Source organism: Dyadobacter tibetensis Y620-1 (genome assembly GCF_000566685.1).
GTDB lineage: Bacteria > Bacteroidota > Bacteroidia > Cytophagales > Spirosomataceae > Dyadobacter > Dyadobacter tibetensis.
This window is the reverse complement of record NZ_AZQN01000003.1, coordinates 519,043-576,713: the sequence shown is the minus strand read 5'-3', so window position 1 is coordinate 576,713 and position 57,671 is coordinate 519,043. Positions and strand designations below refer to the sequence as shown.

The 57,671-nt window shown below is 45.0% G+C and carries 43 protein-coding genes and 1 tRNA gene (2 of these 44 only partly in view); 12 read left to right on the top strand and 32 right to left on the bottom strand.

Annotation, left to right across the window (positions count from 1 at the left end; all coding sequences use genetic code 11):
* The 3 genes from nuoL to asnS form a co-directional block, all read right to left on the bottom strand.
* Positions 1 to 119: the start of an NADH-quinone oxidoreductase subunit L gene (nuoL, locus tag X939_RS0109495; protein WP_025763022.1), read on the bottom strand. 1,831 nt of this gene lie to the left of the window's left edge; only the first 119 of its 1,950 coding nucleotides appear in the window; its start codon is at positions 117 to 119; the stop codon falls past the left edge of the window.
* 62 nt (positions 120 to 181) lie between these two features.
* The gene (locus X939_RS0109490) at positions 182 to 1,393 is read right to left on the bottom strand and encodes a serine hydrolase domain-containing protein (protein WP_025763021.1); all 1,212 of its coding nucleotides are present in this window, start codon (positions 1,391 to 1,393) and stop codon (positions 182 to 184) included.
* Positions 1,394 to 1,619: 226 nt separating this feature from the next.
* Complete coding sequence (gene asnS / locus X939_RS0109485) at positions 1,620 to 3,056, bottom strand: asparagine--tRNA ligase (protein ID WP_025763020.1); 1,437 nt, start codon at positions 3,054 to 3,056, stop codon at positions 1,620 to 1,622.
* A gap of 206 nt (positions 3,057 to 3,262) precedes the next feature.
* Here asnS and X939_RS0109480 point away from each other — a divergent pair, with 206 nt between their 5' ends.
* The 3 genes from X939_RS0109480 to X939_RS0109470 all read left to right on the top strand — a co-directional run bounded on the left by X939_RS0109480 (position 3,263) and on the right by X939_RS0109470 (position 4,912).
* Complete coding sequence (locus X939_RS0109480; protein WP_025763019.1) at positions 3,263 to 3,901, top strand: hypothetical protein; 639 nt, start codon at positions 3,263 to 3,265, stop codon at positions 3,899 to 3,901.
* Positions 3,902 to 3,970: 69 nt separating this feature from the next.
* Positions 3,971 to 4,750, top strand: coding sequence for an enoyl-CoA hydratase/isomerase family protein (locus X939_RS0109475; protein WP_025763018.1), 780 nt, complete (start codon positions 3,971 to 3,973; stop codon positions 4,748 to 4,750).
* Between the two features lie 88 nt (positions 4,751 to 4,838).
* Positions 4,839 to 4,912 (top strand) — tRNA-Arg (locus tag X939_RS0109470).
* 450 nt (positions 4,913 to 5,362) lie between these two features.
* On the opposite strand, the gene X939_RS23780 is transcribed toward X939_RS0109470, so the two are convergent.
* The gene (locus tag X939_RS23780; protein ID WP_198034387.1) at positions 5,363 to 5,530 is read right to left on the bottom strand and encodes a hypothetical protein; all 168 of its coding nucleotides are present in this window, start codon (positions 5,528 to 5,530) and stop codon (positions 5,363 to 5,365) included.
* Between the two features lie 72 nt (positions 5,531 to 5,602).
* Between X939_RS23780 and X939_RS24010 the strand changes: the two genes are divergently transcribed.
* Positions 5,603 to 5,728: a hypothetical protein gene (locus X939_RS24010; RefSeq protein WP_262485431.1), complete on the top strand. Its 126-nt coding sequence runs from the start codon at positions 5,603 to 5,605 to the stop codon at positions 5,726 to 5,728.
* 193 nt (positions 5,729 to 5,921) lie between these two features.
* On the opposite strand, the gene X939_RS0109465 is transcribed toward X939_RS24010, so the two are convergent.
* From X939_RS0109465 to X939_RS22975, 12 genes are all read right to left on the bottom strand, one after another.
* The gene (locus tag X939_RS0109465) at positions 5,922 to 6,704 is read right to left on the bottom strand and encodes a haloacid dehalogenase type II (RefSeq protein ID WP_025763017.1); all 783 of its coding nucleotides are present in this window, start codon (positions 6,702 to 6,704) and stop codon (positions 5,922 to 5,924) included.
* Positions 6,705 to 6,822: 118 nt separating this feature from the next.
* Positions 6,823 to 7,548, bottom strand: coding sequence for an esterase family protein (locus tag X939_RS0109460; protein WP_025763016.1), 726 nt, complete (start codon positions 7,546 to 7,548; stop codon positions 6,823 to 6,825).
* A 16-nt stretch (positions 7,549 to 7,564) separates the two neighbouring features.
* Complete coding sequence (locus X939_RS0109455) at positions 7,565 to 8,176, bottom strand: GDSL-type esterase/lipase family protein (protein WP_025763015.1); 612 nt, start codon at positions 8,174 to 8,176, stop codon at positions 7,565 to 7,567.
* A 235-nt stretch (positions 8,177 to 8,411) separates the two neighbouring features.
* Entirely contained in the window at positions 8,412 to 9,851 is a 1,440-nt protein-coding gene (locus tag X939_RS0109450; protein WP_025763014.1) for a SusD/RagB family nutrient-binding outer membrane lipoprotein, read from the bottom strand.
* A 21-nt stretch (positions 9,852 to 9,872) separates the two neighbouring features.
* Positions 9,873 to 13,115, bottom strand: coding sequence for a SusC/RagA family TonB-linked outer membrane protein (locus tag X939_RS0109445; protein ID WP_044198881.1), 3,243 nt, complete (start codon positions 13,113 to 13,115; stop codon positions 9,873 to 9,875).
* A 449-nt stretch (positions 13,116 to 13,564) separates the two neighbouring features.
* Positions 13,565 to 15,514: a T9SS type B sorting domain-containing protein gene (locus X939_RS0109440; protein ID WP_025763012.1), complete on the bottom strand. Its 1,950-nt coding sequence runs from the start codon at positions 15,512 to 15,514 to the stop codon at positions 13,565 to 13,567.
* Between the two features lie 262 nt (positions 15,515 to 15,776).
* On the bottom strand, positions 15,777 to 17,690 hold the full coding sequence (locus X939_RS0109435; protein ID WP_025763011.1) for an AAA domain-containing protein: 1,914 nt from the start codon (positions 17,688 to 17,690) through the stop codon (positions 15,777 to 15,779).
* 81 nt (positions 17,691 to 17,771) lie between these two features.
* Positions 17,772 to 18,407 carry a bifunctional 4-hydroxy-2-oxoglutarate aldolase/2-dehydro-3-deoxy-phosphogluconate aldolase gene (locus X939_RS0109430; RefSeq protein WP_310588044.1) on the bottom strand — a complete coding sequence of 212 codons (636 nt, stop codon included), beginning with the start codon at positions 18,405 to 18,407 and terminating at the stop codon, positions 17,772 to 17,774.
* A gap of 190 nt (positions 18,408 to 18,597) precedes the next feature.
* On the bottom strand, positions 18,598 to 20,742 hold the full coding sequence (locus tag X939_RS0109425) for a xanthine dehydrogenase family protein molybdopterin-binding subunit (RefSeq protein WP_025763009.1): 2,145 nt from the start codon (positions 20,740 to 20,742) through the stop codon (positions 18,598 to 18,600).
* Positions 20,743 to 20,744: 2 nt separating this feature from the next.
* Entirely contained in the window at positions 20,745 to 21,206 is a 462-nt protein-coding gene (locus X939_RS0109420) for a (2Fe-2S)-binding protein (protein WP_025763008.1), read from the bottom strand.
* A 227-nt stretch (positions 21,207 to 21,433) separates the two neighbouring features.
* The gene (locus X939_RS0109415) at positions 21,434 to 23,431 is read right to left on the bottom strand and encodes a glycoside hydrolase family 97 protein (protein WP_229236037.1); all 1,998 of its coding nucleotides are present in this window, start codon (positions 23,429 to 23,431) and stop codon (positions 21,434 to 21,436) included.
* Between the two features lie 188 nt (positions 23,432 to 23,619).
* The gene (locus tag X939_RS22975) at positions 23,620 to 26,970 is read right to left on the bottom strand and encodes an ExeM/NucH family extracellular endonuclease (RefSeq protein ID WP_025763006.1); all 3,351 of its coding nucleotides are present in this window, start codon (positions 26,968 to 26,970) and stop codon (positions 23,620 to 23,622) included.
* Positions 26,971 to 27,433: 463 nt separating this feature from the next.
* On the opposite strand from X939_RS22975, the gene X939_RS0109405 reads away from it, so the two are divergent.
* Together X939_RS0109405 and X939_RS0109400 are read left to right on the top strand one after the other, a co-directional pair.
* The gene (locus X939_RS0109405; RefSeq protein ID WP_025763005.1) at positions 27,434 to 30,556 is read left to right on the top strand and encodes a SusC/RagA family TonB-linked outer membrane protein; all 3,123 of its coding nucleotides are present in this window, start codon (positions 27,434 to 27,436) and stop codon (positions 30,554 to 30,556) included.
* A 34-nt stretch (positions 30,557 to 30,590) separates the two neighbouring features.
* The gene (locus tag X939_RS0109400; RefSeq protein ID WP_025763004.1) at positions 30,591 to 32,009 is read left to right on the top strand and encodes a SusD/RagB family nutrient-binding outer membrane lipoprotein; all 1,419 of its coding nucleotides are present in this window, start codon (positions 30,591 to 30,593) and stop codon (positions 32,007 to 32,009) included.
* An 82-nt stretch (positions 32,010 to 32,091) separates the two neighbouring features.
* Here the strand turns inward: X939_RS0109400 and X939_RS0109395 are convergent, their stop codons facing one another.
* Positions 32,092 to 32,949, bottom strand: coding sequence for a 3-keto-disaccharide hydrolase (locus X939_RS0109395; RefSeq protein ID WP_025763003.1), 858 nt, complete (start codon positions 32,947 to 32,949; stop codon positions 32,092 to 32,094).
* Between the two features lie 485 nt (positions 32,950 to 33,434).
* Here X939_RS0109395 and X939_RS0109390 point away from each other — a divergent pair, with 485 nt between their 5' ends.
* A complete protein-coding gene (locus X939_RS0109390; protein ID WP_025763002.1) occupies positions 33,435 to 34,754 on the top strand; it encodes a cryptochrome/photolyase family protein in 1,320 nt (439 codons plus the stop codon).
* A 46-nt stretch (positions 34,755 to 34,800) separates the two neighbouring features.
* Here the strand turns inward: X939_RS0109390 and X939_RS0109385 are convergent, their stop codons facing one another.
* The 13 genes from X939_RS0109385 to hisH all read right to left on the bottom strand — a co-directional run bounded on the left by X939_RS0109385 (position 34,801) and on the right by hisH (position 46,798).
* A complete protein-coding gene (locus X939_RS0109385; protein WP_229236036.1) occupies positions 34,801 to 36,126 on the bottom strand; it encodes a M16 family metallopeptidase in 1,326 nt (441 codons plus the stop codon).
* A 32-nt stretch (positions 36,127 to 36,158) separates the two neighbouring features.
* Positions 36,159 to 37,313: a type IX secretion system outer membrane channel protein PorV gene (gene porV / locus X939_RS0109380; protein ID WP_025763000.1), complete on the bottom strand. Its 1,155-nt coding sequence runs from the start codon at positions 37,311 to 37,313 to the stop codon at positions 36,159 to 36,161.
* A 106-nt stretch (positions 37,314 to 37,419) separates the two neighbouring features.
* Complete coding sequence (gene porU, locus X939_RS0109375) at positions 37,420 to 40,761, bottom strand: type IX secretion system sortase PorU (protein WP_025762999.1); 3,342 nt, start codon at positions 40,759 to 40,761, stop codon at positions 37,420 to 37,422.
* Positions 40,762 to 40,771: 10 nt separating this feature from the next.
* Positions 40,772 to 41,401 (bottom strand): SprT family zinc-dependent metalloprotease, encoded by a 630-nt coding sequence (locus tag X939_RS0109370; protein WP_025762998.1) that lies wholly within the window; start codon positions 41,399 to 41,401, stop codon positions 40,772 to 40,774.
* A gap of 67 nt (positions 41,402 to 41,468) precedes the next feature.
* Complete coding sequence (locus X939_RS23775; protein WP_198034386.1) at positions 41,469 to 41,645, bottom strand: PG1828 family lipoprotein; 177 nt, start codon at positions 41,643 to 41,645, stop codon at positions 41,469 to 41,471.
* A gap of 151 nt (positions 41,646 to 41,796) precedes the next feature.
* Positions 41,797 to 42,561 carry a phosphoglycerol geranylgeranyltransferase gene (locus tag X939_RS0109360; protein WP_374754298.1) on the bottom strand — a complete coding sequence of 255 codons (765 nt, stop codon included), beginning with the start codon at positions 42,559 to 42,561 and terminating at the stop codon, positions 41,797 to 41,799.
* Positions 42,551 to 43,006 (bottom strand): hypothetical protein, encoded by a 456-nt coding sequence (locus X939_RS0109355; protein WP_025762996.1) that lies wholly within the window; start codon positions 43,004 to 43,006, stop codon positions 42,551 to 42,553. Before X939_RS0109355 ends, X939_RS0109360 begins: the two co-directional genes overlap by 11 nt.
* 92 nt (positions 43,007 to 43,098) lie before the next feature.
* Positions 43,099 to 43,437 carry a phage holin family protein gene (locus X939_RS0109350; protein WP_025762995.1) on the bottom strand — a complete coding sequence of 113 codons (339 nt, stop codon included), beginning with the start codon at positions 43,435 to 43,437 and terminating at the stop codon, positions 43,099 to 43,101.
* Between the two features lie 68 nt (positions 43,438 to 43,505).
* Complete coding sequence (locus X939_RS0109345; RefSeq protein WP_025762994.1) at positions 43,506 to 43,841, bottom strand: phage holin family protein; 336 nt, start codon at positions 43,839 to 43,841, stop codon at positions 43,506 to 43,508.
* A 14-nt stretch (positions 43,842 to 43,855) separates the two neighbouring features.
* The gene (hisIE, locus tag X939_RS0109340) at positions 43,856 to 44,503 is read right to left on the bottom strand and encodes a bifunctional phosphoribosyl-AMP cyclohydrolase/phosphoribosyl-ATP diphosphatase HisIE (RefSeq protein ID WP_229236035.1); all 648 of its coding nucleotides are present in this window, start codon (positions 44,501 to 44,503) and stop codon (positions 43,856 to 43,858) included.
* A gap of 95 nt (positions 44,504 to 44,598) precedes the next feature.
* Entirely contained in the window at positions 44,599 to 45,372 is a 774-nt protein-coding gene (hisF, locus tag X939_RS0109335) for an imidazole glycerol phosphate synthase subunit HisF (RefSeq protein ID WP_025762992.1), read from the bottom strand.
* Between the two features lie 67 nt (positions 45,373 to 45,439).
* Entirely contained in the window at positions 45,440 to 46,162 is a 723-nt protein-coding gene (hisA, locus tag X939_RS0109330; RefSeq protein ID WP_044198876.1) for a 1-(5-phosphoribosyl)-5-[(5-phosphoribosylamino)methylideneamino]imidazole-4-carboxamide isomerase, read from the bottom strand.
* Positions 46,163 to 46,210: 48 nt separating this feature from the next.
* On the bottom strand, positions 46,211 to 46,798 hold the full coding sequence (hisH, locus tag X939_RS0109325) for an imidazole glycerol phosphate synthase subunit HisH (protein ID WP_025762990.1): 588 nt from the start codon (positions 46,796 to 46,798) through the stop codon (positions 46,211 to 46,213).
* Between the two features lie 531 nt (positions 46,799 to 47,329).
* Between hisH and X939_RS0109320 the strand changes: the two genes are divergently transcribed.
* Positions 47,330 to 48,829, top strand: coding sequence for a M14 family zinc carboxypeptidase (locus tag X939_RS0109320; protein WP_044199068.1), 1,500 nt, complete (start codon positions 47,330 to 47,332; stop codon positions 48,827 to 48,829).
* A 60-nt stretch (positions 48,830 to 48,889) separates the two neighbouring features.
* Here the strand turns inward: X939_RS0109320 and X939_RS0109315 are convergent, their stop codons facing one another.
* Positions 48,890 to 49,576 (bottom strand): hypothetical protein, encoded by a 687-nt coding sequence (locus X939_RS0109315; protein ID WP_044198873.1) that lies wholly within the window; start codon positions 49,574 to 49,576, stop codon positions 48,890 to 48,892.
* Between the two features lie 471 nt (positions 49,577 to 50,047).
* Here X939_RS0109315 and X939_RS0109310 point away from each other — a divergent pair, with 471 nt between their 5' ends.
* From X939_RS0109310 to X939_RS0109295, 4 genes are all read left to right on the top strand, one after another.
* Positions 50,048 to 52,864, top strand: a complete 2,817-nt coding sequence (locus X939_RS0109310) for a TonB-dependent receptor (protein ID WP_025762987.1) — start codon at positions 50,048 to 50,050, stop codon at positions 52,862 to 52,864.
* A 48-nt stretch (positions 52,865 to 52,912) separates the two neighbouring features.
* Entirely contained in the window at positions 52,913 to 54,256 is a 1,344-nt protein-coding gene (locus X939_RS0109305; protein ID WP_025762986.1) for a beta-helix domain-containing protein, read from the top strand.
* 187 nt (positions 54,257 to 54,443) lie between these two features.
* Positions 54,444 to 55,067 (top strand): HupE/UreJ family protein, encoded by a 624-nt coding sequence (locus X939_RS0109300; RefSeq protein ID WP_025762985.1) that lies wholly within the window; start codon positions 54,444 to 54,446, stop codon positions 55,065 to 55,067.
* Positions 55,068 to 55,096: 29 nt separating this feature from the next.
* Positions 55,097 to 57,472, top strand: coding sequence for a M1 family metallopeptidase (locus X939_RS0109295; protein WP_025762984.1), 2,376 nt, complete (start codon positions 55,097 to 55,099; stop codon positions 57,470 to 57,472).
* 73 nt (positions 57,473 to 57,545) lie between these two features.
* Here X939_RS0109295 and X939_RS0109290 read toward each other — a convergent pair whose 3' ends face one another.
* Positions 57,546 to 57,671: the 3' portion of an ABC transporter permease gene (locus tag X939_RS0109290; RefSeq protein WP_025762983.1), read on the bottom strand. Its footprint extends 1,059 nt past the window's final position; only the last 126 of its 1,185 coding nucleotides appear in the window; the start codon falls outside the window, past its right edge; its stop codon occupies positions 57,546 to 57,548.

The following is a 57,671-nucleotide window of genomic DNA, read 5'->3' as shown; positions in this document are numbered from 1 at the left end:
GCCCCCAGCCAACCGGCTAGCCTGTTGAACTTACGTCCCGAAAGCCACAATACCACAAAAACCATAAATGGTAGTAGGAGCAACACATTTACAGGAAAAAAACGCGAGGCTTCAGGCATAGACTGGTATAAATCGATTCATTCGGCAAATATCTTGAATAAAACCCCGAATTCAAACTACGTTAAATGTCTTTCTCAATATCCTCAAGCTGGTCCTCGCCTTCCAGCACTTCCAATACATCCTTAATATCGTAGGTCGATCGGTTATAGGAGTTGCTGAGTACCACAATAACTGATTTAGATTTAGGACTAATCCACATCAGTGTATTATACCCTTTCCACCAGCCCCCATGGTAGATAAAGCGCACAGACCGATCGGGATTGGTATGCATGCGGAACCCATACCCATAATTTCGAATCCCCGGTTTTTCAAAGCTTCTAGGAGTAAAGGCTTCCGCCCGCAGAGAGTCCGAAATAAGTAACCCTTTGGTGAGTCCACTATAGAATCGGTATAAATCGCCTGTTGTAGAATATATCCCTTTATCCCCAACGACGTCATCATAATAATCTTTGGGTATCTGCCGACCATATTGATGCCCCACGGTGCGGTTTACCGCAGCCAGAGCGGAGCTGTCCGATACCAAATAGGAATCGTTCATGCCCAAGGGATCGAAAATATTTTCTTGGAGATAACTGCCAAATGCTTTCCCGGATACCTTCTCTACAATAGCTGCCAGGACGCAATAATTTGTGTTGCAGTAGACAAAGGAACGATCGGGCCGGTTATAACGCTGAGGCGTGGGTTTCACCCGTGCATACCAGTCCATGATGTCCATATTAGACGGGTACTTTCGCCCATGGCGTACGCTATCAGGGAAAGAATATATATAATTGGGCAGCCCACTCCTATGACTTAACAGTAAATCTATTTTTACCCCGGGGTAAGGAAAATCAGGAAAAAAGCGTTGAACAGAATCGCTCAAACTGATCCTTCCCTGCTGAACCAGTTGAAGTATCGCCACAGCTGTAAAGGGTTTTGAAAGGGAGGCCAATTGAAACCGAGAGGTCTGATCCAATGAATCCTTGTCTTTTAAATGCGCATAACCAAATGACTTTTGGTACAATAATTGACCATCCTGAACCACCAGAACATTGCCATTGAAACCTCCACGCCGTTTCCGCTGAAATATCTCGTCTATTCGGGTTATTTTATAGGCTGTATGCGAATCTTGTTTTTTGGGCCGGGTAGGATCCAGCTTCACCCGCTCTTCTTCGGATAGAACATTCCGTTGGGCAATGTGGTCTCCTCTGCCCGTCAAACCCCAGGAAATCAGCGATATTCCAATTACGGCTACCAATCCCCACCACCACTTCGGCTGCACGTCTCTCATCATAGGCTATTCTAAAGGCCATTAACAGTTTTTCAATCGCCAAAACTAGGGATATCCCAGTACAACTGTATAACCCATCGTCATAAGTATAGAAGAAAATTGGGTTTCTCTAACAATTTCTTCTAATTGTCAAAATTGCCACCATGTGGAAAGCCCTTCACCCATTACAAAAATGGCCCCTCTATCCAACGTAAAGAATAGAGAGGCCAGTACTAAATAAAAGATAAAATTAAAATTCGGCGCTCTTAGGAAAGCGAGGGAAAGGAATAACATCCCGAATATTAGCCATCCCCGTTACAAAAAGTACTAAACGTTCAAAACCAAGGCCAAAGCCCGAATGTGGTGCCGTTCCAAATTGGCGAGTTTCCAGATACCACCATACATTTTCAGGATCAATACCTATTTCTTTTACTCGCTCCAGCAGTTTGTCATAGTTTTCTTCTCGCTGACTACCGCCTATTATCTCTCCGATGCCTGGAAAGAGCACATCCATAGCGCGTACAGTCTTACCATCCTCATCAAGCTTCATATAGAATGATTTGATTTCCTTCGGGTAATTGGTAAGAATAACGGGCTTCTTAAAATGTTTTTCGACCAGATAACGTTCATGCTCACTAGATAAATCGATCCCCCAACCGACAGGATACTGGAATTTCTTTTCCTTATGAGGCTTCGACTTTAACAATATCTCAATGGCTTCGGTATAGGTAAGTCTCTCAAAAGGATTATCCACTACAAAACTTAGTTTTTCCAGAAGTGGCAGGGAGCGCTCATTTTGAGGCTTAGATTTATCCTCTTCGGCCTGGCGCTTTTGTAAAAAATCCAAATCGTCCTTACAATGCTCCAGGGCATACCCTATAACCGTTTTTACAAAATCTTCCGCCAGATCCATATTGTCGGCCAGCTCAAAGAATGCCATTTCTGGCTCAATCATCCAAAATTCAGCTAGATGGCGCGTGGTATTAGAATTTTCGGCTCGGAAAGTGGGGCCAAAAGTATAAATTTTAGAAAGTGCCAGTGCCCCCAACTCCCCTTCGAGCTGTCCAGAAACGGTCAAGTTAGCCTCACGGCCAAAAAAGTCTTCCTTATAGTTGATAGCCCCTTGCTCATCGCGCGGAGGCTTATCCATGTCCAGGGTTGTCACCCGGAACATCTCTCCGGCGCCCTCGGCATCAGAAGCCGTAATAATGGGTGTATGGAGGTAGAAAAACCCCTTTTCATTAAAATATTGGTGCACGGCAAAGGCCAGTGCATGTCTCACCCTCAAGATCGCCCCGAATGTATTGGTACGGGGTCTTAAATGTGCTATTTCCCTTAAGAACTCTAAGGAATGTCTTTTGGGCTGGAGTGGATATTTTTCAGGGTCTGCGGTTCCATAAACTTCCAACTCCGAAATCTGTACTTCTACCGACTGGCCAGCCCCCATAGAGGCGATCAGTGTGCCTTCTATTCGTAAGCAAGACCCAGTAGTAACCTGCTGTATGAGTGTTTCGGCAAACTGTTCAGGACCGGCAACGGCCTGAATATTATGAATGGTGGAGCCGTCATTTAATGCGATAAAAATGGCATTTTTACTTTCACGCTTCGTTCTTACCCACCCTTTTAGGGTCACAGCCTGTCCTTCAGGTGCTTGTTGTAATAGATCTTTGATTTGCAACGGTCCCATTCTTTTTTCAGTTTTGGTCATTACTTAAATGGTGCCGCAAGGTAAAAGACTTGCGGTAACACCATATAAATTTCGGCGCAAAACTACAAAATACCCCTCGAAAACCTATTTGAATGCCTGTCTGATTTTTTACCCGATACGTATCCGTTGTACAAAAGAGCCTTTTAACATACATTTGCCAGCTCAACATAACCAGAAATATTAATTTGAACAGCCGCCTAGCCCTATTTCTTTCCGTCGCATTCCACCCCCTGATCATCACCACCTATTTGTTCGGGATATTATTTTTTGTATCCCCCGATCTGATAGGCGTACGTGTTTTGGAATCCTCGGCATTAGGAAGTCTACTCCTGCTGCTCTTTATCAATACCTTTGTCGCCCCCGCTGTGGTTGTTTACTATATGCAACGATTTGGCCTTATCAGCTCCTTGCATATCGACAAGCTTTCGCAGCGACGCTTGCCCTATCTAGCCACCATATTGATCTATGCTGCAGCCACATTTTTCTTTGGCTGGTATTTTCAACCCATTGCTAACCTGGCCCCTCAAATTGGATTTCTGCTTGGCAGTGTTACCCTTTCCTTAGTCGTCGTGGCTTTGGTGAGTCTATACTGGAAAATCAGTGCTCATGCTACAGGTATGGGGGGTGCCTTAGGCATTTTAGGAGCACTATTTGTCCGTTTTCACGAACAGGCCTTACTTCCTTACCTCTTAATCTGCATCATACTAACTGGCTTCTTACTCGGTGCCAGACTCCAGCTCAATGCCCATACCCCCCGGCAGATACTGGCGGGCCTAGCCTCTGGACTAATCATCGGAGCTTCTACCATCTATCATTTCTTTTGATTTAGCCCTTCTTCATCCTAGCTTTTCTTATCTTAGAGGTTATTGGAAACATCCTTAAATGAAACTGCTATGTATCAACATCTGAACTTTCAAAATAAAGAGGGCATCGTACGGATTAGCCTTAACCGCCCCCATGTTCACCATGCCCTGAATAAAGAATTGATAAAAGAAATCACCTTGGCTATAGAAGTAGCTGCATCTGACGAAGAAGTCCGGGCCGTCTTGTTAACGGCAGAGGGCGACACTGCCTTTTGCTCTGGGGCCGACCTGAAAGACACCCTAGATAGTAAAATCGATGTAGATCAAACCTTAAGAGAGTATTACAACCCCATGATTATGGCTATTCGTAGCCTTCCCAAACCAGTCGTATGTCGACTCAATGGACTGGCAGTTGGCGCAGGAGCTTCTTTGGCATTAAGCTGCGATATGGTGGTAGCTACCGAGAGCGCCTACTTGGCATTTATGTTCGTCCAAATCGGTCTCATGCCCGATGCAGGAGCTACTTTCATCCTCCCCCGGCTGGTGGGCTCAGCCCGAGCCTTTGCTCTAGCCAGCACAGGTCAGCGGGTGACCGCCCGCGAAGCGCAACATATTGGCATGATCGCCCATGCCGTCCCAGCAAGCGAGCTAGACTCTACAGTAGAGAAACTACTGCTCTACTACCGTCATGCCCCTACTCAAGCAATAGCAGCGATGAAGCAAGTTCTGAACCAATCGCAGCATAGCAGTTTAGAACAGATGTTGGACTTGGAGCGAATACATCAGCACCAACTTAGTAAAACTACCGATGCAAAGAATGGAATCTCTTCTTTTCTCCAAAAAAAGAAGCCTGATTATCAGGGCAAATAAATTTATTTTCGATTTTATACAAATTTTATCCCCTCAGGATTTGCATCCTTAAAATCCATATTATACCTTTGCAGTCCAATTAAGGAACGGTTTCGTAGCTCAATTGGATAGAGCACCTGACTACGGATCAGGAGGTTTGGGGTTCGAATCCCTACGAGACCACAAAGGACTTAGATTCATTTCTAAGTCCTTTTTTATGACCTTCAGCATAACTTCACCATTGCCGGAACCTCTATAAGCCGAATGCCTACAGCCATCATGTCACCCATTCTGGGTTTTGGCTGCACTGCCCATCGGTCGCCCCCTATAATAATGACATCCCTTCAGGATTTGATGGGATCACAATAAGGCACCTGGCTTTAGATTCTTCGGCGCTTAATGCGCGAAGCCCAGTCAAAGCCCCGTTAGGGGTGACGTCTTAGTAGAAAATCACAAACCAACAGTACAAAGCCCCGTCAGGGGTGACATCTTAGTAGAAAGTTTGAATAAATAATGTCTTTTAATCCATTATCATGTCACCCATTCTGGGTTTTGGCTGGACTGCCCATCGGGCGCCCCCTATAATAATGACATCCCTTCGGGATTTGATGGGATCACAATAAGGCACCTGGTTTAGATCCAGCGGCCTACGACATATGGACCTAAAGCTACCAAGCTAACGCCACGCTGGGGATTGCGGACCCTACCGGCCACCTGCCGATAGCTTATGGCCGAAAGCCGGTCGCCGATAGCCGGGGGGAAGCCACTCCATGCTTCGACAGGCTCAGCATGACAGCACACCTGCCGATGGCGTACAACCGCTTACCGCCGATAGCCGGTCGCCGATAGCCGACAGCCGGAAGAAGCAACTCCATGCTTCGACAGGCTCAGCATGACACCACACCTGCCGATAGCGCACAACCGCTTATAGCCGACAGCCGGTCGCCGATAGCCGACAGCCGGGGGAAGCAGCTCCATGCTTCGACAGGCTCAGCATGACACCACACCTACCAATGGCACACAACCGCTTATAGCCGAAAGCCGGTCGCCAATAGCCGATAGCCAACAGCCGACAGCCGGAGGACACCAGCTCCATGCTTCGACAGGCTCAGCATGACACCACACCTGCCGATGGCGCACAACCGCCTACAGCCGGTCGCCGATAGCCGACAGCTTACAGCCTCAAAATTCATCAGGCTCCGTAGGCGATCAAAACCTTGGCAATTTCTTTAATATTGGGAGCGGAAATTTCTACTGCAGGAGCCAATGGAAATTGCTGTTGCCCTGGACGACTCACAAAAGCAGCACGCCAACCTGCCCACATCGCCCCGGCAACGTCCCATCCGTGTGCGGCGATCATCATACAATCACCGGATGCAACGTTCATCTTTCGTGAGGCCCATTGATATGCATCGGCATGAGGCTTGTATTTTCCTAGTTCCTCTATGCTCAGGCGCTCATCGAAAAGTTCGCTGATACCAGCATGCGACAACTGGGCAGCCGCCGCCTTGTTCGACGAATTGGTTAAAGAAACCATTTTATATCCAGCCTTTTTCAGATCGGTAAGGGCTTGTTTTACTTCTGGATGTGGAGAGAGACTTAATATAGGCTTGATAGCAGTTTTGGCATCTTGTTCCGAAAGCATTATCCCATTATTGGCAGCAACCATCTGTAAAGCAGCAGCTCCTATTGCTCCAAAGTCCTCGTAGCGGTTGCCGACAGTGGTTACCAAGGAATACTGTAACATGGTGGTAAACCATAGCGGCAATAATTCGGAGCGACCTCCCAAGGCCTGAGAGACACTACTCTTAATATCATTCAAATCGAGTAAGGTCTCATTGACATCAAAAAACAGCACCTTTGGTCTCCTTAATTCTTCCCCGGAAGGTTCTGCTTTTAAAGGCTGACCTGCCAAAACCCCCACACCCCCTGCTTTTAATGCCTGTCCCATAAATGTTCTACGATTGGTTTTCATTCTGTCCCGTTTGTTGATATAAAAAATATAGCGACCATCGGCAGCCAAATGCCTAACAGCCCTTACTGAACACGAATTTTCCATGAAGGGTTTGGAAAAGGGATTATTATTTATAGGTCTAAAGGTATATCCTCACCATCTGGCGCCAATAGCGTGGTCGGTGTGCCTCTTCCTCCCATACGTAGAGTTTATGCGGAATATTCAAGTGTTGCAGGGATTCACTAAGCTGTTGGTTATCTGGGAGAAAAGCGTCGTCCTGCCCCACCACCAAGGTAATATCTAATTTGCGCAGCTGTGCCAATAATTTTCTATCCCGAATACCAGGGATAAAGCGGTTGGGCATATTATAATAGATTGTTTCGTCGAAATACCCATCGAAAAGATCGGCAAAGAATGGCAAGGGTCTCGTCAGGTCGTATCTTCCACTCATTCCAAGGACTTTGTGAAAAACGGCCGGATGTTTAAAGGCGAGATTTACGGCATGATACCCTCCTAAACTACAACCAGCAACGGCCAAGTAAGGATTTTTATTTTGGCGCTTTATAAAAGGAATAACCTCCTTTAGTAAATACTTTTCGTATTGCAGATGACGGTGGATTTTATCCTGTGGTTTCAATGCAGAGTAAAAGCTTTCGCAATCAATGCTATCTACGCAGTAGACTTGAATAAATCCCTGTTCTATTTTATCCCGCATAGCCTCTATTATCCTCCAGTCTTCCAAGTCGTAGAAGTGCGCGGCTCGAGTTGGAAAAAAGAGGACGGGCATACCACTTTGGCCAAAAACTAATAGCTCCATCGAACGATTTAATACGGGGCTAAACCATTTATGATAGGCTCTTTCCATATGCAAACTACAGGTTTTAAATATTTCCCAAATTTTCTGCAAGCAATATCGCTTGACGGACTTCCCTTTTCCATAAATCGTACCCTGCGGCACTAATGTGCAAACCATCGGGTTCATACAGGTGTCGGGCCGGAATTCCTTGTTCGTTAAGCATCGCAGGATAAATATCAACATAATGCTGGAAAGGATCCTGACTTATTTCGTTCCTGATCAATTTGTTGGCTGTTTTAATTCTTCCTATAATTTCCCAACGGCTAAAGCTAGGTTTGATGCTAATAAAATAACAGGGGATATTACCAAATTTCTGCCTCACTTGATACATCAACTGGGTGTAGAAGAGAAATACTTCTTCTGGATTTCTGCCGTCACCGAGATCATTGTCCCCAGCATAGAGCACTAATCTCTGCAATGCCATTCCAGAAGTAAAAAGTCGAGGAAAAAACCAGGCACAAGCAGCCAGGGTAGATCCACCAAATCCAAAATTCACCGCATTTAATGACTTAAAATCCTCACCCAACGTACTCCATAAGGTGATGCTTGAACTTCCATAAAAAATGGTTGAGGGCCGATCAATTATTATTTCCTGTACCGCAAGCACGCGCTTCACCTCTTCTTCATACCACTCCATAATCAAATATTCTATTTTTTGTAAAGACCATAAAGTACGCAATTTGACAATGTATTACGGCCATTTCCTCGGCATTCTTTTGATTATATAAACATAGAATAAAGTTTTCGAGGCAGTATGAAGATAATGTTAATTATCGTTTAGGGTATTAAAAAACGCCATGTCTCAACTAAAATGCTGGCCCTACCCTGATAAAGCGGGTAAAGCCAGCGATTTAGGAATAAAAAATTCAACTTCATTGAATGTCCCAAAAGAGGCGTGTGCCGGGCGTATCTCCTCCAATGGCTTTTGCTGCCTTCTGTAGCATATCCCCGTTTAGAGTAGCTTCATCGACAGGGTAAACGAGTCTAACAGGAATATCATCGTGGGTAAGACCTTCGGGTATATTGAACCCAGTGAAGTCCATCAATCTCCAGGTGGTCCAGCCTTCCAGTCCGTTATTATATAGTGCAAGCCATTTTTGAAGCCCTATTTTTTGCCTCCAGCTACCAGCTGCGGTGGCGAAGGCTACAGATGGCTGGGCAAGATAGGCGGTAGCCTCCTGCTCACTGCCCCCCCATTCCAGAATGGAGGCTCTCACGGCCATGGCATATAGTTCAGCTGCGGTCATACCCATATCGTATCCCCTCTGAGCTGCCTCAGCCTTCAGAAAAAGCACTTCCGAATACCGCATACAAATTCCCGGACTATCGGCGACATAGAGGAATTCACCTGCTGAAGAAAAAGATGTAAAAGCATTTCCGGATCCATATTTCCCTCCTTTAAAAACTCCCTTACCCAAATTTTCTTGAAAGTACTTACCGCGCCGGGGATCCTTGAGCGTATTCATTATATCGACTATGGTATTGGCCGCAACATAGTCGCTTCTACCACTTAAGACCAGATCTTCGTAGGCAGGATTGGTATAGGGAGCATTGGTAGTATAAGTTACTGACCAGTCTTCGCTTATAGAAGAAAAGACGCCACCCTTAATGGCCGATTCGGCCATGGTCCTGGATTTTTGAGGATCACTATCAGCCAAACGCATCGCCATGCGTAACTTAAAGGAATTAGCTGTCTTAAGCCACATGCCCATATTTCCCTCATGAACCAGATCGCTATTGGCTGAAAAACCAGGTGAAGAGGCCTCAATATCGGCAATAGCCTGATCTAAGCGCACGATAAGGTCATAATAAACCGTCTTGGCATCGTCGTACTTGGGATTAGGTTTGGTAAAGTCTAATGCTTCAGAGTAGGGTATATCTCCAAAAAGCTCTACCAAAGTTGCCCAGATTTGCACCTCCGAAATAGCAATTACCGCCAACTTATTCTTTTTAATGGGCGCTGTAATACTATTGGTAGGTTCGGCATTTAGAATCTTCTTGGCTTCATCTAAGTCTTTAAGGGCATCCCTATAACACCTAGCATACCAGTTATCAGGGATTTTCCGCTGGACTTGCTGGTACTGACTCTCATCAGGATAGGTAGTCTGAGCCCAGTACTGCGCATATAAGCGAAAAACATTAGTATTCACACTAGCATTATTGAGAATATGATGGAAGCGTTCGGTAGCATTATTAAACAGGGATTCGCCCGTTACCATTGCCGGATTCTTTTTATCAGAGTTCAGTTCCTCAAAGTTATCCGTGCAATTAAAGCATATGCCAATGAGCAGTATATAGATTAGCTTTTTCATAATTTCTTTTTTTGGGGTATATCAAAAATCAAGTTGTAGCTTAAAACCTAAATTCCGGACGGTCGGATATGAGCCTGAAAGATAGCCTTGGGAATTCCCGGCTCCCAATCCTGACTCAGGGTCAGCGAAGGGCACCTTCTTATGAATGATCCACAAATTCCTACCAACAACGGAGAAAGTGACGTTTTGAACCGCTTTTCCCAATATTTTAGAGGGTAACCTATAAGAGACAGCAGCCTCTCTAAGTTTGACATAAGAGGCATCATAGGTGGTCAGAGCTCCAGGATTTCTGGCCGCATTACCCCAGTAGTAATAGCCTCCGTAATCATTGGCTCTGGTACGAACGGTATTAGGGGTACCATCGGCCTGAACCCCCGGATTGATCAGCCCCCCACCATCGGCTACAGGGGCTCTGACTTCATTCCCTAAGTCGTTAATTGCAGCTGTATAATCGGGCAGACCCGTTCCTTGACCATAATGCATATCCAAGGAATATACTTCCCCGCCTTTTGACATATCCACCAGAAAGCTCAGATTAACCCCTTTGTAGGTAATACTGTTAGTAATCCCACCCACCCACCTGGGCTGGGCAATACCAATGACTTGATCCTGTTTCGATTTGTAATACCCGGCAGTATTTACCACCTTCTGACCGTCTAGGTACTCAAATCCAGTACCGCGAATAGTACCATACCGTTCTCCTTGTGTGGCATTAATGGTAATACCTCCTTGAAAGGTATTCAAAACAATATTGGTAACCCCCTCATAAAGGGAGCCTACGCGATTCACATTTTTAGACCAGTTTACAACGGCCTTCCATTCAAATCCGCTCCTTTTCAGAGGTATACCGGTCAGGGCCACCTCAACCCCTTTATTGGTAAGGTTTCCGGCGTTGACATAGCGATATTGATAGCCTGTCGTATAAGACTGCGTTACCCTTAGGATCTGATCGATGGTATTGACGTTATAAACGGATAAATCGAGCCCCAGCCTGCCCGAAAATGTATTTAATTCGAGTCCTGCTTCCCAACTTTTGGTTCGTTCAGGCTTCAGGTCTGGATTGTTTTTTGTGGATGGCACGGAGGTCAAAATAGCAGACCCAAAATTATCGATCCGCCCATACACATCACCCACACTGAGGGCTGGCGCATCATTCCCTACCTCAGCATATCCTATTCTGAGTTTACCAAAACGCAGCCATCCCATATCCAGATGATTCGAAAATATATAACTCCCCGATACAGAATAGTAGTTATAAGTATTATTGGCTTGGGGCAGAGCAGAAGAAACATCAATCCGATCGGAAATATCCAGGAAATAGGTATCTTGATACCCTAGGGATGCACTGATATAATAGCCGTTCACCTGCTTCTCTGCCAGGGACTCAGCAGGTAGAGGGGCGGTATTCACCGAGTTACTAATCGCATATAACCCAGGCAGGGCCAAACCACCAGAGGTAGACTGAATAATACGTTCCCGACTCTCCTTACGAATATTTAGTCCTATCAAACCATTCAAATTAAGATCATCGCTTAAATCCTTATTGAAGTTACCGATCAGATCATAATTCTGTTCCGTAAAGTCTATATCCGTCCTTTGATAGCCAGAACGTTCATCGTTATTTTGAAGTCCGAACTCGGCGGCAATTGAACCTACGGCACGACGTTCCTCTCGGAGTTCTTTATAAGTATCCATTGAAACTCTACCCATGAGTCCGAACCAGTCGGTTAGCTGATAATCAACCTTGATATTCCCATAAAGCCGTCCCCGACTATCAGAATTATAGTTTTGATATCGAGTCCAGTATGGATTGTCCCAATAGATAGGCCCCGTGTCACCATTTATAGGGTCGTTCATGTTCCATGTTACGTTTCTACCAGTGAGATCGTAAAAATATTTCTGTCTTTTAATATCCACGTTAGTCTGCCACCACTGTCTAAAATTGGTCATCAGATTGTCGGAATATCCCGTAGAAAAACGTCCGATTGTCCCCTGCCTCGTATAATTACTGGAGATAGAAGCCTTCAGCTTAGAACTGAACTGATAGGTTCCATTAAAATTTAAGTTATGCCTTTTCTGAGAACTATTGGGTAAGATACCTTTGTCGTCAAAATAAGTATATGCTAGTCTAAAAGTTCCGTTCTCATTTCCACCATTCAGATCGATTGTATTATTCCAAGTCACCTGTTGTTCAAAAAATGTAGAAGGATCATTTTGGGCTGCAACCCAGGGCAGGGGTTTAAGGTAATGTTCGGATTCCGGCACGAAAGATTCCCACTGGTACACCATCAAATTGGGGTCGAACTTTGCTCCATAAGACCCATCCTCCCGGGTGGGATTTACGAGATCAGTCACCCCATCTCCATTTATATCGGCATCTTCAAAATAGGGGTTCGTAGGCCCATACCAGGGAGAATAGCCCGCTCCATATTTCTTCTGGTATCTTATAAAAGTCGATTTATCAATTTTGCCAAAATTGACCCCAGAGGAGACACTTAATCCCAGCCCTTGCCGTTTAGAACCTCTTTTGGTGGTAATGAGCACCACACCATTCGAGCCCCTGGAACCGTATAAGGCTGTTGCAGCGGCGCTTTTCAAGATAGAAATACTAGCAATATCCTCTGCATTGATATCCGAGGCGGCATTACCGTAATCGTAGCCTCTTCTTCCATTGGTTTGATTGGTGCTATTTCCCTGGTAATTAGAAATAGGTACTCCATCGACCACAAAAAGCGGCTGATTATTCCCGGCAAGCGAATTATTGCCTCTAATGAGGACGTTTGTTGATCCTCCAAAAGTATTGTTCTGACGAATTTGTATGCCCGCTACTTTCCCGGAAAGCGAATTGACGAAGTTCTGTTGCTTAACTGCCGCCACCTGGTCACCTTGAATCTCCTGAACGGCAAAACCCAATGATTTTTTTTCCCGACTAATTCCCAAGGCCGTAACGATGACCTCCTCCAACTCATTAATCTCGTTTTCCAAGATAACATTAATGGTCGTTTGGTTTCCTACTACTACCTCTTTCTTGTAAAAACCAATGAAGCTAAATACCAAGGTGGAAGATTTGCTGGCTTTTAGTTCATATTTACCATTCTGGTCAGTACTCGTGCCTCGAGTGGTTGCCTTAATCGTAATATTCACTCCTGGGAGCACGGACCCATTCGCCGTCGTAACGGTTCCCGTTACCGTTTGCTCCTGACAGAGTCCCGGCCTACTGATGAGTAGCAGAAACCCTAACACTAATAGTAGATGATTATTCATATTAGTAGTAATTTTTATGAAACATATAATTCATATATCATAAAATTACTATATATATTACAATTATACAATATTAAAATTTGCAATAAAATAAATACTATTATCTATTTATCAACAAGTTACATATATAGATTTACCTAAAAACAGGTCGACATATCGACTCCCATCGGCCCGTGGTAAGGCTAGTAATCTCTGGAATGATAAGTCAGTGGGGATTATATTTTGTCAAGGAGACACTCCGTATTTCCCATGATCGAAGGCTCTTTCTGATTTTTAACTTTCAGTAATCCACACAAACGAAAGCGGTGGAGAGAGAATAAGGCGATAAATATTTTATTTGGAAGGAATTGGGGCAAAAAAAATCCATCTTAACCTCCTGACAAGGCTAAGATGGATGGAACAAGAAAATTTGGATGATTAACAGATAATAAGAGTAAAGAACTTTCCCTTTACCTAAGCAACATGAACGTGCCTGTTTTACTAACTTCCTGATTCAGGATATCAACAACAGTAATTTTATATACATACGATCCAATTGGAGCATCTTCTCCCTGAATTCTGCCATCCCAGCCATCTTGAATGTCAGTGGTATGAAATACAACTTTCCCCCATTTGTTAAAAACAGACATAGAAAAAGTTTTATATAAGGCTCCATAGGCCTGAAACAGATCATTATATCCGTCTCCGTCAGGGGTAAAAGCCGAAGGCAGATAAAGCGCTACGTCCCGATTAACTGACAAAATATTCGAAACACTTTCAAAGTTCCTGTTAACCGATTTGGCCGTAATCTGAAAGGTATATGACAAATCGGTTTGGTTGTCGAACTTCGGGACAAAACTGGTAGTTGGGCCTACATCGGTTACCTCCTTTTTGGATGGACTCTCCTGAGTTACCTCGTATGTGGCTATTGCGTCCATAAAGGGTTTTTCTCCGGTCCATTTAATCAAGGGTATATCCGTACTCAGATGAATCGTGCAGATTGGCTCTGTGGCAGCAGAACGTTGCCCACAGGCGTTTCGGTAAGTCATCCGATAACAGTAAGATTGCGCATTGGCTTCCACATCGGGATCTGAATAGGTAAGCTGATTATATAAAGTTGTCAATCGCTTAAACACCGTACTTCCCGCATCCGCCTTTTCAATCATTATTTCGTAGTTATTTTTCCCGCTAGCTCCTGGAACAGCCGTATTAATAATGATCAGATCGTCACTAGCCACAGTTACGGAGGCCTCTGTAATAGGCCCTGGACTGCTTACTTCTGTTTTGACACTTACAGGTGCTGAAATAGATTTTATATTTTTCGTAGTGACAATTAATTGATATTCAAAATTATCACCGCACTGTACATCCAGATCAGTAAAACTGAGGGTCTTGATATCCTTAATAACTTCTAAAGATTTCCCATCGCGTAATATCTCGTAACTATCAAAGTCTTGCCCGGCTGGATACTCATTCCAACTCAGGATATTTGACTCATTGGCAGTAGATCCCTTTAAGACCATGGAGGTAATCACTTCGCTATCGAGTACACCCCCACACAAGTCGCGAGAACCTAATTTTACCTTATAAATTTGGGCAGTGTTCAATCCGTTTATCCTAGCAATCTGCACCCCACCGGTGGTTCGCGTAGCCGCAACCGAATAATTGGCTCCATTATCCGTACTGTACTTCAGATCGGTATTTACACCTGAAAGGCCCAAATAATTAATTTCCATACTTCCATTTCCCTTCATTTCAACACTATTAATGGCAATGCTCTGAAGTTGTGCCTGTTCGAATTTGACAGGCATATTAAGTGGGAACCCTTGGGTACATGCAGATGGAGCGTCATAAAGACCAGTAATTCGAATAGTCGGTTGGATTGATGTATTCTGGTATGTATACTCCAGGGTCAGATTATCTCCTTTTTTCCATTCCGTTTTATTCCCGTCTCCCCAGTCGAACTGTAAGCGATCGTAAGCATTTAAGATATTATCACTTACCAGGGTAACAATAATTTTAGATCCTCCACAAGACGAATAGGTAGCAACTACCGGCCTTACTTCTAATACTTTTACCGTCTTACAGGCATAAAATTGTCCGTTTCCTAAAACGACCTTTTGCAATATTGTAAAAACGCCTGGCGCACCATAAGTGACGGTCTTTTCATTTGAATACGGACTTCTCAAGTCGGAAAATTGGACCCCGGCCAGAGACTTCCCATCATAATTAACGGAGTAGTCGTCTGCAAGAGAACCCGCAATATCATTGGTGATCGTGACCCGTAAAGGAGCGCAACCCTCGTTTTTATCGAGGGTGAAGCCACCCCCACCCCGGTCACAAAGCCCTTGAGAACTCACTTCATCGGAAGTTCCCAGGAATAATGCTATGATAAATGAGACTAGTAATTTTATTTTCATATGCGTGTGTACTGAAAGATCAGGTCTAAATGCTAAAGGGGAATATCATTTTAGTTTAAGTGCACTACAAAAATAGCTGAAAATCAGTGAAAATTAAGATTTTAAAAATAAAGGATAAGGTCCCATCTTACTAACGGATACATGAGCCATTCTATTTTCTTTAATAAAGGAGTTCTGAAAAATTCAGGTTGGCATTTATACTTATTGTACGATATCCCCCTCGGGGCATTCAATAGCATCCCTATTATTATTTTCCTTGTTCTTAAACATCCATAAATTCCCAAGCACTAAAATATCCCTCGCAGTTCTGGGTATAATCAATGAAGTCGGCATAAAATGGCAGGGATCCGAGCGTGGCACTATCTCCAATCACAATAAGTTTTTTACGGGCCCGGGTCATGGCAACATTCATTCGACGAATATCAGAAAGGAAACCTATATTCCCTTCTATATTGCTACGGGTAAGACTAATCAGTATGATATCGCGCTCCTGTCCCTGAAAACTATCGATAGTATTGACCTGAACAGTGCCACCATAGCTCCTGAATACCGGACTGCTGTCGACCTGGGTTTTTAATAATTCAATTTGCTGCTTATAAGGGGAAATGATCCCAATAGAAGGGAAATTTTCTGCAGTATAACCAGGCCGTGTTTCCATTTCAGAAACCAGATGCGACAGGTATCTGATGGCGAAAGACGCCTCTTCGGGGTTGGTAGAGCTGGTTCCCTCCAGCTTTTCATCAAAACCGCAGCCCGCTGTATCGATAAAGGCCAGGGCTTTTTTCTCTCCTAATAGAGTCCAGTTGGCCACAGAATTGTGTGCAATCAGGCGATTTTCATAAAACACCTGGGACGAATAGCCCATAATCGCCTGGTTCATACGGTACTGGGTATCCAAAAGTGTTACGTGATTAGGGTACGTTTCGGCCAACTTCTCTAGTAAGGTAAGAGACAAGCCCTGCTGAGCCGCCTGATTAGATTTAATGGTAGGGGGTAACTGACAATAATCCCCAGCCAGAACCACCCGGTTCGCTTTTAGGATCGGGATCCAGCAGGCAGGCTCCAGTGCCTGACCTGCTTCATCGATCACCAACGTGTCATAATTCAACTCTCGAACCGTGTAATGATTACTACCTACCAAAGTAGCGGTAATTACCTGGGCTTTACTCAAGAGATCGTCAATTATATATTGCTCCGTTCTGCCTACTTCTTTTATGATTCGATGAGCCTCATCAAAAAGCGCCTTACGCTGTTCTCTTTCGGCTTTGCCAAAATTGCGCTTGTATTTATGCGCCATATTCCGAAACTCATTGGCTTGCTTCTTCAGCGCCTTAATTTCCTTGGTTCTTGGATGGGCGGTCATTTTATGATCCAGGGTAAGGGCAGACAACCGTTGGGAAACCTTAGCAGGATTCCCAACCCTAACCACATGAAGTCCTTCTTCGGAAAGTTTCTCGCTAAGCAGATCGACGGCAGTATTGCTTGGGGCTACGACCAGAATCTTTTCGGATCCTGTAGCAGCCAACGCCGTAATCGCTTGGATAAGGGTAGTAGTCTTACCTGTACCAGGAGGGCCATGAACAATGGACAGCTCATTGGCCATTAAAATTTTTTGGGCAGCATTTTCCTGGGATTCATTCAGTCCCTTAAAATGATAATTTATAGGATTCGGGTGGTATGATGGCTCCTTTTCTCCCAATAGAACCCGCATCAACGGTAGTCGAGCAGGGTTTTCCAAATCCTTTTCCGCTTTTTTCAAAGCGGCATTCATTTCGTCATAGCTGTTATCATCAAACATTAATTCAATGCCCAGCTTGCCATCTCGCGACCAATCGGGAAGCTCTTCATTTCGCAGTGCAATTTTCAGTCGATTGCCATTCTGATAGGAGATTGTCCCTTCAACGCGGTCTTCTTTGGGGTCATGGTTGGAGAACAAAACTGCTGGCATTCCGGAACGGAATTGATGCGCAATATCCTGATGTGTAGTACGCTCCAACTCTACGGTCAGATAATCTCCTCGTCCCATCTCGGTGCCTCGTATAGCAATGGGATACCAGGCGAGACCTTCGCCTCTGCGCTCAGAAACGGAAGTATTCTCTGTGAGTTTTTTGTAAGACAGTCGGTCCTCTTCCCGTTCTATCTGAAGCAGTCCAAGCAGTTTTTTGAAATAATCCATATACAAAGGTAAGTGGATAATCCATACCGTTGGTGGCTCACCCAATCATAGAATGTAGTGGTTTAGGCTTATTTACCTGATTTATAATAACGCAACAAATTTACCAAGATGGACCTTAAGTGCCGGCCAATCTTTATTAGCTATCATTTTTTTGTCGAAAAGAAGACTGGCTAAACCATACCCATCGGCTCCTGCATTTTTGAATTCTATGAAATTCTCTAAGGAAACCCCACCAGTAGGAATCAGTTTTATATCCTGAAAGGGCCCTTTAATATCTCGAATAAATGTAGGCCCTAAAGCTGTGGCCGGGAATACTTTAATCATGGGAGCACCTAAAGACCAAGCTTTATAAATTTCAGTGGGGGTATAAGCTCCAGGAAATATAGGAATGCTCTTTTTTACACACTTTTTTATGATTTTAGCTGATACTACTGGAGTAACTATAAACTGGGCGCCCGCCTCCAAAGCCGATTTCAACTCCCGATCCGTGCAAACGGTGCCTGCTCCAATATTAAGCCCTTCAGGTGCATTGGCAACAGCGTAGGCAATCATCTCTTCCGCGCCAGGCGTATTCATGGTTATTTCTAGGGTAGTTAGCCCCACTTCACTATAGATTTGCAAGAGCATAGGAAGATCTTCTATCGTAATATTACGAAGGATACCTACAATGGGTGCCTTATGGAATAACTCCCAAGAAAATGTATTCGGATTCATCATGTATAAGATATAGGCAAAATTGAGCCCCTTCGGCTATCACTCCTAATACTGTAGTGAGACCTGGGCCATATATCCTCCCCAAAGAAGTGATGGGGAGGAATTTACTATCAATACACCATGTTTAGTCGTATTGTTTGGCCGACAGTGAGGGTTTATCTACTTCCGAGAGCTGGAGCCCTGGAAGCATTTCCTATGAAACACCCTTGAACGGTTCTTCTAATATGAAGGGTTGATTGCGCAGTCTTTTACCAGTCGCTTTATAAATTGCATTGGCTACTGCAGCCCCGGTAGGCGGCAACGCGGGCTCACCTAGTCCAGTGGGGTCAATACCATTATCTACGAAATGCACCTCAACCTCAGGAATTTCATTCATACGAATCATTCTGAACCCATCGAAATTACTCTGATCGGGAGCACCTTTTGTAAAGGTCAAATTTCCATACATGGCATGCCCGGTTCCATCTACTACGCCCCCCCGTACCTGCTGCAAGGCTCCGCCTTTATTAACCACTATTCCACAATCAACAGCGGCTACTACGTTTTTCAGTACAGGCTTCCCTTTCTCCAGCACTACTTCGCCTACCTGAGCTACGTAGGAACGGTGAGAAAAATAGACGCTAAAACCTTGATGCACTCCATTTTTCTTGCCCCAGTTGCTTTTTTCTGCAGCCAATCGGGTCACTGCCAACATCCGGTCTATATCATATTTGACTTCACCAAAAGGTTTTTCTTTTGCCTTTTCAAGCATTTCGATCCTAAACTGAACGGGATCTTTTCCGGCAGCCTCTGCTACTTCGTCCAGGAATGCCTGCTCGGCATAAGCCAGAAAATTGGTTATGGGTGCCCTCCATGGCCCCGTGGTAATGGGGGACGGATGGTCTACAGAATCGATTAAAAGATTGGGAACGGCGCCGGAGGGGAAGTTATCTTCACGGGTTGGGTTGCCGGCATTCATCCCTACCCCCCTTAGTTTATAGCCAATCATATCACCCGCCTGGTCTAGGGCGGCCTCAAACCGGTAGCGAACTGCCGGGCGGTAGGTTCCTCCCGTCATATCATCCTCACGGGTCCAAATTACCTTAACGGGGGCTTTTACCAGCTTGGATACGAATACTGCTTCCCGAACAAAGTCGGCAGATAGCCTTCTTCCAAAGCCCCCTCCCTGCCGTGTCATCTCCACGGTTATTTTTTCTACAGGAATCCCCGTAATTTTAGAGGCTTCTCCCCGCGCCCTGTCGGGCGTTTGGGTAGGCCCCACTAGCTCAACCCCATCTTCACGTACATGTGCAAAAAAGTTCATGGGTTCCATTGGGCTGTGGGCCAAAAAGGGACATTGATATTCAGCGGTGACAACCTTAGCTGCCGTTGCAAATGCTTTTTCAACGTCTCCTTCTTTCCTACGGACAGTAGGTGTGCCTTGGGCTAGCAATTGCTGAAATATACGATTATGGTCGCTGCTACTCTCCAGATCGCTTCCTTGTTCGTAAGTAATTTTTAAAACCTCCCTAGCTTTTTTGATCTCCCAAGTAGATTTGCCCACAATGGCAACACTGTCCTCAAATGTTACAATATCTATGATACCTGGCATTTTTCTGGCAGCTGCCGAATCCACCGATTTCAATTTTAACCCAAAAGCCTTAGGTCTCTGTATCTGGGCAAGGAGCATACCCTCTCGCTGAAAATCGATCCCAAACATAGGCTTTCCAGTCGCAATATTTTTATTATCTACATTGGGAACCTCAGTGCCAATGAGCTTAAAATCTTTGGGATTTTTTAGTACTACGTTTTTGGGAGTCTCCATTTTCCCTGCTTCCACGGCTAATTCTCCATAGGAAAGCGACTTCCCAGAACCTTTATGCAAAACCTTCCCAGTGTCTGTGCTACATTCAGAGACAGGCACTGACCAGCGTTTTGCGGCAGCAGCCATCAAAAGCTGCCTGGCCGTTGCCCCTGCCATGCGAAGTCTCTCCCAGGAATGGGGTACTGCTCCGCTACCACCTGTCACCTGTCGCTCAAATCGACTGTTGTCCAATGCTCCCTGCACGGTATGCACCTTGCTCCAATCGGCGTCCAGTTCTTCGGCCACCACGAGAGGAAAGGCAGTTTTGATCCCCTGCCCGATTTCCGGATTTGGTGACACGATGGTTATAATGTTATCGGCACCAATACTGAGATAGCTATTGAACTGTGACAACCCATTGGTAATGGTCTCGCCACTCACGACAACGGGGCTGGCCTGAGAATTGGACCAGTTAAAGCCTAAAAATAAACCACTACCCGTTAAGGCAGCGATTTTCATAAAATCTCTCCTGGAATTGTTTACGGTTTCCTTCATGATTAATGGGATTTAGAGGCGGCCACTTTGATAGCTTCACGTATTCGGTGGTAGGTGCCACAACGGCAGATATTACCACTCATTTTTTCGACAATTTCCTCCTCGGTAGGGTTAGGATTCTCTTTTAAAAAGGAAGCAGCCGTCATAATCTGACCGGCCTGGCAATAGCCACATTGAGGTACATCCACATCGCACCAGGCTTGCTGAAGAGGGTGATCTCCGTGCTCAGAAAGGCCTTCGATCGTGGTGATTTCAGCCATGCCAACAGCAGAGACAGGTAAAACACAGGAGCGTACGGCGGTACCATCCAAGTGAACCGTACAGGCGCCACATTGTGCTATGCCGCAACCGAACTTCGTACCTGAAAGCCCCAAATGATCACGTAGAACCCATAGAAGCGGCGTATCGTCAGCTACTTCGGCTTGGTAGCGTCTCTTATTTACTAAAAGGTTATATTTCGCCATGATAATAAAGATGATATGTCAAAAAAATATATGGTCAGAAGCGGCAGCCCATCATTGAGATGGGCAGAATAAGTTAAACGACTTATTTGCAGCCTACAAGGTACTACAAATGACATTTTGAACCAATAAGAAATGTCAATCATATCTCAAAAAATCACAATTTATTCTGTCTCTAAAGTAAAAAGTCAAGAGTCTTTTGCTATTCCTCATCGTAGCCAGTTCAGGTATCAAGGTAATTTCACAAATCGTACTGCCTGCCCACCACCTGCTTCCAAGCGAATATCCAAGTCCTCATTCTGGTTCACCAGCCTGGTCGAAATCAGAAGGTGATTCGGATATCGGTCTACATCGGGTGCGTCAGCATAGATTTCTGCTCGGTACTTCCCCTCACCTAAAAAGGCCAGTGGAACTCGGAGCTGTCGGGGTTTATGATCGGTAATGCTTCCTAGATACCAGACTTCATCCTTCTGGCGCACAATAGTAAGATACTCTCCTACCTGAGCATTTAAAACCTTAGAATCGTCCCAGTTAGTAGGCACCTGTCTTAAAAAATCGAAACCTGGTTGGCCTTCGTAGGCCTTAGGATAATCGCTAATGATCTGAAGATAACTTTCTAAGACCACATACATGGCCAGTTGATGGGCCCGAGTGCTTAGCATTAAAGGTTCAATATACTGCAGTTTAAAAGAGTCGGAAGGTACAGCCCGAAATCCTCCCAGGTGATAGTCGGTGGGCCCGGCCAACATCCTTGTAAATGGAATATTTATATCGTCGAATGGGGCCAATCCCTTCGGTTCCCATTTGTTAACCTCATAATTTCGGGTGCCCTCCCGGGTAAATTCATTGGGGTAAGTACGACTCAGACCCGTAGGTTTATAAGCACCATGAAATTGTATATGTAAATGGTGTTTGGCAGCTTTTTCTAACATTTCAGTTTGGATATTCACCATTTCCTGATCGTCCCGATCCATAAAATCGATCATCATTCCCTGAACACCCCATTCCTCGAAGCGGGCAAAGGCAGCATCTATTTTCGGATACAATGCGGCCCAATGCACCCATACCCGAATTCCTACTCCATTTTGCTTTCCATAGTCACAGATCCTTTGCATGTCAAGACCCGGTACTGGGGTAGTAACATCGGCATTGGGCCCGGGCATATACCGTATGCCATCGTCGACATACCATTGGCGCACGCCGTACTCTACCACCGAATGATATTCTATACCGTTACGGGCACAAAAATCTATATAGTATTGAGCCGTTTCAAAGTTATTACCTGGAGCATTCAAAGTAAGGGGTACAATATTCCCATTCCACCAAGGGAAGGTAGTTTTACCAGGTTTGAGCCAACTTACATCTCCCAGTTTATTGGGTGCATTCAGACTGGTGATGATCGTACTCTCGATAAGCGTGCCAACCCGATCGCTTAGTAAAAGTACCCGCCACGGACTCTTATGCGGCAGCGAGGCCCTCACTTTCACCCCTCCTTCACCTGGCCGGGGAGAGAGTTTGCTTGTCAAAAGGCCATTCTGCCGTGCCAAATACATCCCGGCATAATCCAGCAAAGCCGCTTCGGTTATACCCAGATAGGCCTTACCACCTAAATCGAATAGGGCAGGCATATCATACAAAGAATCGGCAGGAAGATCATCAAGTTTACCGACGGTGTAAATACCTTCATGGGAGCTGGTATAATTAGGTAAACCTAGGGCAAATACCTTGGGATTTCCGGCGATATGAAAATGCGAACGTTCATCCATAAGCACCAATTCTTTGCGTCCCTGCTGCTCGGGAAACTCATACCGAAAGGCTACCCCGTCATCAAATACACGCACCAATATCTTAATTTTCCTGAAAGGGGCTTGCCGCTCTTCAATAGGCAACGATAACTCCTGAAAATGGTCCTGCACCAACTTTTTCTTGCCTACTACCAGTTCATATGTTTCCACCCCTTTACGATATACAGGTTTGCCGATCATCAGGTTATGACCAAAAATTCCATCATCGAATTCGAGTTCCAATACAGAAGGCTCAATGACCTGGCTCTTATTGAGCCATACGGCATACTCTATTCGGTCATTTTTCAGTTCACAAGCGACCCGGATCTGGCCATTGGGCGAAATCACCTGAAGGGGTTTGGCTATAGCTGGGGACCCGGAAATGGCAGGACAGGCAAACATGCCAGTCTGCATAAAAAGTAGGAAAATCAGAAATTTTCTCAAAATTACTCGTATTCAAAGGTTAATGTAATCATTTTGCGATATCAACTTAAAGGCTACAAGGTGAGAATTTCATTGAAGATATTCAAGGTAGTCTAGATCCATACCTATCAAAAATAAATAAGGCCAATCAACAATATTATGCTGACTGGCCTTATTGGTTAGATGCTTTATCTAAATTAAAATCTGATTTAGTTTTTTACAAATTTCAAATTTAAGACCTTAGAATCATTGACAAGTTGGATCAGGTAAGCACCAGTTTCCAATCCGTTAAGTCGACCGTTTATGGCAGTCTCAATTTCCTTAACAAATCCTGAGCCACTGATAATTAGCTTTCCTTCGCTACTTACCAGCCTATACTCATAGGAAGAAGTACCTATTATTTCTTTGTTCAAAAGGTTGAATTCGGATTGTACTGGATTGGGATATACGCCTGAGCTTAAGGATCCCCCCTCCCTTTTGATCACCTGCAAGCGATAGATGGTTTTCGTACCATCGCGGTCTACCTGCACAAGCCGGTAATACGAAAGTCCCTCACTGGGGTACACATCCGTATATTGATACAAATTTTTAGGAGAACTCCCCCCTGCTCCATCTATTCTTGCGATCTCTTTAAAATGAGACGCATCGAGTGATTTTTCAACTATAAAATAGTCGTTATTAACCTCTGAAGCAGTTTCCCAGATTACCTGAACCTGATTCGTTTCATTTTTTAGCTGAAAAGAAACGAGGCTTACCGGGAGTGCAACAGAAAAATCTAGCCCTACTATAACGGCATCGTGATCCGATGATCGGAAGGCATCCGAGGTATAGGTAGCAGACCAGGGGTTGACCCGGTCTGAACCACCGCTATTCACCTCGTCTTTATATGAGAGGTAGTCAGGCTCTACAGAATTGATATTCCATTTGGCCACACCGCTCACCAGTGTGTTAAGTTGAGAACTTACCACTGCATGATCTAAAGAGCCAAGTTGGCCATCAAAAAGATAGGAGTAATCTGTAGCATTGGCAAGAACAACCTGGCCCCCAGCTCTTAAAACATCCATGGGATCTTCTTGATAATATGCATTATAATCACCCATTGAAATGACATAATCATTACCTGATGATGATTTTACGGTAGAAATAAAGTTCAGAAGTTCATTGGCCTGGTCTTTTCTCCTTCCATTATAACAACCCTGCCCATCATTCTGATCGGCATTGGCACCCGTAGCTGACCCACAACCCTTAGACTTAAAGTGGTTGACAATATAATTGAACTGAATTGGAGCAGCTATGCGGGCCGACGGGAGCACAATCTGAAAATTCTGAGCTAAAGGTGGGCGATCGAAAACAGGATTAGTGCTACCCATTGCACTTCCAACAGGGAGAACCTTGGTTGGTTTATATATTATGGCACACCGAATTTGATCCGTTCCCGTCACGGTTTCGGTAATGAAACGATATGTATCTGGCCCCATACGGTCATTTAAGCCCCTCACCAGATCGGATAATGCAGCATTGGCACCGTTGCCATCATTTTCTATTTCTAATAATCCAACAACATCGGCATTTATCTCACTTAGTGCACTAATAATTTTTGCCCTTTGCCGTTCGAACTCTACCAGGGTAGAGGCGCCTCGAGCCGTAGGAAATCCCCCACCAAGACCGTCCCCATTGAAATAATTGAGTACATTGAAGCTTGCAACTTTAACCGTGGCGGAACCTACAGAAGGCACGGAACCTGGCCTTGGCGCATAGGAAAAATTCGTTGCTGTAGCATAGGTATGTCCTGCTGGCAAGGGTTGTAGGCGATAGGCTTGATAGCCATATCCCATAATTGCTGTAATTCCACTCACAGTACTACCCACCCGGAGTGTATGGTCTGCGTTCACATAGGGTAGTGAAATGGGTGCAATAGCACGGCCATCGTCGAGTACGATTGTTCTTAGAGCATTATCCTCTTTTAGCTGATTAATTGCTGCAAGGTTGGAAGTCCCGGAGCTGCTAGTACCACTAGCTGTTGCATCATTGGGATCCAATATCTGAGTGGGCTGATAGACCAGTCCACCCTCCGAAAGCTTGATACTACCATAGCTTCCCAATTCATAATTATCACTGACGGTAAGGGTTCCCGGGTAGGTCACCAGCATGCCTTCGAATCGCTCCAGATAGGTACTGGATAACGCGGGAAGCGAAAAGGAAACAGGAGTGGGCAAGGGTTGATTACTGGCCAGAATGGAAATAGAGGTTGGCTGCAATACGGCCTGCTCGTAAGAAGGCGCAGCACTTGATTCGGACACATCACCCGCAACCTTTACCTTCTGTCCCACCCCCACGGAAGGACTCGCTTCAACCACGAAAATAGCCTCTGAAGTCAGTGGATCGTTATCGCTGTCCGTATCTTCCTCCTGAACATAGAATCCGGCAGGACTCCAATCCGCAAATACACCCGTTACGATCCCTTCGATGGTGAAAGTCCCGCCAGTGGCCTGAGAGCCCTGCCCTTGAATAGAACTAATTAAGGTAGGTATACCTGGATCATTTATGGTTGTAAACCTCCATGTCGTGTCGTCCTGTACACCAGCAAAGTAATTACCTGCCATATCTTCAACAGCCCCTTCATCAATGAGGACATAATAGGTTTCCGCGTAGTCGAGAGTAACTCCCGAGATGGTCAACTGACTGCCCGAGAGAACCACGGAAGCATCGTTAATGGGGATTACCTGCGAGGATGAATTGGAGGGCTTATATAAGGTAATGTTGCCATTTCCTCCTTTATTAATCGGTTCGGAGAAGACTACCTTCAGATCTGTGGTGATGGATACGTTGGTTGCATTAGCAGCAGGCGTAAGCGTAGCTATTTCGGGCCCCGTAATATCCGGACCCGTTGACTGACCATTGATACTAATCTCATCTACTGCGATTCGATCACGGCTACCGGTCAACCCTTCCGAAGATTCCCAGTAAATCCACCGCACCTGAACCTCTGCCTTATCGTTGGCGGAGCTAGGCAGAACTTCGGAAAAAACGCCAGATGCATCTCCAACTGATTTCCCTGCGGAAGTATAAACCGATGAAGTTCCTACATTGATAAAGTTTCCACTATTACCCACACGATACTGCAGGGCTACACTATTGTCTCTACTTGAAGCATTGGTTACAGTCCGACATAACCAGCTAACAGTGATGTCCTGCTTACCCGTGGTGTTGATTCCTATCACTATAGCTCCTGCAGCATTGCTTCCCGAAGCCAACAGACCGATTCCATCTACTCCATTGGTACCTGCATTTAACCAGCCGCCAGAAGTGGAACCTGCATTATAAGGTAGATCGTCGTTCCCCTCGGCCAAAGTCCGTGAGGTAGGGATAGCTCCTGAAGTAGTGCCAAAACGATGAATGGCCATTCCGGTAGGAGGTGTATTGGCACTCTGGCCGTTAAAAATGAATGGAAGTACCTGAGGTAAAGGCTGAGTTTGTGAAAAGCCAGGACAGGAGAATCCAATTAGGAATAGTAATACGGGGAAAGTGTCCCGAAGTAAAACAGATAAAAAATGCCTCATAGTTTGTTTTTTAGTAAAAATATAGAGACGAAATTAAGTCAAATCTTTCGATTCGTTTTTATCCTTATGCTAAATTTTCTGTACTGAATATTACCAGCATATTAATACTTTTACTATAAATTTTTGACTAATTATTATAAACAATACAGCATACTGATGCGAAAATATTAGCCTGATATTGAATACTTCTACAAATCATACCTACAACTTTTATAAAGTATCACTTGGCTTGATTTCCATAAGCCTTAAGCTGGGCAGATTTTTGATTATGACATTTTTAGGGTACCGTGCGGACATTCGGAAGGCGATTACGTCATAAATCAACGACCGGGACATCCTAGGCCTCAGAAAAGTATGTAACTGGAACGCAAATAATCGGTACAGATTTGTATTTGTTAAGAACAATATTGAAATTGTTAAATATTTTAACTGATTTCTCATATCAAGCATAAATATTTTACAGATGAAAAAAACTATACTTCCATTACTTACCGGCTTTCTGATCGGTTTGGCGAACCTGACCTTCGCCCAAACCGACCGGTTAAGTATTAGCGGTAAGGTCAGCATGGCAAAAGACGGAGGGGCTCTACCAGGAGTAAGCATTACCCTGAAGGGCACCACTCAGGGAACTCTTACCGACGAGGGTGGTCATTATCAGATTACGGTACCAGACAAAAGCGCTATTCTTGTTTACAGCTCAATAGGGTTTAATACCCGAGAAGAGAAAATCGGAAACCGTGTGGTTATAGATGTAGCCCTGGAAGAAGACACAAAATCGCTAGATGAGGTCGTGGTAACTGCCCTGGGAATAAGCCGGGAGAAAAAAGCCTTAGGTTACGCATCTCAAACCGTTAATAGTGAAGAGCTCATTCAAAACCGCCAGACCAATATTGTCAACGCCTTACAGGGCAAGGTAGCAGGCGTAACGATAACTAGCACAGGAGGGGCACCCGGGCAGGGAGCCAAAATCCTGATCAGGGGTATCAATTCCATCGATGTTAACCGGGATAATCAGCCCTTATTTGTTATCGACGGGATTTTGATGGATAATAGTACCTCGACGGTAGGGCAAAGTGCCGATCTGAGAGGTATGTCCAACAGGGCTGCCGACATCAATCCCGACGATGTAGAAACCATTAACATCCTCAAGGGGGGAGCAGCAACCGCGCTTTACGGTCTGCGAGGAGCCAACGGGGTGGTAGTCATTACCACCAAATCGGGAAAATCGGGTTCCTTACGAGCCAATTTCTCTAGCACCTTTGGTACCGAGCGAGTAAACCATTTCCCGGAGGTCCAGGACAAATATACCATCGGCTATGCGGGCGTTTATAATCCTCAGGATTTTTTCCCTTCCTGGGGTCCCACGGTGGAGGAAGCCCGGAAAATTGATCCTACTCACCCGGAAAAGCTATTCAATCATTTTAAAGATGCCTATAAAACGGGGAAGCAATATCAGAATAACCTTTCCTTTTCGGGTGGTACCGACAAGGTAACCTTTCTAAGTTCATTCTCTCAGCTCCATCACGAAGGCGTCATACCATTTACCGATTACGACAAATATTCTGTACGATTGAATGCACAAGTACAATTCAGCAAGAAGTTCAGCACCAGCACCAATCTGAATTTTATAAATTCGGGAGGTGACCGCTATAATGCCGATCGATTCAGTGAAAGTTTAAGTTACTGGTCACCCCGCTATGACGTCCGGGACTACGTAAAAGAAGATGGCACCATGAATACCTATGGTAATAATAACCCCATTTACGGAGCTTCCACCAATAAACTTAAGGACAACGTCAATCGGTTGATAGCCGGCATGAATTTCACCTACACCCCAATAGATTGGCTATCGTTGAATTATCGGGTAGGAATGGATACCTATGACGAAAATCGTTTGCGAACTGCACCGGGGCCAAGAGGGTTTGCCGATGAACGAATATATGAAGATAATGGTCTCGGTTTTGTCAACCAATACAATACCAGCTTCCGCTCGATCACCTCAACCTTCACGGCCAGTGCCAGTACCAACCTGGGAAAAGACTTAAAAAGTACCCTCCGGGTAGGGCACGATCTATACGACCGAAAATCCCGAAGCTTTGGAGCGGAAGGTCAGGATCTTACGGTCTATAACTACTTCGATCTGCGCAATGCCAAAACCATCGTACCTATCCAAAGTGCTGAGGATTACCGGTTAATGGGGATATTCGGTGAACTTACTCTGGATTTCAAAAACTATTTGTATCTGACTTTAACCGGCCGGAACGATATAACCTCATCTTTACGTAAACCCAATAATTCATTTTTCTATCCATCGGCTAGTTTAGGCTATGTATTTTCTCAGCATATGCAAATGCCTGCCTTTATAAGTATGGGTAAGTTCAGGGCCTCGTATGCCAAAATAGGGAAAGATGCTCTTCCTTATTCTACGACCACTGGCTTCGCTTCATACACGAGTTTACCCTCGGGAATAACCGGGTTTACAAGAGGGTCCTTGCTAGGAGATCCGAGCCTGCGCCCTGAATTTACGGAAACCTATGAAGGGGGCATTGAACTCGGTTTTTTCGGCAATCGGTTGGGACTTGACCTTACTTTTTACCAATCACTGAGTAAAGATCAGATTATCAATGTGGCCGTCTCCTCTTCTACCGGTTACGAGAAAGCCGCCATAAATTCGGGAACCATGCGCAACCGAGGCATCGAGCTAATTCTAAAAGGCAGCCCCATACAATCGGGAAATTTTTCCTGGGACGCCAGCCTTAACTTCGCAGCGAACCGCAACAGGGTGCTCAGTATTCGTGAGGGCCTTACCGAAATCACCTATGCCTCGCAATACGGATATTCCGGTTCGACGGTTACAATGAGATTGATTCCTGGCGAGGCCTATGGAAATATGTACGGTACCAGCCATAAACGATACTATGCCAATAGTGCTGACGAGGACCCTACCTATATCGACACCTCCCTGCCCATGGTAATCGGAGCCAACGGATTTCCAGTTCGGAACACGACACAGAAATTAATTGGAAACTCCTTACCCAAATGGATTGGTGGATTTAACAATACCTTCCGATATAAGGATCTTAGTCTTTCCGTCTTGATGGATGCGCGGGTAGGCCAGGACAGGTACAACCAGTTAGGAAACTTTTTCTCGGCCTTTGGAATAGCTAAATATACCGAAAACAGAAATGAAACCAAGGTTTTTGAAGGGGTATTGGCTGATGGAACACCCAATACTAAAGCGGTTTACCTTGGCCAGGGTAAAGGTCCCGATGGGGTAGATTACGGCAACGGCTACTACCGGAATGTGCACCGAGGAATTTCGGAAAATTTCGTAGAAGACGCCTCCTGGATACGCCTTCGCTCTCTCCGCCTGGCCTATAGCCTGCCTAAATCCATTCTAAAAGAGGGGCTCCTGAAGAATGTTCAGTTGAGTGTAACTGGTAATAATCTATGGTTAGGGACTAAATACTCCGGATATGACCCAGAAACAAGCTCCAATTCAAGCGGTAGCAATGTGGACGGATTTAGCGGCTTCACCTACCCCGCCGTACGCAGTTTTCTGTTCTCGTTAAGCGTTGGCTTCTGACCTGTCGCTTGTTTCCACCTTGAAAAATAATATTATGAAAAATACACCCAAACACCTCAAGTTTCTCCTGTCTCTGATGCTAATATTTGGCTTGGCAAGCTGCGACAGTTATTTTGATCTAAATGAGAACCCCAATTTGGTATCCAACCCGCCCCTGAGATCGTTGCTCTCTACAACCACCCAAAAGACAGCGCTAAATATGCAGAGAATGGGGAATATCACTTCTTATTTCGTGCAATACTTAGCCAGTCCAGGAGCGGGAGGTTCCACGGACACCTATCAGGAAACGGACTATACCAGTACCTGGGACGCGATCTACTATGCCATGGCCGACCTTACCGACCTGAAAAATAGGGCCATAGCAGAAGGGGCATCTGAATATGTAGGCGTGGCGAATGTTCTCCTGTCCTATCACATTAGTCTGATAGCCGACAGCTTTGGCAGTGCTCCCTTCAGCAAGGCATTTACTGGAGACCCGCTGGTGCCTGCCTACGACTCGGAAGCTAGCTTATATGAAACTTCACTTACCCTGATCGATGCGGGCATTACAGAACTTAACCGGGAGGATTCTAAAATCAAACTCAGTGCCCAGGACGACCTCATTCATAAGGGAGACAGGGCGGCATGGATCAAGACGGCATATCTGTTAAAGGCTCGACTGCTTAATAAGGTTAGCAAACATAGTAGTTACGATGCCGCCGCCGTTTTGGCGGCAACAGAAAAATCCTATTCTTCAAATGCCGATGATGCTCAAATGAGTAGCTTTCTTTTACGCAACCCCTGGGCTCAGGTAGCCCGTGACAATGCCAATCTGGTACTCAACGGATGGCTTTCGCGGCAGCTGGTAGACCAGCTCCTTGGAAAACTGGGCGGAGTATACGATCCCAGAATCGAAAAAATAACGGACAAGACCGTTAACGGTGATTATAAAGGCACGGTCAACGGCCAGGGAAATGTAGGAGGTAATAATACCGTCAAAGATGAATCCTATATTTCCTTAAACTCTCCACTTTCCGGAGATGAATCGCCATTGATCATAGGTACCTATGCCGAATTAAAAATGATAGAAGCGGAAGCGGCCTTTAGAAGCAACCAGAAAGAACGATCCTATGCCGCCTACCTAGCTGCAATAAAGGCCAATATGGCTAAATTGCAGGTCCCCTCTGCCCAGGCAGAAACCTATCTGGCCAGTCCAGTCGTCGCTGTAGGAGCCAATGGACTTACACTGAAACATATTTTTCAAGAAAAATATGTCATCACTTACCTTAATCCAGAGGCGTGGAACGATGCCCGACGATTCGATTACCAATATAGCGGATTCGTATTGCCGATCAATGCGGCCTTGCCTACCTATATTCGCAGGGTGGCATACCCCAGTTCCGAAAGAGCCGAAAACAGTAATAATGTCCCCGATTTCATAGCGCTTGATACACCTCTTTGGTTTGACAAATAAGGGGTAAAACGAAAGCTGCTGGCTCCTAAACGAAAGGATGCCAGCAGCTTAATGAATTCAAAAAAATATCCTCGGCAATTAACTATTTTTTCCTTTTATAATTGCACAGGCTGTTATCCGCTTTTACATAATAGCTCTTATAGTTGGTCGCTTTAGGATCCATGCATCCTTTTAGATCCAGAATCTCCACTTTGCGAAACTCCACGGGATGGCTTTCACTTTGCAAAGAAATGGTTCCATGATCGAGTAGCTTACCGCTGGTAAATAAGGAAGGGTCATGCCCGCTTACATTTCCGCCCCCAAGCTGGGGGTTCTCATAAGAGAGCACCATTTCGCCATTCGCAAAATGCTGGATCAGAGAGTCCCCTAAAACGAGCACTTCTGCGCGCACCCATTGATCGCCATTATAGGTTTTTGATGTAGAATTTACACAGTGTTGCGTCAGCAACTTTCCATCCTTAACTACATTGGTACCCGGCGTACAAAGGTTGCAGGTGGTACGAACCTTATCGTTTCCTCCAAGTAGTTGCACTTCTATAGAGGCCGGAAAATCCTGGTCTTTCCCCATGCTGCTGGCGGGTTGTCCGTGTACCATTATGCCACTGTTTCGCCATGCCCAGCCTTCTCCATTAGGAGCCTGCTCGCCCACAAACCGGTATTCTACTGCAATGCGATAGTAGGAGAATTCTTCCTTATAAAAAATATGTCCGTATTTTCTGGCGAAATCATCATATTGGTCATAGCGAACAACCATTTTACCATCTTCCACACGAAAGGTATTTCCAAAATTATCATTCAGGTCATTACCACGGATCTTTATATCCCAGCCATCCAGGTTTTTTCCATTAAACATTTGCTTCCACTCCTCTTTATCGGCTTTCTTCTGTCCAAAAGATAGGACAGAAACCAGAAGAAATGACAGACTCATTAATACTTTCATGTCAGTTAAGGTTAGATTCCAATTTATTAGTACTGTTTTGGGTATGCAAATTAAGCATAAATAAAAGGGTTCTACCATTAATTTACTGGATGAAAGTCAGGATCGGTAGAAAAAAATGGTTATCACTGGTCAGATAATTGTAGCGGTTAATGTCATTTTTAACACTTACCATATGCTTCTATATTCCAACTATTACAGATCGTGTACTCCACCTTAGGAAATGTAATGTACCAGTCTCTGTGAGCAATGGTGGATACACCCTTAAGGATGATTTTATTCATTCGAAACTACTTCCTGTTTGCGGATGTTGGCTTGTATGAAAAGACTGATATTCGCATGGTCCGAGTGCGGATAGCTAGAAGTATTTACAGTAAATTCGCAATTGAACTATTAAAAGTAAAGTCCGCAGGGACTGGGAGGAGTGCGACAGAAACATTAAAAATCTGACAGTAATAGCCTCTCCACCTGACTCAACTGACACCATCATGAAGAACGACAAGAAACCCAAAGTGGCTATTTTCTGGCACCGGCGTGACCTACGCCTTGCCGATAATGCTGGCCTTTACCATGCACTAAACTCTGGCCTTCCTGTATTACCTCTTTTTATATTTGACCGTAATATACTCGACAAACTTACCAACCGTCACGATCAGCGAATCACATTTATATATGATCAGCTAATTGATTTAAAGAAAACCCTACAGCAAAAAGGTTCGGACCTTCTCGTCCGTTATGGAACACCCGATGCCGTTTGGCTGCAAATATTAGAAGAATATGATGTCAGGGCCGTTTATACCAATCGGGACTATGAACGCTATGCCATAGAGCGCGACGACCAGATTGCCGCCATTATGAGCCAGAGCAGCATTCCATTTTACACTTTTAAGGATCATGTAATTTTTGAAAAAAGAGAGATCTTATCGGGCCAGGGCACTCCTTACACCGTATTTACCCCTTATAGCAATGCATGGAGAGCACGTTGTACCGATTTTTATCTGAAGTCCTATCCCAGCGAAGAACGGCTGGACAGATTATGTAAGGCATCAGATTTGCCTTTTCCAACGCTGGCTCAAATGGATTTTACCCATACTAACAGCGCCTTTCCTCAAAAGAAGGTATCTCCAGACCTGATGGCAAGCTACGAGGAGCAACGGAACTATCCTGCGCTTCAAGGCACCAGTCAAATAGGCATACACCTCCGTTTTGGAACGATAAGTATCCGTTCGCTTGCAAGAAAAGCCAAAGAAACGAGCTTCACCTATCTCAATGAGCTCATCTGGCGGGATTTTTACCAGCAGATATTGGCTAACTTTCCCCATGTGGGCGAAGGAAAGGCCTTTCGCTCTGCCTATGACCTGATTGGGTGGAGAAATAACGAGGAAGAATTTCAGTTATGGTGTGAAGGCCGCACAGGCTACCCCTTGGTTGATGCGGGCATGCACGAACTTAATACAACGGGTTATATGCACAACCGGGTCAGGATGGTCACTGCAAGTTTTTTAGTAAAACATTTGCTAATCGACTGGCGCTGGGGGGAGGCTTACTTCGCGGAGAAATTACTGGACTATGATTTTGCTGCCAATAACGGTGGGTGGCAATGGGCGGCTGGCTCCGGTACGGATGCGGCACCTTACTTCCGTATTTTCAATCCAGCAGCACAGGCTCAAAAATTCGATGCAAAAGGGGAATATATCAAAAAATGGGTTCCGGAACTCAATAGTCTTTCCTATCCTTCGCCCATTGTGGACCATAAATTTGCCAGGGAACGCTGCTTAAAGACCTATAAAGAGGCACTTAACCGGTAATCGGCCTTGCATCGGCTGTAACTAGCCGATGCAAGGGAATAACTAGTTACTTTCCTCCTACAACTACTTCTACCATTTCTGCGGGGTTGAGATAGGTCTTTGCCATTTGCATCACTTGCTCTGCAGTAGTAGCATGGATACTATGAATATATTGTTCGAAAAAATCTTCTGTAAGCCCTTCGAGCAAGATAGTTTTGCGCTTATCGGCTATTTCAAAGGCCGTGTTCAAGGAACCGGCCAACTCACCTGCCATAAAGTTTTTGACCGTTTGAAGCTCGTCGACACCTACCAGTTCTGTCTGAAGTTTCAACATTTCCTTTTTGATCTCATCAATCGTCTGTTGCGTAAACTCCTTTTTTACGTCTGTGCCGATCATCAGATATCCCGCCTGGGACATATTGAGCATATGCGAGGAAATACCATAAGTAAGGCCTTTTTCTTCCCGAATATTCTTCATTAATCGGGATCCGAAGTACCCGCCAAATATTTCATTGGTCACCAACATTGGGAAATAATCGGGATGGGTGCGGTTAAATAGAACACGTCCCATTCGTATGGAGGACTGCACACTATCCACTTTCTCCACCATGAGTTGCTGACCCGCATATTCAACCTGGGGAGTGGTTATTCGCACAACGGGAGCAGGGAGTACCGGTAACTCTCCAAGCCGTTGGGCTACCAGCTCCACGGTCTCCTCCGACACTTGGCCCGCTAACACGACCGTACAGGCTCTATTTTGTATAAAAGCTTCATAATGTGCCAGAATATGCGCACTCGTAAGCTCCTTAATTTCACTTTCCAGCTGTATTTTCCCATAGGGATGCTCCTTCCCAAACAAGGCACGTTTCAGGGTAGTGCTCGCTAAATAGGCTGTTTTCTCCAGATTGACCCGAAGGTTTTGAATTGTAATATTTTTTAGTTCTTCCAACTCATTTTGCGGATAATCCGCATTTTGCAGCAGGTCGGTAATTATATCGAGCACTTCAGGAATGAAGCGCGTCAGACAATAGACAACAATGCCCACGCGATCGGCACCTGCAGTTAATTCGGTAAATGCCCCAATTCGTTCAAAGGCCTCACTTATCTCCACAGATTTACGATTCTTAGTACCTTCCGCCAGCATTTTCACTGCAAAGTAGGCCGCATTAGGTTCCGCTTCGTACCAAGTTCCCGCATTGAAAATACATTCTAAACGAACAACCGGCTGCTCTCCTATATTGAGAACGAGCATGTTCATCCCATTGGCCAATACCGCGGATTCGCTTGGGGGCAATACAATATCTGTAATTACTTGAAAATCGGGTGTAAGGGTACGGTCGAGTTGCATATCAGAATGGTGTAAAAAAGCGAATGGCACCGTAGTCGGTACCATTCGCAAAATCTTAAAAAACGTATGGTAAAATATTAAATGTCAGAATCCATGATATCCAGTTTCTCCGCCTTATTCAAGTATAAACCTAGAGAAATCCGTAAGGTCTGTGCCAAAGGACTATTCTGTTTTACAGGGAATAGATAGGCGAAGTCGATGGCATAACGATCCTGGAAACGGATACCAGCTCCCGCAGTGAAGAATTTGCGATCTCCTTTATTCTTATGTTCGCCGAAATAACCTGCACGAAGGGCGAATATATCGTTATACCAGTATTCTGCACCTCCCATGATCGCCACTTCCTGAAGCTCCTCCTTGAATCCGTCTGGAGCATCACCGAAAGAGCCAAAAGCACCTGCCAGGGCTCCCTTATCGTTGATATTCGTTCCATTAGGAGTCGGTACCATGAGCTTAACCCCGTCTAAGACAAAGTTAAATTTGTTACGCCCATCGGCTGTAAACGATAATCCTCCCCCTACTCTCAAGTTGGTAGGCAGAAAGTTCTCGGTTCCTGAGCCAGAGCCATAATTTACCTTTCCTCCCAGATTGGAAACCACCGCCCCCAACGAATAGGTTAGCTCGCTGCCGGTATCAACATTTTTGAACTGCTTCTTATAATAAGCGCTGATATCTCCAGCAAAAGTCCGGGCAGGCTTCACCGAAGCTCCATTAATTAGAGCGGTACCGGTTAAGTCCGAATTAATCCATTTCATGGTCAGACCCATCGAGAAGTTTTTCCCAAGCTGACGGGAATAAGTTCCACTAATAGCGAACTCTTTAGAAGTATAAGTTCCCATCTGAGTACCAAAGGCATCCCTAAGATCGAGCTCACCATTGCTGAAATAGTTTACTGAAAGGGCCACGGCCTGACCTTTATCAAACTTTTTGTATGCCGATAGATATCCCAACCACATATCATCTACCAGGTTACGCAGCCAAGGGGTGTAGGATGCCGATACTCCAAAATCCTTTTCATTATAAGGCAATTTGGCAGCGTTATAATAGGTCGCATTGGCATCAGCACTGGAAGCCACCCCGGCTTCGCCCATAGCGGCCCCTCTGGCGTCGGGAGCGAAGGTCAAAAACTGCAAAGGAGAGTGAGGCACCCGCAGCGTGTCTTGTGCCTTAACCAGTGTAGCCCCTGAAGTTAATAAAAATAATAAGGTAAACTTAACAAAATTTGGTCTCATATAAATTGGATTTGAGAAAGGAAGTGCGTTAGATCAGCTTCTTTTAAAGGGTCAAAAATACGATGAAAGATAGTTATTATTAAAAAAAAATTCGTTTTATTGATTCTTAGGGTGAGCGCATGATTCTCCCTGAGCTTCTTGCCACCGTATAATCCTTTAGTGATTTGATAGATAGCATGTATATATACAATTGATTGATGTGCAATCCGTTTGTTAGGGCTTGGGCTGTTACTCTTTCCTTCAATTTTGCCGGTGCGTTATAATAGATCCATTTTTCCTCCCCAATTACTTTACCTGAAATAGTCAGCACTTTCAATTCCAACGCTATATCTTCGTCGACCCTGTTATGTTCCAAATCGAATGACCAGTCATTCTGGAATGGATTGGGGAATATCACCAAGTCGGTGATGGCGACGCCTTTAATGGCTCCTACCTCAAAACCGAACGTTATTTTTGATGAGTTATTATAACTATCGTAAACTTTTACCGTAGCCGTATAGGTCCCCTGAGGCAAGTCCTTAAAGGGATATACAATACTCCCGGCTGTAAAATCATCCAGCTCGGCTCTATAAAAATCACTCAAATCTATCTCCAGCGTGTCATTAAGCGTTAAGGTCAGCCCACGGCCGTAGGGGCTCCCCACCAGGTTAATACCCTCTTTATCCCTAATACGAACCACCATCACGGAACTAGGATCTACAAGGTCGCCATCTCGAAACGAAGGATCGTTCATATAGGCTGCCAATTCGGTCGGAGTATCAGCCTCTTCGATCACCTGCCCCCCAATGAGTACGGGGCATTGCCCCTGAGCTTCTTCCTCTCCTCCTTCCGATAAAGCATACGCGCTCATACGGCCCCACCCAACATCAGTACGTGCATCCATAGGGACTATAAATACCAGTTCGAAAAGGCCACCCCGGACGCTAACGGTACCTTCATATAGTTTATCTCTATTATCTTGATACTCCATTTTTTCACCTTCGTCACCAAGAGTAGTAAAATTTCTAAATTTATCGAACAATGTCAGATATACTTTTCCATTAAAATCCTTATCAATCGTTCCGGTCTCCCCCCAGGTAACCTGACCCGACAGGCACACGGTTTCACCGGGACGGAGGGTATCTGGAACCGTATGCCACTGAACAAGTCTGTTCCTGTCGATTAGTAGCATGGAAGGATCACCTAATAGGGTGAAATTGCGGTTCAAACTCCCTACCAGTGCATTATTCTTTGTCTGGCGAACCAAGTCACCCAGTCTTAACTGGCCAGAAGTCTTGGCAAGGGTGTTATAAAGTGCTTTGTTGAGTGTAAAATTTGTACTGGCATATACCGGGCGTGTGGTACTGAGCGCAGCAATAGCGGCTCCCCTAGGGCTTAATACCATCAGTTCGGCTCCTGAAACCTGTGCCATATCGTCATAACGCCCAAAATCGCAGGTGGCTGTTACCAAAACGGGGAGATTATTATACCCTCTGGCGTAAATCATATCGGGAAGGCTGAGGATTTGTTCCTGAGCCCAGCCATTAACTCCCCCATGACCCGTGTAATTAAGGATCAGGGCTCCCCGGTCAATAGTCGACTGAATGAGCTTAGAAGCTTGTGGAGCATGCTGCCCGGAGGCTGCGTTTGGCTGCGGATATTCGTCAATAAATATTTTCTGCGTTAGAAAATCCGCATCAATAAGGTTAGCCAGTTGACTGGCATGCGACTGGTGAATTTCCCCGTCCCCGTCGTCTGCCACAAAAGTAATCCGGCTGCGCCAAGGGCCTTTAGAGTTTGAACCCTGGTAATTAATTAATTTATCTACAACCTGCTCGGCCTCTTCTTGATTGCGCACAGGCAGACGCCCGATACCAATATCCAGAAGATGATCTCCGGCTACTGTTTCCCCCCAGTCTCCCTCATCCCTATCCAGAAAACCGAAATAGTCATCAGAAGCATAGGTATAAATGGGCAATATTGACTCCCGGCTCTCATAAGTAGGCACCCAAGAGCCACGTTGAAAGGGGGTCTGATTATTGAGATTATTCTTATAATCGTATGTGGCATCGCCAAAGAGTAGTAAATATTTCAGATTCCCAGCTTGATAAATATCACGAAGAAAGTCACGGATGGCGGTAGGATCTACTTTGCCGGAAGCATACTGATTGAAAATTTGCGTGGTGGTCACCACCTGGCTTTCCAGTCCGTCGACCTGCTTCCTATGCTGGGCCAGGCGTTGGGCTTCCTTCCAGAATGGAGGAGCGGTCACGATAATAAGTTCAACATGGTCAGCAATCTTCAAATTCTGATTAGCAATCTGCTGTCCACTGACAGGAGGTGGTACTTTATCCTTATTAAAACCTATGAACTGCTGGTACTGGCTATGGCCAGCCTGCACAAAGCCTGCTCCTGACGGAGTCCACTCCAGCTGCTGAACACGGGGTTGTGAGGGAAGGGTGATATTCCAAAGCTGCCAGCTGGAGGAAGCTTGTGAAAAAAAAGTCTGCATGATATCAGACTTTGCCGGAAGAAAGTGATAGAATTGCTGCCGTGGGTAAGCCACCAGTTTGCGTCTGGCCTGGATACTTATGAAATCTAAAAAGGACTGAGCCGAAAGCTGCCCTTTACGATCGTATTCAAGGGTAAACTTCAGGCTGGAGACGGGGCTGGCTGCTAATCTGTAGTCAAATGATCCCCGATAGGGTGCCGCTCTGGCGGTATAGGTAGCTCCTGCCACTGTTCCGAAAACAGCCTCCCCCAGGGGCTGACCATTCAGAGCAACTTTGAGCGCGGTAGCTACCTGAGCAGAGGCAATAGCAGAAATATCGATGCGCAAAGAGGAAGCGGGCATTAAGTCGGGCATCTCTGCGGTTAGCGCCAGCGAAGAACCGCCTAGATATTCGCCCCACCAGTCGCGTCCCGATTGCAGTAGGTTATATCGCTCGGTTTCCTGAAACCAATAATCCACGTAATATTCTCGTTGCTCCTGATACATATCCGAGGTACTGGGGACAGCCGGGATCCTCAAACCGGGCTCAGCACCAAAGGTAATAAAGTAGAAGGTGGTATCGCAGTAAGGATTTTTCTGGTGCTCCAGTACATTCTCTCCGTTATTATAACGAACGGTATGTGGACTTTCTCCATAGAAATATAGGGCAACGGAAGCATTCCAGTGCCCATCCTCCCCCCCATCCAACCAGGCAGGAATCTCCAAGGGCCTCCCTGGTCTCTCGATGGCATTGGACTGAGGGAGTACCTGCCCTCCATTACCATATATTTTCAGGGTACGAGGGTCAACTTGACTGGCGTTCCAGCCAATCTTTTTTATGAAGTCCTGATCAATTTTATAAATTCCCGAATTCGTTATTCCCAGACGTGCCCAAGGGCCGGCAGCCAGAGGAAAATTATCTTGAGCCCATACTCTGCCATTCACCAAAATTCCTGAAATGGCCAGGAGTAAAGGCATAAAGGTGAATCTAATAATTTTCAGGTTCCACAAATACATGTGCAGGTATGGTATAGAGTTTTTCCGTCAGCTTGTCTAAGCAAAGCACTCTGGTCCGTCGTGCTGTTTGCCGCACGTAGGTTCTATTACGAAAAACGAAAGAACTCCCTTCCCTGAGGTCTAAAAGGGCAATTTTATTCTTATAGCCTTCCGATGGGGGGTCGTAGCGTTTCAGGGTAGTATAAAGGGGTATATGGGCCGAGGTTCTCGCTTTCGGATCCCGCATATAATCCAGCAAGGCTTCTAAAATATCTGCAGGAAAAATCTCTGAATTGGCCACAGGAGCAAGAAGCTTCCGGAAGGTTGATTTCCAGACCTGTCCATGGGGAGCCACTCGAGGTCCTCTCAAAGCCTTTCTTTCCAAATGAACCTGCAGATGCGCCATTTCATGTAGATAGGTAATTAAGAAGGCAAATGGATTAAGGTTACCATTTACACTTACCCGAAGTTCTCCGTTCGATTTCGCCGTAAAATCACCCAGTTTACTATCACGGGGCTTGGTAACTGCCAGTAGAACAGGCTGAGCCACAAACAATTTAAAACAATAATCAGCAGCGGCCTCGGGAACCCACTCTCCAAAGCGGTTTGGAAGTTTAGTCATACTATATAACAAAAAGAAAGCCCTATTGGATAGGGCTTTCAAATTTTTCGAAACCTGAGTTTACTGATTACTCAGCAATAACAGCAGTATCAGCCGCCATGGTAGTATCAACTGCCATAGTGTCAACTTCTACAGACTCAACAGAAACTGCAGTAGAATCAGCTGCTTCTTCAGCAGGTTTGCTAGTACATGAAGCAAATGCTACCATCCCGGCAACAAAAGCAAAAGCAAAGAATTTTTTCATTTCTTGGGTGTAATTAAGGTTCGATACAAAGGTAACACGAAAGAAATGACAATTCATAAATTTTGGGATTGTATTTTTCTAAGAACTTAAAATTTCCTTAGAAAATAATTAACCTCCTTCGAAAAATACAATTTTACAGCCTAAAAACCCATTACACTCCCTGGAGACTTCCATTAAATGCCTGGACAGCCGCTGCAATTTCAGGCAATAAATTCGGATTCTCTTCAATAGCATTCCCTACAACGATCACGTCGGCTCCCGCTTCGAGAGCGGCATATGCTTTCTCATAAGAGTTTATTCCACCCCCAACGATCAGAGGAGTAGTCACCGCATTGCGTACAGCCGCAATTACTGGGGCAGGCACCGGATGCATGGCCCCACTCCCGGCATCTAAGAAGATATTACTCAGGCCTAAAAGCGCTCCAGCCATGGCCGTGCAAGCGGCTATAGCCGGCTTATCTCGGGGTATGGGTGTGGTATTACTAATGTATGAAACCGTGGTTAGCCTGCCGCTCTCTATGAGCATGTAACCAGTGGGTAGTACCTCCAGACCACTCTTCTGAATCAGAGGAGCGGCAACCACATGCTGTCCTATCAGAAGCTCTGGGTTACGTCCCGAGATCAGGGAAAGCAGTAATATACCATCGGCCGACGGCTCTATATGCAAACTGCTTCCCGGGAATAGGATTGCAGGCACGGGCGTATGAACATGAATGGCTTTAATAAGCTTATCTATGGAATATTCTGTGATTAGGCTACCGCCTACAAAGAAATAATCCACCCCATGCTTTACGGCCATTTCTAGAAAATCCGGAAACAGATCGAAGTTAATTTTATCTGGATCGAGAAGCACAGCAAATGAGCGCCGGCCCTCCTTCCGTTTGGAAAGCAACTGTTCCCTGATATTATTGTTCATTTTTTTCATTCGCACTTGGGTCAGCCGCAATGTAATTCAAGAGTTGTTTGCGGGCCCAGCCTACCGCCAGGGTCCAGGCTATTCCTTGAGCAGCTTTCAAAACGTCCTGCGTCCCTTTTTTGACTCGCTTTTTAGATTTAGAAACAGGAATTTCTTCCGTTTCAACAAAATATACTTCGTCTTTATTATTTTCGGATTCCGACTTTTCCTCTTTTTCCTTAGGTAAAAGGGCATTCATGACCAGATATGTACCGACAACGATACCCCCAACAATCAGGGCTTTCTTTCCTACTTCCGAAGCCTCTTCTTTAAGCCCTTCCAACTGTTGGTCAAGCCTATCTTTAAAAAGGCCTACCTCCATTTCTAGTTCCTGTTTCTGGGCTTCAGTATCCGACGAAAATGGCTTCGCCGATATTTTTGATGTCAAATCTGTTGATGTACTCATCTCTAAACTGGTTTATGGATGAACAGGGCATTTTCAGCATCTTGGGCCAAAATTAACAATTAGGCTCGAGTAAATATCCCTGGCTGTATAAATTATTCTTCCTTCTTGGACATAATGGTGGCTATCAGATTACTAAGCACCCCCAGGGTCCATTTTCTAAATCCGATCCATATTGCCAGTTTAAGCAGTGCGGCGCCTAACAGGATAACATATCCCCAATAAGGGCTATCCAATACTTCATTGAGATAATTACCCAATAAGATTAAGCCCAATACCAGGGCTACCAGGAAAATACTATAAAGCAATATACCATAAATAACCATTACAATGGCCTGCTCGATCCGTCCACGGGTCTCAATCTTAAATAAGTCGAGGCGCGTTTCCAAATATCGGAGAATGGTATCTTTTATTTCGTCGAGTTGATTCATCATATAGTGTATGGATTTTGTTGATGCAAAATGGGTTGATTAAGCTTTTACCTTGTGGTAACAGATTGTTTCTAATCTAAAAACATACCCAATACTGTGGATACGACCGTCATAATTATACCAAAAAATAATGCCGCTATAAATCCGTCGATGCTAAAACCGTCCACCAGATAAGCGGCTAACAGGATCATAAGGACGTTCACCACGAAGTAAAATAGTCCCAGCGTAAGGATGGTTAAGGGTAGCGCCAAAATTTGGACGACAGGTCTAATAAACGTATTTAAGAATGCGAGGACTAGCGCCACGATAACGGCCGTAATGGTGCCGTCTACATGCACCCCTGGAACCAGATTAGAAGCAACCAGTACGGCCAGTGTGCTAATAAGGAGACGTATAATTAAGGACATATATTTATTGGGTATTAAGCGTGTCTACTACGAAGTACGCTAATTACGTCGTCTAAGTCAATGTTTTTTTGTTCTAAAAGCACCAGGAGGTGAAAAAGCAGATCGGACACTTCTCCTTTGAAAAGATCATCATTGGCATCCTTAGCTTCTATCACTACTTCAACGGCTTCCTCTCCTACTTTCTGAGCGATCTTATTGATTCCCAGGTTGAATAAGCTTGTCGTATAGGATTTTTCATTCGGATTCAATTTTCTATCACGTATAACTTCCTTCTGCAAATAGTTAAGGAAAGCAGCTTCTCCGCGTTTGGAATCCTTTTCAACCACTTCATTGAAACAGGTGTCTGCTCCGGTATGACAGGTCGGCCCTATTGGAGATGCTTTGATCAAAAGCGTATCGCAATCACAATCTACCAAGATTTCTTTGACTATCAGGAAGTTCCCAGAGGTCTCTCCCTTAGTCCACAGGCGTTGTTTGCTTCTGCTAAAGAAGGTTACTTTCCCCTCAGCCTTCGTTTGGGCAAGGGCTTCTTCATTCATAAAGCCTAACATCAGAACTTTATCGGTATGCACGTCTTGGATAATCACAGGCGCCAGGCCATCAGGCGATTTATCGAAAGTAACCGTCCGTTCGCTTCCGCTCATTTCATTTAAGTTTTCCATTTTTAATTTTTAGTCCCCAGTCCGGTTATATTTTCCATTCCCGGGTATTGCATGGGGTAATATAAAGGTATTTATTAAAAAAAATCGATCCAGCACTAATGGGTGAGGCGCATAGGCAAACCCTTATCGGTAAGATACTGTTTGAGATCGGGGATAGTCATTTCATTAAAATGAAATATACTGGCAGCCAGACCAGCATCGGCTTTCCCGTTGGTAAATACATCATAAAAATGATCCATATTCCCTGCGCCGCCAGATGCAATCACGGGAATATTAGCCGCAGACGACACGATGGAAGTCAGCTCGAGGGCAAAACCATCCTTGGTACCATCGGTATCCATGGAAGTAAGCAGGAGCTCACCCGCCCCCCGTTGCTCTACCTCTTTTGCCCAGGCAATGGTGCGCAGCTCTGTAGCTTGGCGACCGCCATGGGTGTGGACGATATGCTCTCTGCCGAGCGGAGTTTCTATAAAACGGGTATCTATTGCCACAACAATGCATTGACTCCCGAACTCTCTGGCCAGCTCATCGATCAGGCCTGGATTGCGAACAGCAGCGGAGTTGATCGAAACCTTGTCGGCTCCAGCATGTAATAATGCCGAAACATCTTCTTTGGTAGAAATACCCCCTCCAACTGTAAAAGGAATATTGATTGTATGCGCTACCTTTCTTACCAGGTCTATAAAAGTAGATCGACCATCAACGGTAGCTGTAATGTCCAGATACACCAGCTCATCGGCTCCATGCTCGGCATACATAGCCCCCAGGGCAACAGCATCTCCGGCATCCCGCAGATTCACAAAGTTCACCCCTTTCACCGTGCGTCCATCTTTTACGTCCAGACAGGGGATAATTCTCTTGGTCAACATAAGTTTCTCGATTCAACGATGGATTATAAAATAAAAGTAGGGCTCTCTAGTCCCTATTGGGGGCTGGCTAACTAACAAAAGGCCTCAGCTCACTTAATTTAATACGATTTTCGTAAATCGCCTTACCTATAATCACCCCGTAAATATTCATTTCGGCAAGATTTTCTACATCTTTCAAGGTACTCACACCCCCGCTGGCAATGATTTGCAGCTCCGGGCACTTATCCTGGATATTTTTATAGAGATCAAAAGAGGGACCTTGAAGTAGGCCATCTTTGGCCACATCGGTACTGATCGCATAAGTCACTCCTTTCTGAACATATTGTTCTATAAAATCGTAAACCCATAACTCTGTCCCTTCTTCCCAACCACTCACCGCCACCTTTTCATTTCTGGCATCGGCTCCTAAAATAATTTTTTCCCCACCGTAATTTTTAAGCCAGGTTTCAAATAAATCTGGTTTTTTGACGGCGATACTGCCACCGGTCACCTGCTGCGCACCACAATCGAAGACCATACGGAGGTCATCGTCCGATTGAACCCCCCCTCCAAAGTCCACATGCAGGCCCGTTTTTGAGGCTATATTTTCCAGCATTTTCCAATTGACAACCTTCTTTGCTTTGGCTCCGTCAAGGTCTACCAGATGCAGGCGCTTAAGTCCGGCATCTTCAAATTCTTTGGCTACCTCCAGAGGGTTTTCATTATAAATGGTTTTTTTACCATAATCCCCCTGGGTTAATCTTACACATTTGCCGTCGATCATATCGATGGCGGGTATTATTTCAATCATATTCTAAATATTGCAAATAAGGTATACCTGATGGTCCGGATTATCCCTTTAGTTTTTCAAAAAATTTTCCATAATCTGCTGACCGACGCCGCCACTTATTTCGCAGTGAAACTGAGCCGCATGAAAGTTATCCTTCTTCAGCATAGCACTAAAGGGGACGATATAATCACAGCTTGCCACGGTATATTCGCAAATGGGTGCCGCATAGCTATGCACGAAATACACGTAAGCATTATCGGGCAAGCCCTGGGTCAGTTCACTCCCGTAGTTGCTGATATTATTCCAACCCATATGAGGCACCTTAATGCCCGGAATGGCGGAAAAGCGTCGCACATCCACATCAAAAATTCCCATACATTTCGTATCATTCTCCTCCGAGTGCTTGCACATCAGCTGCATACCAATACAGGTTCCAAAAAAGGGCTGTTTTAGTTCTGGTATCAGCAAATCCAGTTTTTTCTCCTTCAGGTAAGCCATGGCCGTGCTGGCCTCGCCCACACCAGGAAAAATTACGCGGTCGGCCGATCGAATCTCCGATTCCTCGTCGGTATAAATGTAAGAAACACCCAAGCGTTCCAAGGCGTACATAACCGACTGCACGTTACCAGCGTTATATTTGATAATTACGGTCTTCATTTTAGGGCTTAATAAATTAATTCCAGGAATAAAAGTAAGGGAAATCTGATAACCCCAACAGGTAAAAGCACAGCAATTTAATTAAATACAAAAAAAGCCCGATTCTAACGAACCGGGCTCCTGGGATACTATGTATTCAACCTTATTACAACACTACTTGCAAAAACATATCATCCAAGACGCCCCTAAGCCTGATGACTTTGATGTAATTGAGGATATGTTTCAGATTTTAACATGCGGCAAATATAGTCAAAATTCGGGGAAAATATATACTGTAATTTGAATTTAAATATTAAAATTTGCTTAGAATTATACCATTCCAGATTTTTGCTTGAACGCTTTCCGTAAAGTTCACAGAAAAGTGATACAAAAGTCAAATTATCAATATATTTCTATAAAAAATATACTAACCAGCCTAGTCGGAAGAAATTCTAATGCTAATGCCCGCCTGGCAGCCCTAACGGGGAAGGAACAATACTTAAAATGCAGCTGATTATATCTTATGTCTCAAAACTTCCTAATACCTTCGCTATGAAATTCACGATTTCTGTGTTGACCCCCTATTTAGCGGCCTTATCCCTGCTATTTTATTCGACTGCACTAACTCCAGCAACCAATATGTCCGATCGCTTATTTCAAGCCCATAACCAGTTTAAAGAGAAGAGCCTGACCCAACGTCGGTTCAAACAGAAAGACATTCTTCCTCTCATCGCGCAACGACAAGGTCACCCGTTATATAAGGTAGAACAGGTGGGAGAATCTTTCGAAGGAAGAAAGATTCAGACCATAAAGGTAGGCCATGGCCCCAAAAAAGTACTACTCTGGACTCAAATGCACGGGGACGAGCCCACTGCCACCATGGCCAGCTTCGATATTTTAAATTTTCTGGAGGGAAAAAATGATGGTTTTGACGATTTCCGCAAGAAAATTTTAGACAAAACCACCCTCTATTTCCTTCCCATGCTCAATCCTGATGGCGCCGAACGTTACCAGCGCCGAACCGCACAGGGCATAGACATGAACCGGGATGCCGCCGCCAGGCAGACGCCAGAAGCGGCTATACTAAAAAAGCTCGTTGATACTATAAAGCCAGAATATGGCTTTAACCTTCACGACCAGAGCCCACGCTATTCCGTAGGCCGCAGTAGAGAAGCTGCCGCCATCTCCTTCCTGGCCACTGCCTATGACTATGAACGTTCCATAAATCCGGTTCGGGAGCGTTCTATGCAGCTAATCACCGGCATGAACCGGGAACTTCAGCGCTATATACCAGGAAAGGTAGGCCGTTATGCAGACGACCATGAGCCTCGAGGGTTTGGCGATAATGTTCAGAAATGGGGAACGACTTTGGTTTTGATCGAGTCGGGCGGCTTTGTAGGAGACCCTGAAAAGCAATATCTCCGCAAGCTCAATTTTATGATACTGCTTTCGGCCTTCGAATCGATTGCCGACAATAGTCTGGTTAAGGAGAACAGAGAGAAATACTATGAGATTCCTGAAAATGGCCGCTGGCTGTACGATTTGGTAGTTCGAAATGCAACGGTCAAACAAGGGGCCAAAACCTTTCGGACCGACCTAGGCATCAATCGTAATGAGGTAAGCTATGCCAATGCCAGCAGATTTTTCTATTATAGCAAGGTAGAGGATTTCGGGGATCTTCGCCCGCAATTTGGAAGCATGGAAATCGACGCAGCAGGACTCACCTTAGAAAGAGGGAAAGTTTACCCCACCGCCTATAAAAGCATTTCGGAAGTGAGCAAACTAAACGCTCTTAGCCTGCTCAAACAGGGCTATACCTATATCCGCCTCACAGCCACGAATGGTGGGGGCAACCTAGGATTATATTTTACGCCCGCCCCATTTCATATCTTACGCAATAACAAATCGGCTCCGGTAGGAACACCAGGACTCGGGTCCACGGCCACGTTCCTGCTCAAAAAAGGAGATCAGGTAAAGTATGCTGTCATCAACGGGTTCGTATATGACCTTGACAAATTTGAAGCCAAAGGGGGAAATGGCATCGTAGAGTAAAACTATGAGCCTGCATCCGTAGCTCATGGCAGGATGCAGGCTCAATTTATTGGATATTACTTACGAAAAGTCCTTATACCTTCGCACATTCAGATATTTCAAATATCCATTTACAAAGAATAATTGTACCTCCTCATACTGACCGGGCTGGGGGGAATAGCGGAAATACCACTGCGCAGCCTGGGCCATAGCTGGATCATAAGCCTTGGAGAGATCTTTGGTCAGCAACAAAATACGTTCAAACTTGCTGGCAAAAGCATTATTCTTTTTGATCTGTCTGAGCTTTTCATGAAGCTCATCTGCCTTATCGCCCAGTGAAATTGATACGCTCCCTGAAGCTGGCCATCTTGAAAGCGCCTGACCACTGTTTAGATAGAGAGATTTGACCTGAGCCATTTCGAGGGTTATTTGAAGCCCTGAATCGGTCCCCTTATTTTCATCCAAAAGAATATACTGATACAAGGGTAGCCTCGAAGCGATTGTCTCCAGATCATGGGTACTGTTGCCTACGATATTGATGGAAGTAATACCTTCAGTTGATGTTAATTGCTGAATGGCCTGGTAAACAGCTGGAGCCTGAACCCCGACGCCAAGTCCTAGATACTGCCCTACACCGATGCTATCAGAACTAACGAGAACCAAGGACTTAGGATCAATAATAGGCTCTGGCGAATCAACCCTTGTGGGGAAACAACCAATAACGAGAAGGGACAGTAGGAAAATGATCGTGTATAGCGGAAACTTCATGATAATAGGGTTAAAATGAACTACTACTCCACTTGACCGCCGAATCAAGGTAATGGTTGTAAAAACGCTGAATATAAATTCCATTCTACCCAAGAACTACTATGCCGACAGTTGCCGACAGTGATGAATACGCCAGAAGACTACTCCAAAATGGCGGCAGACCTCCTTTTCGACCTTAGGCCTGGAGGCATAGAATGTAAAGTAATAGAAGGGTACTGAAAAAATTGTACGTTTCAAATTTTCCGACAAGGAATTTATCATTCCAGTTTTTAAATAAAGCATTCCTTAGCCGAAAGAATTACAGAAAATGGCTGCAATAAGCCTAAAGCGACCTGAGGAATCATCTAATGTTTATAAATACTTGATTTTCAATAATTCTCAAACTTTTAAATAACCGAGCGATAATATTGGCTTAACACTGGGGTAATATTGGGAATCTACTTTTGTGGCATAAATAATGACACCTTCAATATGACCACAAGATTTCTATCAATTCTATTTTTCTTTGTTTGTGCGGCTAACGCATTTGCACAAACGGGATCAATCAAAGGCAGCATCATCGATTCCCAGAACAAGGAAGCCGTAATTGGTGCCAGTGTAATCCTCAAAGGCAGCACTCCTCCCATGGGTACGGCCACCGATGTCGAGGGAAATTTCGAAATAACAGGTATCCCTACCGGACCACAGATTGTAATTGTCTCTTACGTATCTTACAAATCAAAAGAAATTCCTGTTACGGTATACCCCAATCAGGCTATATTAATCAACACCACCATAGAAGAGGATGTTGCTAACTTGACTGAAGTTAAGATCGTAGGCCAGCGCCAGACTTTTACGGATGTTTCAGTAATCACCGAGATCAAGCAAGCCGAGCAGATTGCTGTAGGGATTTCTGCTCAGCAAATTCAAAAATCACAGGATAGAGATGCTTCGCAGGTAATCCGCCGGGTTCCAGGGGTGTCGATTCAGGACGACCGATTCGTGATTATTCGCGGTCTTAGCGAGCGCTACAACACCGTAATGCTCAACGACGCCATCACACCTTCCTCCGAAGTAGATGTAAAATCTTTCTCCTTTGACCTGATACCAAGCTCTGCCATCGACCGGATGATGATTTACAAATCAGGATCTTCTGATCTCCCAGGCGAATTTGCAGGAGGTATCATCAAGATTTATACCAAAACTGTACCCGATAGTGATGGACTTACCCTGAGCCTGACTTCTGGTTTCAGAAAAGGAACGACTTTCCAAAATGCCAACGACTACCAAGGATCATCTCTGGACTGGATTGGATTTGGAGCCGGTGATCGTTTACTGCCCAATAACTTCCCTAAGACCTCTACGTTGCAGTCGGAAAACACACCTTCAGAAACGAGTCTTAACGCCTTCAGGAACCTTCCTGAATTCTATACCCTGAAAAACAAGAATGTGGCTCCCGACCTTCGTGCCTCACTAGGTTATAACCGCTCATTCCACTTAGGAGATACCAAGTTGACGACTTTCAACAATATCAACTACTCCAATACCAATCAGTCCATTCAAAACACTCAGTACCGCTATCTGAACTTTAATGAGGATAACCAAAAGTCTGAAATTCTGTCCCATTTTAACGATAAGATGTATCAGCAGAATGTACGTCTGGGGGTACTGTCTAACTGGTCTTATATTATCAATCCGAATCACAAGATTGAATTTAGAAACTTATTCAATCAGCTTTCCAATAAAGAGACGACCTTCCGTCAGGGATACAACACGGATAACAGCACAGAGCTTCAAAACTACGCCTTCCGTTACGAATCGAAAAGCATTTACTCCGGACAGTTGGGGGGAACACACGAACTTTCGGATGCGACTACAGTGAAATGGTTAGGCGCTTTCGGGCTTACCCACCGCGACGAACCAGACTTCCGCCGCTTTATCTCGAGCCGGGCTATTGGTTCTAACGATCCGTTTCGGGTTGAACTTGTTCCAGGAAGCAACGCCAGCTTAACTCGTGGAGCCCGTTTCTATTCTACCTTGAACGAATATACCAGCTCTTTCCGCACCGACTTTGAGCACAGAATAGAACGTGCGGCCTACCAGGGAGACGAAAAAATGCAAATCAAGCTACGTGCCGGATTGTATGGAGAGTATAAGAACAGATCTTTTAAGGCACGTTGGTTTAACCTGACCAGTGGTGGTGGAGTATCCAACGAGATTTTGTCTCAGCCTGCCGATCAGCTTTTCGGTTCTCAGAATATTGGTGCTGATATGTTGTATTATGGCGACCGGACCAATACGGATGACCGTTATGACGCCCAAAGTAGCCTTTATGCAGGGTATGTAGGTAGCTATATTCCTTTCACCACTAAACTTAACGCATCTTTTGGAGTAAGACTTGAGCATAATACGCAAAAACTTCAGAGTCGTGAACGTGGAGCCGGCGCCAAGATCAATGTAAACAACCCTATATTAAGCGTGTTGCCTTCGGCCAACTTTGCCTATAACTTTACAGAGACTTCTTTATTGCGCCTTGCCTATAGCATGTCGGTCAACCGTCCTGAGTTCAGAGAGCTGGCCCCCTTTACTTATTATGACTTCAACTTCGACGTATCCAGAGTAGGGAATCAGAACCTGAAAACACCGTCCATTCAGAATGTGGATTTAAGATACGAAGTTTATCCTACTCCTGCTGAGTTACTCTCGTTTGCTGTATTCTACAAACATTTTACCAACCCCATCGAAGCGACTATTCGCTATGCCGGATCCGGAATTTCTTATTATGTAGACAATGCCGAATCGGCAGCTACTATGGGTGCAGAGCTTGAAATACGTAAATCGCTGAAAGGAATTACGGCCAGCAACTTTGTAGACAACCTGACCTTGCTTTTAAACGCTTCCTATATACATAGTAATGTGCAAACAGGATTCTCTAACCAGGAAAATGACCGTCAGCTACAGGGACAATCGCCCTACCTGATCAACACCGGTATCTACTATAATAATGTTAACAGCGGTTGGTCTGTAAATGCACTTTACAATGTGGTCGGCAAGCGTATCTTCCTGGTGGGCGATAACGATCTTCAGCCTACGGTATACGAGATGCAGCGGAATGTTATCGACCTGAACCTGATTAAGACCATAGGAGAACATCTGGAGATCAAATTAGGCATCCAGGATCTGTTGAACCAACCCTACCGTCTGATCCAGGACAGCAACAGAGATAAAAAAATCACCTCAGTAGATGAAGCCTATCAGACCTACCGAAAGGGGACTTATTCTACCATTGGACTTACCTACAAGTTTTAATACCCAATCTACAATTTCAATAGTTAGTCAATTAAACACATCGAATGTATGAAAAAGACAAGTAAAATATTCAGCTTGTTAGTAATGGGAATCTCGGTTTTTGGAGTTGTATCTTGTAACAACAGTGATGACGACGATCCGATCGTAGTGACACCAGTAGGAGAAGCGAAAGTAGTAACTGGAACAATTACACAAAATACAACTTGGACTGCCAACAACCAATATCTGCTTTCAGGTTTTGTATATGTGGCCGCGGGCGTTACCTTGACGATCGAGCCTGGAACCGTAATCAAGGGCGACAAACCCACCAAAGGTTCATTAATCATTCTGCAAGGAGCCAAAATTATGGCCGAAGGTACGGTTGATAAGCCCATCGTATTTACTTCTAACCAACCCAAGGGTCAGCGTAAGGCTGGAGACTGGGGTGGTTTAGTACTTCTTGGTAAAGCTCCCGTAAACAAGGCAGGAGCAGTGATAGAGGGAGAAAACAAATCACCTTTTGGTGGAACAGAGGCTGCCGATAACTCCGGTTCATTGAAATATATCCGTATCGAATTTGCAGGTATCGCCTTCGAAACCGACAAGGAGATCAACGGTCTTACCTTCGGTGGTGTAGGTAGCGGAACAAAGGTTGATTATGTACAGGTATCTTACAGTGGTGATGATTCATTCGAGTGGTTCGGTGGAACAGTAAACGCCAAGCACCTTATCGCTTACCGAGGACTGGATGACGATTTCGATACTGACAACGGATTCAGCGGATTGGTACAGTATGGTTTGATCCTTCGCGATCCGGCTGTAGCGGATCAGGCTGGTGACTCCAACGGATTCGAGTCGGACAACGATGGTAATGGCTCAGCCGCTACACCTCAGACTTCTGCCAAATTTGCCAACATCACCATGGCTATGGCCGCAGGAACTGTTGACCCCAAATTCGCTTCGGCAATAAGGATTCGTAAAAACTCCGCTATTTCAGTATACAATAGCGCTATCACCGGTGCCTGGCCAAGAACGGGACTTCGTGTTGAAGGAGCTGAGTCAGTAGCGAACTTCACAGCAGGCCTTATCAAAACGGAAGGTCTTGTATTGGCACTGTCAGGAACTCAATCGCAAGGTTCAATTGAAGGAATTACCCAGGCAATATTCCTTGGAGCATCTGCTAAAAACGCGGTAATGGCCGAAGCCGACCTTAAACTACCTGCTGGCTTTAACTCACTTACTGCTAAGCCAGGAATCTTGCCTCAGACAGGCTCACCGCTGTTAACAGGTGGAGCTACTCTTCCTGCAGGTTTTGAATCTACCACTTACGTGGGTGCTTTCGGAACTACCGACTGGACAGACAAATGGGCGAACTTCGACCCTCAGAACACAGATTACGATCTACAGAAATAATATAGACTTTACATAATTGGTGTCAGAATTTAGAAAGGCCGGGGGCGATTGCTCCCGGTCTTTCTTGATTTTAGACCACCGCTTACCTACTTAATTTTGTTTTACTGAACGATTTAAAATATATTAGCCCATAAATTTTTGTTTTGACAACTATCTATTCCTAACAACTATAATTTACCCTTTTTTAATGTCAGAATTCCAAGCTTACCTGACACTCGGTTTCGAGCATATCACCGATTCCTACGGATATGACCATATTCTATTTATAATGGCACTCTGTAGTATTTATACTTTGGTGGATTTCAAAAAGATCTTTATCCTGATCACCGCCTTTACCATAGGTCACTCCGTTACCCTTGCATTGGCAACCCTTAATGTGGTTTCTTTGGATCCAGACCTTATCGAGTTTCTTATCCCGATCACCATTCTCATCACGGCCATTGCCAATTTCTTTTACCTGCCGCCTAAATTTACTTTTGCTCCTAAAGAGTCCGGTTTCAACTATCGTTATCCTTTAGCGCTCGGTTTTGGCCTCATTCATGGCCTTGGTTTTTCTAATTATCTTAGGGTGCTATTGGGAAGTGAAGCCGATATCTTCATGCCTCTGTTGGGTTTCAACCTAGGTCTTGAACTGGGACAGCTCATCATCGTTCTCATCTTTTTATCTATTTCCTTTGTATTAGTCGAAATGATGCGAGTGCCCCGGGCAACCTGGAACCTTATTATCTCTGGAATTATTGCCGGAATGGCTATTTCACTGATTATCCAAAACGATTACTTACATCAACTTTTTAGTTCTGCCGCCAATTAACCTACCACATCTATCAACAATTCAACAACATGAAAAGAATTTTCATCTTACTTATCTCCCTGGGGATAGCGGTCAATGCCTCAGCCCAAAAACTGCCTGCCAACCCCAACTATCAAGCAAACGATCAGTTCGAGCAGTTAGGAACGACTCTACCCACGCCTAACACATATCGAACGGCCTCCGGAGCCCCGGGGCGGGAGTATTGGCAGCAGCGCGCCGACTACGATATCAAGGCAGAACTTGACGAGGAAAACCGTCGTATCACGGGATCGGAGACTATAACCTACTATAATAATTCGCCGGACGAGCTGCGGTATATCTGGCTACAACTGGAGCAAAACTTATTCAAAGCAGATGGTACAGCAGGAATGTCCAGAACAGGAGCCATCAACCCGAAAGGAATGAGTCCTGGCCAACTGGCGGCCATGAACAACGGTCGTGGTTCTAGCCTGGATCCGAATAAAAGCTATGGCTATGAAATTAAGACGGTAAAGGATAAAGGGGGAAAGGCACTTCCCTATACCATCAATAATACGATGATGCGGATTGACCTGCCTACACCCATGAAACCTGGGACTAACCTTGTTTTCTCAGTAGACTGGGCTTTTAATATTACCGAATATTACGGCAGAAGTGGTTATGAATATTTTGCTAAAGATGGCAATGCTGCCTATTTTATTGCACACTGGTTTCCTCGTTTAGCACCTTATGACGATGTCAATGGCTGGAACCATAAGCAGTTCCTGGGCCAGGGCGAGTTTGCTCTTATTTTCGGTGACTATAAGGTAGCACTTACCGTCCCTAGCGACCATGTCGTGGCCGCCAGTGGCGAATGCCAAAACTATAATCAGGTGCTAACAAGCACGCAAAAGCAAAGGCTGAAAAAGGCTGAAACCAGCCCTACCCCTGTAATTATTGTCACCCAAGAAGAAGCGGAGAAGGCAGAAAAAAGAGAAAATAAAAACCCGGGTAAAAAAACCTGGATCTATAAGGCCGAAAATGTCCGCGACTTTGCTTTTGCCAGCAGCCGCAAGTTTATCTGGGATGCCAAGCAAAGTGATGTCTATAAGACTGGTAGAAAAATATGGTGCATGTCGTTCTACCCAAAAGAAGGCAATCCGCTTTGGGAGCAGTATTCTACCCGCGCCGTGGAACATACCTTGATTTCGTATAGCAACAGGACATTTGAATATCCTTATCCTGTGGCAATATCCTGCCATGCGGTTGCCGGTGGTGGAATGGAATTTCCGATGATCAGCTTTAATGGAGGACGCCCCGAGCCCGACGGAACCTACAGTGAAGGCACTAAATATGGTATGATTGGCGTGATTATTCATGAAGTTGGCCACAACTATTTCCCCATGATTGTCAACAGCGACGAACGTCAGTGGGCCTGGATGGATGAAGGCTTGAATACCTTTATGCAATATTTAGCAGAGAAAGAATGGGATTTCAATTACCCTACCCGTCGTGGAGAACCTAATCAGATTACCGACTATATGTCATCGGATCCATCTATGCTCTCTCCCATTATGAGTTCTGCCGAAAACGTAATAGGACTGGGGCCTAACGCCTATGCCAAGCCTGCCACTGCACTAAACATCCTGAGAGAAACGGTAATGGGTCGGGAGCTTTTCGATCATGCTTTCAAAGAATATGCCAATCGCTGGAAATTTAAGAGCCCTACCCCGGCTGATTTCTTCCGGACCATGGAAGATGCTTCTGGTATGGATTTGGATTGGTTCTGGAAGGGTTGGTTTTATGGCACCGAACCTGTGGATCAGGATCTGGTTAGTGTTGACTGGTTTAGTATGAATACCCAGGACCCAGAGATAGAGAAAGAACTTGCCCGTAAAGAGGACGCTGCACGTAAAAATACAATATCCAAGATACGTGATAAGGCTACCATGAATGAGACGGTTGTCGCCCAAGATTCTACCATGGCCGACTTTTATAACAGCTACGACCCCTTTAAGGTGACAGCTGCTGACCGTCAACGCTACGAACAGTTTAAAGCGAGTCTTTCCGACTCCGAACAGGAACTGATAAAAGAAAATACGAATTTTTATACCCTCACTGTAAAAAACAAGGGAGGACTGGTAATGCCAGTGATCGTAAAAATGGTATTTGAAGATGGTACGGATTCAGTAGCTACCTATCCGGCAGAAATCTGGCGCTTTAATAATCAAGCGATATCCAAGGTGATTACTACCAAAAAGCGCGTAGTTCAATGGACCTTGGATCCTTATTCACAAATCGCAGATATTGATACCGAAAATAACTCCTTCCCACGTATTGCCAAACCGACCCGGTTTGAGCTTTACCGCCAGCAAGAGCGCAGCCGCTCCATGAACCCCATGCAAATGGAAGGAGCTGGTAAGGCGGGAGGTGCCAGTACTAATTGACCTCAGATTATAAATCATTTCCAAAGAAACACCCCCTGGCAGCTAGCAGGGGGTGTTTCTTTTTTATACCGTTTTATGAATGGGCTTCGCCAGCTTCAGCAGCATCCATTCGCTCCTGCTTACGTATCTTCAGCTGTAAGAATATGAGAATCAGTACGAGAGAAACTACCGTTATGATGGCTAAGGCATTGATTTCTTG

Bases quoted from the DNA above. Each gene is read 5' to 3' on its own strand.
- X939_RS0109490 (WP_025763021.1), bottom strand. From the start codon at position 1,393: ATGATGAGAGACGTGCAGCCGAAGTGGTGGTGGGGATTGGTAGCCGTA.
- asnS (WP_025763020.1), bottom strand. From the start codon at position 3,056: ATGGGACCGTTGCAAATCAAAGATCTATTACAACAAGCACCTGAAGGA.
- X939_RS0109475 (WP_025763018.1), top strand. From the start codon at position 3,971: ATGTATCAACATCTGAACTTTCAAAATAAAGAGGGCATCGTACGGATT.
- X939_RS24010 (WP_262485431.1), top strand. From the start codon at position 5,603: ATGCTTCGACAGGCTCAGCATGACACCACACCTGCCGATAGCGCACAA.
- X939_RS0109465 (WP_025763017.1), bottom strand. From the start codon at position 6,704: ATGAAAACCAATCGTAGAACATTTATGGGACAGGCATTAAAAGCAGGG.
- X939_RS0109460 (WP_025763016.1), bottom strand. From the start codon at position 7,548: ATGGAAAGAGCCTATCATAAATGGTTTAGCCCCGTATTAAATCGTTCG.
- X939_RS0109455 (WP_025763015.1), bottom strand. From the start codon at position 8,176: ATGGAGTGGTATGAAGAAGAGGTGAAGCGCGTGCTTGCGGTACAGGAA.
- X939_RS0109450 (WP_025763014.1), bottom strand. From the start codon at position 9,851: ATGAAAAAGCTAATCTATATACTGCTCATTGGCATATGCTTTAATTGC.
- X939_RS0109445 (WP_044198881.1), bottom strand. From the start codon at position 13,115: ATGAATAATCATCTACTATTAGTGTTAGGGTTTCTGCTACTCATCAGT.
- X939_RS0109440 (WP_025763012.1), bottom strand. From the start codon at position 15,514: ATGAAAATAAAATTACTAGTCTCATTTATCATAGCATTATTCCTGGGA.
- X939_RS0109435 (WP_025763011.1), bottom strand. From the start codon at position 17,690: ATGGATTATTTCAAAAAACTGCTTGGACTGCTTCAGATAGAACGGGAA.
- X939_RS0109430 (WP_310588044.1), bottom strand. From the start codon at position 18,407: ATGATGAATCCGAATACATTTTCTTGGGAGTTATTCCATAAGGCACCC.
- X939_RS0109425 (WP_025763009.1), bottom strand. From the start codon at position 20,742: ATGAAGGAAACCGTAAACAATTCCAGGAGAGATTTTATGAAAATCGCT.
- X939_RS0109420 (WP_025763008.1), bottom strand. From the start codon at position 21,206: ATGGCGAAATATAACCTTTTAGTAAATAAGAGACGCTACCAAGCCGAA.
- X939_RS22975 (WP_025763006.1), bottom strand. From the start codon at position 26,970: ATGAGGCATTTTTTATCTGTTTTACTTCGGGACACTTTCCCCGTATTA.
- X939_RS0109405 (WP_025763005.1), top strand. From the start codon at position 27,434: ATGAAAAAAACTATACTTCCATTACTTACCGGCTTTCTGATCGGTTTG.
- X939_RS0109400 (WP_025763004.1), top strand. From the start codon at position 30,591: ATGAAAAATACACCCAAACACCTCAAGTTTCTCCTGTCTCTGATGCTA.
- X939_RS0109395 (WP_025763003.1), bottom strand. From the start codon at position 32,949: ATGAAAGTATTAATGAGTCTGTCATTTCTTCTGGTTTCTGTCCTATCT.
- X939_RS0109390 (WP_025763002.1), top strand. From the start codon at position 33,435: ATGAAGAACGACAAGAAACCCAAAGTGGCTATTTTCTGGCACCGGCGT.
- X939_RS0109385 (WP_229236036.1), bottom strand. From the start codon at position 36,126: ATGGTACCGACTACGGTGCCATTCGCTTTTTTACACCATTCTGATATG.
- porV (WP_025763000.1), bottom strand. From the start codon at position 37,313: ATGAGACCAAATTTTGTTAAGTTTACCTTATTATTTTTATTAACTTCA.
- porU (WP_025762999.1), bottom strand. From the start codon at position 40,761: ATGCCTTTACTCCTGGCCATTTCAGGAATTTTGGTGAATGGCAGAGTA.
- X939_RS0109370 (WP_025762998.1), bottom strand. From the start codon at position 41,401: ATGACTAAACTTCCAAACCGCTTTGGAGAGTGGGTTCCCGAGGCCGCT.
- X939_RS23775 (WP_198034386.1), bottom strand. From the start codon at position 41,645: ATGAAAAAATTCTTTGCTTTTGCTTTTGTTGCCGGGATGGTAGCATTT.
- X939_RS0109360 (WP_374754298.1), bottom strand. From the start codon at position 42,561: ATGAACAATAATATCAGGGAACAGTTGCTTTCCAAACGGAAGGAGGGC.
- X939_RS0109355 (WP_025762996.1), bottom strand. From the start codon at position 43,006: ATGAGTACATCAACAGATTTGACATCAAAAATATCGGCGAAGCCATTT.
- X939_RS0109350 (WP_025762995.1), bottom strand. From the start codon at position 43,437: ATGATGAATCAACTCGACGAAATAAAAGATACCATTCTCCGATATTTG.
- X939_RS0109345 (WP_025762994.1), bottom strand. From the start codon at position 43,841: ATGTCCTTAATTATACGTCTCCTTATTAGCACACTGGCCGTACTGGTT.
- hisIE (WP_229236035.1), bottom strand. From the start codon at position 44,503: ATGGAAAACTTAAATGAAATGAGCGGAAGCGAACGGACGGTTACTTTC.
- hisF (WP_025762992.1), bottom strand. From the start codon at position 45,372: ATGTTGACCAAGAGAATTATCCCCTGTCTGGACGTAAAAGATGGACGC.
- hisA (WP_044198876.1), bottom strand. From the start codon at position 46,162: ATGATTGAAATAATACCCGCCATCGATATGATCGACGGCAAATGTGTA.
- hisH (WP_025762990.1), bottom strand. From the start codon at position 46,798: ATGAAGACCGTAATTATCAAATATAACGCTGGTAACGTGCAGTCGGTT.
- X939_RS0109320 (WP_044199068.1), top strand. From the start codon at position 47,330: ATGAAATTCACGATTTCTGTGTTGACCCCCTATTTAGCGGCCTTATCC.
- X939_RS0109315 (WP_044198873.1), bottom strand. From the start codon at position 49,576: ATGAAGTTTCCGCTATACACGATCATTTTCCTACTGTCCCTTCTCGTT.
- X939_RS0109310 (WP_025762987.1), top strand. From the start codon at position 50,048: ATGACCACAAGATTTCTATCAATTCTATTTTTCTTTGTTTGTGCGGCT.
- X939_RS0109305 (WP_025762986.1), top strand. From the start codon at position 52,913: ATGAAAAAGACAAGTAAAATATTCAGCTTGTTAGTAATGGGAATCTCG.
- X939_RS0109300 (WP_025762985.1), top strand. From the start codon at position 54,444: ATGTCAGAATTCCAAGCTTACCTGACACTCGGTTTCGAGCATATCACC.
- X939_RS0109295 (WP_025762984.1), top strand. From the start codon at position 55,097: ATGAAAAGAATTTTCATCTTACTTATCTCCCTGGGGATAGCGGTCAAT.